The organism is Streptomyces sp. NPDC033229, assembly GCF_055576875.1.
On the sequence record NZ_JBVIQR010000006.1, the window covers coordinates 163,997 to 220,853 of the forward strand.

Here is a 56,857-nt window from a genome sequence, read left to right on the forward strand (position 1 = left end):
TTTAGGAAGAAAAGGGGGTTTTCCCAGGGAAACAGGGGGGGGGGCGCGCTTGGGGGAGGGGAAGGCCTGGTTGGCGGGGGGGGTGGCCCCCCCCCCCCCCACCCCCCCCCGACGGGAGATTCGTGCCTACTCGCCGGCCCGGTCGTTCAGCGACCTGAGGTCGTGGGCGTAGATGCCGACCGCGTGCGCGATGACGTCGATGTTGGTGTCGAAGACCTTGAGGTCCAGGTTCTCCAGGGTGTCACCGGCGTGGTGGTAGTTGGGGTCGTACGCGGTACCCGCCGTGCCGCCGTACTTCGCGGCCTGCTCGGCGGTCTTGATGCCCTCGGCGCCGGTGAAGGTGCCACCGGCCGGGATGCCGACCTCGATGAAGGGGCCGTAGTCCGAGCGGCCGGTGAAGTCGGTCCCCTCGTGCGGGCTGCCCTTGCGGTCGAGGAAGCCGTTGATCAGCCGCTCGATCTGCGCGGAGCCCTTGGGGCCGGGGCCCGACCCCGTGTGGTCGGAGTCGTCGCCGTCATAGACGAACTGGGCCGCGTTCGGGGAGGCGATCATGTCGAAGTTGAGGTACAGGGCGATCTGCTTGCGCTGCTTCTCGTCGAGCTGGGAGACGTAGTGATCGGAGCCGAGCAGCCCGCCCTCCTCGGCCGACCACCAGGCGAACCGCAGCTTGTTGGTGGGCTGCTTGCCGGACTTGCGGGTCTCCTCGGCGAGCCTCAGCGCGACCTCCAGCAGGCCGGCGGAGCCGGAGCCGTTGTCGTTGATGCCGGGGCCCTCGGGCACGGAGTCGAGGTGGCTGCCGAGCGCGACCACGCGGTCGGCGTTGCCGCCCTTGGTCTCGGCGATGACGTTGCGGGTCTTCTTCTTGAGGTGCTCCTGATCGAGCGTCAGCGAGAGCTTGACCTCACCCTTGGCTGCCGCGGCGGCCAGTGCCTCCCCGTCGGCCAGAGTGACGCCGGCGCTGGGGATCACGCCCTCGGACGGCTTGCCGAAACCGCCGCGGACGGGGGTGGTGCCGCTGTGGTTGTAGACGACGATGCCGATCGCGCCGGCCGCGGCGGCGGCCCGCTGCTTTTCGACGAAGGTGCAGGAACCGCGCTTGACCAGGGCGATCTTCCCGGTGAACGTCTCCGACCCGTAGTCATCCGCCGAGCAGCCCGGGGTGTCGTCCACCCGGGCCACGGCGATGGGCGCCTGGATGCCCTCCTTCGGCGTGGAGGGGGTGAACGTGAACGCCGCGACGTTCAGGGCGCGCGGGTCCGGGGAGACGACGGACAGCTTCTCGGTGTGCGTCTTGGCTTCCCAGATGTCGAAGTCCTGGTAGGAGACGCGGTATCCGGCCTTCTTCAGCAGTTTGTAGACATAGGCGGAGGACGCCTCGTGGCCCGCGGTGCCGGCGGCCCGGTTGCCGCCGTTGTCGTCGGCTATCTCCTGCAGTTTCTCGAGATGGCGGTAAGCGCTCTTGCCCGAGGACGCCTTGACGAGTTTCCTTGCGAGCTGTTCCGCCTTTCTCTGCTGCCGGTCGGGATGTGCGGGCGTCGCGCCGGCGGGAGCGGCCGCGAGCAGGACGGGGGTGGCGAGGGCGGTGGCGATGACGGCCGCCATCGCCCGGCGGCGGGGGTGTACGCGCACGGAGGTCCTTCCGGGCAGGGGCGGGCCCTTCGGTGGTGGCCGCCCTGATGCGGTGATCGTGGTCGTGGTCTTGATCGGAGCACGATCGGGGTTGAAAGGGACCGTAACGAGTTCGCGCAGGTCAGGGGAGGGGGTGAGGGGTGATTGACATAAAGTCGCCATACGCCGGTCATGCGTGCTCGGGAAGATGACGCGGACGGACCCGGCCCGGTGGCCCTGGGGGAGACCACCGGGCCGGGGAGCCGGCCGTCAGGCCGTCTCCGCCTGTTCGTAGAGGCTCTTGACCTCATCACCGAAGTACGGGCCGTACATCTTGTCGGGCAGGAAGGTGTAGCCGAAGCTGTTCACCGAAGCCTGCAGGCCGGTCCCCGTCGACTCGCTGAAGGAGTCGAACCACGGCCCGCCGCTGGAACCACCCGTCATGTCACAGGTCATGGCGTGGTCCGTGGTGAAGAGGAAGTCCTTGGTGGTGTTCCCGCTGCAGTGGATGAGCTGCTTGCCGTCGTACGGGGCCGCGGCGGGGAAGCCGAAGGCATACATGGGCCGGTTGTAACCGCCGTTGAACTTCACCCCTTGACCGCCGACGACTTCGCCGAGTTTCCGGCCGTTCAGCGGCGCGACGACGGCGGCGCCGACGTCGTAGTTGATGCTCTCGCTCGCCACCCACAGGTTCGTGGCCAGCGTCTTGGCCGCCGCCCACGTGCCGTGGGGGGCCTGGCCGTCGTGGTAGCCGGGGACGAACACCCAGTTGGTGTGCCAGCTGCCCTTGAGCTTGACGCAGTGTCCGGCGGTGAGGATCGTGCTCATGTTGTGGCTGGTGACCGCGTTCCCCGAGCAGGACGCGGTGCGCCCTTGGTGGGTGAAGAACACCCGGCCGGAGGTGGCGAGGACGGCACCGCCGCCGCTCCACGGCCCACCGCCCTGCGGGAAGCCGCTGACGGCTCCCGGGCGTTCCACCGGGGCGGTGGGGGCGACGGTCGAGGTCTTGCTGACTCGCTGCGGGACGTCGGGGGCGGCGCCGGGGGAGAGCGGATCGCGGGCGCCGTGGGGGGTTGCCGCGCGCATCCGGTCGGGTGTCCAGAAGTCGCGGGCCTGCCGCTGTGCGGTGGCTGTGGCCGCGAGGGTGCGGACGGTCGTGGGGGTGGCCTGTGCCTCGGCCGTCGCGGCCTGTGTGCCGGTGGTGAGCAGGGCGCCGACGGCCAGGAGGATGCCGGCTCCGAAGTGGTGGGGGCGTCTCACGCGTACTCCTTCCGCCATGGCCGCGCGGGCGTCGCGCGAGCCGGAGGGCCGGGCCGCGACGGATGCGGTCCCGGGCATGTGAGCGGTGCGGATTCGGCGCTGTTGCTGCGGAATTGGGCGTGTGGGTCAGAGTGACACGCTCCTGATGCGATGTCAGGGCCATGTCAGGCCAATGCTGTTCGTTCACCGCACGCGCCGCGCCGCCTGGTTCGCCGGACGCAGTGGCAAGAGACGGACCCATGTTCGCCCCGCCCGGGCGCGCTTGGAGCAACGGCTGGGGTGCCTCGTGATCTCCGCTACGATCCGCGTGCCCCTCCGCGTCGGCGGAGGTGAGCCGGCCGGATGGCCCAGATGGCGAAGGGACGCGCAACGATGCCGAAGAAGCGCAAGAAGAACCCCAACGCGCCCCGGAAGAAGGCCCCTGCGCGATCCGTTTCAGCGCAGCGCCCGGGCCCGGAGCCGGAGAGCTGGGACGAGGACGCGGGGGCGGTCGTGATCCGCCTGACGAAGAGCACCGACTCGCTCGACGGCCTCGCCGACCGGTATCCGACCCCCCTTGACGGGGTGAAGGCGGCGCGGGCCGGCGAACACGTGGAGTGGATCGGCAGCATCGAGGGATCGATGATGCGCCACCGCATCGTGCTCGCCGACGACGACACCGCTGCCGTCGAACAGGCAGTCTTCGTCGGCGGTTCCCTTGAGCGGATCCTGCTGTGCGCGTGGCATCAGGCAGGGGAGCCGGCACGGGACCTGCTGGAGACCGGAGTGCTCGCCGCACTGGATGACCTCCACGCGACGCTTCGGCCGGTCCTGGAGGCCGAGGTCCGTGACGTGTGCCCCGACTACAACGCCCCTGTTCTGCGGTCCTTCCGTGAGGAGCCCGAACCCAACGGACCGGGCATGCTGGTATTCGGATGGCGCGTCCTCCACCCCGTCAACCCGGAAACCACGTGGCAGGACACCATCGATGCCGTCGCGTGGAACAGCTCGCTGACCATGTCCGACTGGCCGGACCACTACGACCACGTCCCCGCGCTCCGGCCGCCCCGACTTGCCCAACTGCTCCGCGATCACGGTGTCCCAGCCGTGCTGTGCGTGGGCTGCGGCAACCCCATCACCGACCGCCACCCGCGGTGGACCGGTGTCTGGATCACCCCCGACAGCGAATCCGGCCCCCTGTGCGGGGAGCCCCACGCCGGGTCGGACGCTCCGGACCCTCTGCTCGGAACGCTCACGGACCAGGAGTTCGGCGAACCGCATCGTCCTGCTTGAGGCGCGTCCCGCAAAACAGGTGACAAGACCGATCAGGAGTCAAGAAGCACTGCGGCTTGCCGAGCCGCAACCAGCGTGATGGCCATAGATGTTGCGTACGGCTTGCGCATGTTCCCCGAGCTGTCATCGGAAGGCACCGGAGGCGCCGGAAAGCACAGGCAGTGAGGCTCTCTTCATGGCCCGCGTCTGGCTGGAAGGGGCGAGCGAACGGTTGGTCTTTCACCTGGTCGTAGATCTTGCGCAGCCACGGCTGTTGGACGGCGGGCAGCCGTGCCTGCCCCGATCGCAGCCTCCCACCGGGATCCGCTCGGCGGAGGGCTCCTCAGCGGTGGTGCCGTCTGTGCAACCGACCACGGCGGTACCCACCACCACGCACGCCAGCGCAGCCGTCACAACGGTCGATATCGTTCGCACAAACCCCCCAGCCAAGAGCGGTTCAGATTACCGGACCTGCTCTGACGGCGAAGCACTGGTGGGCGGCTCGCAGGGTTCTACTTCCTGATCTGCTGCGTATGGGGGTCGTAGCAGACGAGTCCCATCGCCGTGGCGACAGCTGCGGCGTGAGCCGAGGCCTCATCAGCCATGCTGTAGCGCATGGGGAGGTAGATCAGCGGCCCTCTGGCCTCAGCGATCAATGGCCCGGTCGACCACGGAGAGATGTCGTCCTCGTCCTCCGTGAGGTCAGGCCACCGCTCCAGCAAGGCAGTCGCGTACTGGGATATGCGGGCAGTCGGTGAATGCAACACGTCAGTGTCGACGTAGTGGCCGAACAGCTCGGTGAAGAGTCGGCCTGCGGCAGTGTCGTCCGCCGGGTGATCGCCCTCCCAGGCGGCAAGGTCATAGCTCATGCCCGCAGGCTGTCATGCGCCACTGACAGTCGGCCCTGCCGGAAGCCCGACCGGGGACACCGGTGGCGAGACGACAGAGCTCACTGCCATCTGGCTCACTACCTGGAGCCGCTCGTGGCGTCGGCGCTCGTCCGGTTCTGAGGGGCAATTACCTCGCGTAGACGTACGACGTTCTGCCGCCACCGGTCATCACCGCTCTCGTCCCAGAGTTCCGCCAGCTCGGACTCCGCTGCCAGGACCCGGTCGAGAGCTTCCGCTGCGAACGCGCGCAGGTCGGCGGAGGCCGCAATGGGTTCCTTGGGGCCGTAGGCGCAGCTGATCGGCTCACCTCCGTGGCAACGAGAGGCGACGATGGCGGCTGCGGCCACGGCCTCCGCTCCCTCGAAGCTGTCGAGGTATCCCTGGCTGTCGATCGTGGTGATCAGCGCCTGGCGGACCATGGCCTCACGGTCATTCTCGGCAGCCTCGTCGAGGGTGAGGGCGAAGTCTGCGGCCGTGTCGTTCTCGAAGGGGCCGATGTCCCAGGTGCCCATGGTGGTGATCCCTCTCGTGTCGTGTCACGAGATCGTCGCAGCGACCACTGACAACGAGGTGAGGCACCGCACCCTCCGCAGGAGCGGGGACGAGCCGTCTGGCAGGACGCAGCGCTTCACTCCCGGCCTCCGGTTGGCTCTTACCCGGCCAGTGATGTTTCGTGCGGGCTCCGTCGGGCCGGACGTGAGGGCGGGCGCGTCGGCGGGCTCGCTCCGGCAGCACCGTCAGGTCCTTGCTCTCCGCGTGGGCGGAGGCGAGTCGTCCAAGCCGCCACGGCGCTTGCGGAGCGCGGGCGTGCCATCGGCCTGGCCTGCGGCCGGGCCCCGCCTGGGAGCCGCCCCAAGTCGCCCGCCCACCTCGCGCCCGCCATCATGAGGCGGTAGCGGGCCCGTACGGCCCCGCCCACCCGACAGGCCCCGCCCACCCGGCGGGCTCGTACGAGGAAGGCTCCCTCGCCATGGCCGACGACGCCGCGCCTGCCCCGACCCGCGTTCTGGTGCTCAGTGCCTCGCTGCGGGCCGACTCGCTCAATACCCGGCTGGCGTCGCTCGTCGCCCGGCTGGTCAGGGGCGCGGGTGCCACCGTCGAACTCGTCCGTCTGGGGGAGTTCCCCATGCCGCTCTACGACGCCGACGCCGAGGTCGCCGAGGGGCTCCCGGAGGGCACCCGTGCGCTGCGGGACCGGCTGGCGGTGTGTGACGCCTTTGTGATCGCCTCCCCGGAGTACAACGCCCCGCTGCCCGGCGGTCTGAAGAACGCGATCGACTGGGTCTCCCGGGCCGGGCCGCAGCCGTTCAAGGACAAACACGCGCTGCTGGTCTCCGCGTCCCCCTCCCTGGTCGGCGGCAACCGCGGGCTGTGGGCGCTGCGGGTTCCGCTCGAACACCTCGGTACCCGCGTCTACCCCGACATGTTCAGCCTCGCCCGGGCGCACGAGGGTTTCACCGACCACGGCGACCTGGCCGACAGCGGACTCCAGGGGCGGCTGACGGAGGCAGTGACGTCATTCCTCCGGCTGGTCGAGGCGGACACCCGCTATGTGTGCCTGCAGCGCCGCTGGTACGAGTTCCTCGGCGATCGTACGGACGCCCCCGTCACCCAGCGCGCCCAGGACTGAGCCCCACCGCCGAAGGGGCCGACGTGTTGCCGCTCTCCACGATCACGGCCCCGATCGGCCGGCAGATATCCGAGGCCACGGGGGTGGCGAGCCTGGGCGTCTGTCTCCAGCCCACCGCCCCCGCCGGGGACTTCGCGCCGGTCGTCACGGGAGGACGGACGCTGGGCCGCCCGGGTAACCGTGTCGCCCGGTCCTGGTGCCCCGCCCGCTGACTGGCGCGCGCCGGCCTCGAGCCGTCCGCAAACGGGTGGCCGCACCACCACCCCCGGTGCCGGCTTCCTATGGACTTCCTCCGGTCCGGGCCCCCGCCCGCTCGTCGGCTTCGGCAGCATGGCCGCCGGTGACGGCGAGCGGCTGAGCGAACTCACCGTGGAGGCGCTGCGCTGCGCTGCGCCGGGCCGGGCACCGCGATCCGGCTATCCGACGCCCTCACCACATCGGTACTCGCCCCCTCGCACGCGCGGGCCGCCGCCTCCGCCGCCCGCCGGGCAGCCGCCGAAGACGGCGCGGGGCGGGTGGTCGCAGCCCTGGAACGGCTCACTCCGGTGCGTTACTGACGGTCCGGTTGGCGTAGATCTTGCGTCAAGCGCCTTTCAAGTCAGCAAGGTTGGCGGTCGGATGCGTTATGCGGCGCAGGTACGGGCGACTACAACGTGATCATCAAGTCGTTCCGCGCCGGTAGCGCCATGCCTGTGCCCCACAAGGGAGAGAACATGAAGCGGATCAGTGCGGCCGTCATCACGGCCGCTGCTGTCTTCGCCCTTGCCCAGCCGACCACCGCCCTCGCGGTGGGCTCCGCCTCCGCCTGGACGGCCCCGTCCTGCGCCCGCGTCACCGGTGACGGTGCCGTCACCTTCACCCGGGACGACGGCGCGCACCTGACGCCGACCAGCGCCCCTCTCAAGCCGACGAGTTACACCTTCGGCCTGGTCGCCCTGGACACACCCAACACGCTGCTCGCCACCCGCAACAGCGAGCTCCAGCGCTCCACCGACGCCGGCTGCACCTGGACCCGGATCGCGAACCTCGACGCCGGCCTCACCCACCTGACCGCCGCCTCCGGCGGCCGCGCCTTCGCGTGGGAGCGGAACGGCGGCTATCTCGCCCGCGTGGACGGCAGGAAGGTCACCCCGCTCACCGCGCCGACCACCGCCATCATGGGCCTGGGTACCGACCGGTCCCGCCCCGGCCATCTGCGCCTGGCCGGCAACGACGGCGTGCTGTACGACTCGACGGACGCCGGCGCGAGCTGGAAGCGCGTCGGGACGCCCGCGTTCGAGGCCGGGACCGGTGTCTACACCGTCGCCTTCGACCCCGCCGACCTCGACCACGCCGTCGCGGGCGGCACGGTGCGCGGCGGGGCGGTGACCACCGACGGCGGCGCCACCTGGACCGCGTCGACCGGCCTGACCGGCGCGGGCAGCCCCGCGAACCTCTTCGACGCCGTCGTCTCGCCCGCCTCCTCCTCGGTCGTCTACGCCCTGGGCCTCGACCTCGCCCAGGTCACCCCCGGCTCGCCCGCCGAGGGGCGCCATCTCTACCGTTCGTCCGACGGCGGCCGGACGTTCACCAAGGTGGTCGACGACTCGGCCGAAACCAAGCTGACCAACGGCACGCTGCTGGCCCCGAGCCCGGTCGACCCCGACGTGCTCTACTTCGAGTACGGCACCTCCTTCCAGGGCTACGGCACCGACCTCTTCCGGCTCGACGCCGCCACGGGCAAGGTCACCAAGACCCACAACGCCTACGACGGCATCTCCGCCATCGCCTTCAACCCCGCCCAGCCGAAGGTGATGTATCTGGGCCTGGAAGAAGTACGGATCGACTGACCCTGGCCGGCCGGTCCATCGTGAGGACGCGCGCCCCGCAGAGAACCCTCCGGCGGGGCGCGCGTCGCTCTTCGGCCCCGGCTACCGCTGAGCGTCGGGCTACCGCCGAGCGTCCGCCCGGCAGCGCGCCCGCACGGTCACCTCCTCGGGCACTCCTTCCAGGAGAGCCGGTAGACGGTGTTGATGGCACCGTCCGTGGAGTCCATCGCCAGGAAACTGGTGGTCTTCTTCGGGTCCGAGGTGCCGGCCGAGACGGTCAGCTCGGTGTTGATGTTGAAATTGCGGCGCTCCCCGCACGGTGCCCACACCTGCGCGGCGATGTCCGTGGTGTCGGTGGCCTGCCAGCTGTCGTGGAACGGGCCCTTGTGGGGATGGACGTTGGTCGTGGTCTGGGACTGCCCCTGGAAGTAGTACGACGCCTTCTGCTGGCCGGTCGCGCCCTCCTCGAGATGTCCGAAGCCGCGGTAGTCGGCTTGGGCGATGGCGTAGGTGAAGCCCTGGGGAACGTGCACGATCAGATTCAGCTGACAGTTCTTACGGAAGTCGGTCGGCTTGGCTCCGACGCCGACCTGGGCGAGATACTGGCTGTAGGTCACGGTGAACGCGGTGTTGTCGGGCGAGACGGCCACCGCGGCGGTGCCCGCCGGGCAGCCCGAGCCGTTGACGGTGGCGATCTCGATCACAATCTTGTCGGGCGGCGCGGGGAAACCGGCGGCCGATGCCGGCGTGGACAACGCCGGCGTGCATAACGCCGCTATCGCGCTGCACGTGACAAGCACTCTGGACATGGCGCTCCCAGGGGGTAGGCGTGGGCCGTGCTCCGGCGCGCGGGACCTGCCGGGCGGATTTCGGGCGGAGGGATGCGGAGGCGATTCTGATGCGCGGCAGTGCGGTGCGCGGGAGTCCGCAGACGAATGTGTCATCAATTCCACAGGGCGATACAGAAGTCAATACAAGCCGTTCGGGCGACAAAGGGAAATCAGCCGCTCTGCCACGGGCGGCCCACCGCCGAAAATCGGCGTAGACATCCGGCCGGGCCCGTCGTGCCGCTTTGTGGGAACCGCACAGCATGGCCCCCGGCCTGCTGGCCGGGGGCACCGTCGGCCGACGGGCGGCGATGGGCGAGGATGAGCGGGTGCCCGACGCCCTGAATCCCGCAGATCCCGCCTTCGCGCGCGACCCGTACCCGTACTACGCGCGGCTGCGCGCGGAGGGTCCGGCAGCGCGGGTGGCCCTGCCCAACGGCACCCATGCCTGGCTGGTCACCGGCTACCGGCAGGCCCGGGAGGTGCTCGCCGACCCGCGCTTCTCGAACGTGCCGCCGCGGGCGGCCGGCCGCCCCAAGCCCGACTCGCCGGCGCAGCGCGCCCGCGGCTGCCTCGCCCGGCACATGCTCAACACCGACGCCCCCGACCACACCCGGCTGCGCCGCCTGAGCACCGCCGCCTTCACCCCGCGCCGGGTCGACGCGCTCCGGCCGCGCATCGAGCGGCTGACCGCGGATCTGGTGGCCGAGACCCGTGAGCGGCTCGCCCGGGACGGGAGCGTCGACCTGGTGGACGCCTTCGCCTTCCCGCTGCCGGTCCTGGTGATCGGCGAGGTACTGGGGGTGCCGGAGGCCGATCGCGCGGATCTGCGGACCTGGACGTACCGGGTCGGATCACCCGCCGACGCGCTCGCGCCCGGTGCCGTCGACGAGGCGTGGAGCAGTCTGCACGCCTACTTCACCGAGCTGATCGCGCGGAAGCGGCACGCGCCCGGCGACGATCTCTTCAGCGCGCTGGTCCGTGACGCGGGGGAGGGCGGGCTCGATGACGGCGAGCTGCTGGCCATGGCCTTCCTGCTGCTGTTCGCGGGTTACGAGACGACCATGAACCTGCTCGCCTCCGCGTCGCTGCTGCTGCTCACGCACCCCGGGGAGCTCGCCGCCGCGCGGCGGGAGGGGCCCGATCGCTGGGCCGCCGTGACCGAGGAGGTGTTGCGGCACGCGAGCCCGCTGGAGGGGACGACGTGGCGGCGTACGACAGAGCGGGTGGATCTCGGCGGGGGAGCGGACATACCGGCCGACGCCTCCGTCCTCGTCGTCCTCGCGGCCGCCAATCGCGACCCGGAGTACTTCCCGGCGCCGGACGCGTTCCGGCCGGGCCGCTATCTGGCCGACGGCGGCCGGGCGGCGGCCCATGTGGCCTTCGGCCACGGTCCGCACTTCTGCCTCGGTTCGCGGCTGGCCCGGCTGGAGGCGGCGATCGCCCTGCCGCTGCTGTTCGAGGGGCTGCCCGCGCTGACCCTCGCCGCGGATCCGGCGGCGCTCGACTACCGCCCCGGCCTGCTGGTGCGCGGCCCGCGCGTCCTGCCGGTCCGCGAAACGGCCTGAGTCCGCGAAACGGCCCGAGTTCGCGAAACGGCCCGAGTCCGCGGAACCGTCTGGGCGGGGGCGCCGGTCAGGGGCGTCGGCCAAGGGCGCCGGCTACATCTCGATCGCGCCGACCTGGCGCATCACGCGCAGCAGATCGTAGGTCCACCAGCCTTCCTGGATCCTGCCGTCGCGGAAGCTGAAGATCGTCACTCCGGTCATGTCCGTGGTCCGGCCCGTGGCGGGCAGGCCCATGAAGTCGTCCTGGTGCGTACCGCGCCAGGTCCAGCGGGTGACGACCTGATCGCCCTCGGCCACCTGGCTGTCGATCGTGAAGTCGAAGTCGAACGCCTTGCGCCAGCCGGCCACGTCCGCCTTGATGACGTCGGATCCGACGGTGGTGTCCTCCTCCTTGGAGACGTCGTGGTCGCGGTAGTCGTCGGTGAACAGTTCGTCGACGAGGTCGAGATTGCCCCCGACGGCTATCTCCTCGTAGAAACGGCGGGCTGTCGCCTTGTTGAGCTGTTCGTCGCGCACTACGTCGAGGTCGGTGAACGTCGGCATTCCGTCGCAGAGCGCCACCATCTCTTCGAAGATGCGATTGGTCTCCGGCAGTTTCGAGTTCTCCATCGCCTGCTCGTAGGACGGAAACTCTATGATTTCCACATAGTGGTCACTGTCGGATCGGTCCCGGCCGACGACCGAGTGGGTGGCCGTGCGCTTTCCCTCGGTCAGTTCGAGCCAGTTGTCCATGAGCCGGTTCATGTCGTCGTATCTGCGGGTCTTGCAGTCGACTATCTGTACGAATGTCATGGGGCATCGCCTCCGGGTGATATCTCCATGTTAGGCCCCCTACGAGGGGGTAGCCGGGTCGGCGGGAGCGGCTCCGGTTGGCGGTCGTTTCCCGGCGGGCCAATACTGAGAGTGACGGGAAAACGGTGCGGTGGGGGCGCGGGAGGCACGATGCGACCCAGGATCGTCTATGTCCACGGCAACGGAAACAAGGTCCGCCCGGAACTGCTCAAGTCCCAGTGGGACACCGCGCTTTTCGGCGAGGACATGGCCGACGCCTCCCGCATGGCGTACTGGGCCTCCCTCCGGTACGAGGCGCCCTTGCCCGACTTCCAGCCGGACCCTCTGGACGGGGCGGCGGACGGGGAGCTGGAGGCGCCCGTCACCGCGCTCGTGGAGCCGACCGAGGAATTCGTGGCCAAGGTGCGCGCCCAGGCCCGGTCCGAGGCGGGCCCCGGGCTCGAGGGGATGCCCGACGCCGACGCGGCGGGGGAGGAGGCCCTCGACACATGGCTGCGCGGCATGACCTATTTCGCGGACACCCTCGCCGAGGGCAAGGGAGAGGACGCCGGAGCGGACATCGGGTCCTTCTCGCCGCTCGAAGCGCTGCCGCTGCCGCGCATCGTCCGCGACCCGGTGTTCCGACTGCTCGTCAAACACACCTTCAAGGACGTCCACGCCTACTTCTTCAGCGAGGCGGGACAGGCGATCCGCGAGGTGGTCAAGGAAGCGCTGGACGGTCTGGACGGCGCGCCCCTCGTGGTGGTCGGCCACAGCCTCGGCACCATCGTCGCCTACGAGGTGCTCAGCGAGGAGAAGACGGACGTCGATCTCTTCGTCACCGTCGGATCGCCGCTGGCGATCACCGAAGTGCGCGACCTGCTGGCCCGGCCCCCGGCGGTCCCGGTCGGCGTGGTGGCCTGGCGCAACGCCTCCGACCTGCGGGACGTGGTGGCACTCGACCATACCCTCGCGCAGGAGTACGCGCCGTCGGAGCGGGTCACCGACCTGCTGGTGACCAATGGCAGCGCCAACCACCACGGCATCAGCCAGTATCTGAGCGCTCCACCGGTCCGGGAGCCGGTCCGTCGGTTGTTCGAGTCCTCCGCGGGCGGGTAGGTGTGCCATGCCGCTGGCCGAAACGGAATGGGACCTTGTCACGACGTGGGTCCGGGAACACCTCCTGGACACCACCGACCCCTACGCGCAGCTCGCCCTCTACGACTTCCCCCCGGAATTCGTCGGCGCGCTACGGCTGACAGCGGTCAGCGGGGACAACGCCCGCGTCCTGGTGGCGGCGTCGCGCAAGGGCATCGAGCGGCAGGTGAAGCTGCTCGAGGTCGTCGCCGCCATCGACGAGCTGGCCGTGCTGCCGGAGGCCGTCAAGGCCGTCGAGTTCCGGGACCGGCTACGGGAGGACGCCTGCGCCCACGCCTCCCAGGACCACTTCCGCACCTGCGTGCTGAAGAACGGGACCGAGGCCTTCATCGACCGCCAACAGCTCCGCCAGACCCTGCGCGAGTTCGTCGAGGACCCCGAGAAGCGCGTCCTGCTCGTCGACGGCGATCAGGGCAGCGGGCGGTCGTACACCTACAACCTCATCCGCCACGTCGGCCAGCACTGCGGCTTCAGGCCCGCGCGCGTCACCCTGTCGCGCACGGCCACCGCGGACAAGGTGATACGCCGCCTCGCCGAATTCGTCGCGGACCCCCGCTCGGGGATCTCCCCCTTGAACCCGACGGAACTGAACGACCTCCTCCCCTCGATCGACGACGCCGCGCATTGGGTGATCAGCCGGGCGACCGCCGCCGACGACCACTTCTGGCTGGTCCTGGACGAATGCGACGAGCTCGACGCGAACTCCGACGTCTGGGACTGCATCGGGCAACTGGCCCTCGCCATCTACGAACACACCGCCGTGAGCGGGGACGAGTCACCCCGGATGGTGCTCCTGGGATACGGGCCGACGATGCGTCAACTGCCCTACGAACTCCGGGGCAACCTGTGCCGGGACACCGCACGCGCCGTCGAGCCCGCCGATCTGCGTGCCTTCTTCGACCAGTACTTCCACGACTTCCCCCCACCCCACCCCGAGGGCGCCCCGGCCGAGGAACCCGACATCAACGACCTCGTGGACGTGGCCGTCCAGGAGGTGCTGCGCGCGGCGGAAGCGGAAACCTGCGAGGGCGTCAGCTACATGCGGAAGGTCTGCACCGCGACGGAGGAGGCCATCCGTGTCTACCAGTCACTCTAGGACCCGCGAGGTGTTCGCCGCCCGGCTGCGGCAGGAGCTGCACGCCACGCGGACGCACCCGCGCGAGGTCGCGGACGCGCGCCGGGCCTACCGGGAAGCCGCCTGCTTGCTCACCCAGTTCGATCCCACCCGGCTCATACGGCCCGACGAGGAGGAGGCCACGGGCGGGGCCACCTTGGAACTCGTCGACGACTGCACCGCGCTGGGCATGAAGGACAGAACCCGCTGGGCCCTCAAACCCGAGGCGCGGCGCACCGCCCTGCGCGGGCTGGCGGGCCCCGAGGCCGCCCGGCTCGCCCTGGAACGCAACCTCGGACAGTGCCCCGAGGGGGCGGGGCCCGAACGCACCGCCCTGGCCTACCTCTCCGGCGAGGCCCCGCCCCTGGAGGGACAGCACGCCCAAGAACTGGCCGACACCCTCCAGGCCGTCCTGTGGCTGTCGGAGATCCCCGGCACCACGGGACTCCCGGACGTCGGGCAGGTGCAGCACGCGCTGGAGCGCGCCAGGATCCTCCAGCCACTCGAACGCCTCGTGCGGGACCCCTTCCAAGGACGCACCCGCGAACTGGACGAACTGCGGTCCTACGTCGGCGTGCCCACCGAAACCACCCGCGCCCAGCTCAAGGGGGCGGGCCGCAGCATCACCTCCTTCACCGGGCGCGTCCGGGAACCCCCGCTGGTGATCCACGGGCCCGGCGGCATCGGCAAAAGCACCCTGCTCGCCAAGTTCATCCTCGACACCCTCCACGACCCCGGACACCACTTCCCCTTCGGCTACGTCGACTTCGAGCGGCCCACCCTCTCGATCCACGAGCCGGTCACCCTGATCGCCGAACTCGCCCGGCAGCTCGGCGTCCAGTACCCCGGGTGCCGAGCGGAACTGGACGAGCTGGCGGGCGAGTGCCAGCGCAGGGCCGCCACCCAGCGGGAGGAACGGGAACGGATGGCCCAGCTGAACCGGCTCTCCACCACCCGGCCGACCCTGGGCCGCAGTGCCTCGCGGGAATTCCAGACCCTGGCCACGTCCGACGAGACCGACCTCATCCGACGGCTCGCCGACATCCTCGTCCGGGCGCTGGCGGTCCCGGCCGGGGAGAGCGGCCCACCGCTGCTCATCGCCCTCGACTCGTTCGAGGAGGCCCAGTACCGCGGCTCGCCGGTGATGGGCAGGGTCTGGGCCCTGTTCGTCACGCTCCAGAAGGCCTACCCGCGGCTGCGGGTCATCGTCTCCGGCCGCGCTCCCGTCGCGCACCCCGCCCGGACGGTCACCCCCCGCACCCTCGAACTCGTCGACCTCGACCCCCGGGCCGCCGTCGGACTCCTGGTCTCCTGCGGCGTCGAGGACCCGGACGTGGCACAGGCCCTGGCCGACCGGGTCGGCGGCCACCCCCTCAGCCTGAAACTGGCGGCCCGGGCGGCCGTACTGGCCGGGAACGAGACCGCACCGATGGGCGAACTGATCCGCAGCCTGCCCGCCCGGCGCCGGTACTTCTACCGCAAGGTCGACCAGATGCTCGTCCAGGGCATCCTCTACGACCGCATCCTCAACCACATCGCCGACGAGCGGATCCGCCGGCTCGCCCATCCCGGTCTGGTGCTCCGCGTCATCACCCCCGAGCTCATCAAGGACGTGCTCGCGGAGCCCTGCGGACTGCGGGTCGACACCCCCGAGGAGGCGCGCCACCTCTTCGAGGAACTCTCCCGCCTCGACCTGGTGGAGTCGGCCGGACCCGACGCCGTGCGGCACCGCGCCGATGTCCGCGCCATCATGCTGCGGCTGTCGGGCAACGACCGGACCGCGCTGACGCGCACCGTCGAGCGCCGGGCGGTCGACTACTACGCGGCCAGGGACGGACTGGAGGCCCGCGCCGAGGAGATCTACCACCGGCTGCGGCTGAACGAGAACCCCCGCTCGGTGGAGGAGCGCTGGCTGCCCGGCGTCGAACGGCTGCTGGCCGGCGCCCGTCAGGACATGGCGCCGAGAGCCGCCGGCTTCCTCGCCGCGCACCTCGGCGGGGACACCCCCGACCACGTCATGGCCGACGCCGACCAGGAGGACTGGGAGCGGATCGCCGCCCGCGAGGTCGATGACCTCCTCGCGCAGGGCTTCGCCGAGGAGGCCGCCGTCCGGCTCGCCGAACGCCGCCCCTGGACACCCTGCAGCCCCCTGCACCCGCTGCTCCTCGAAACCCTGAGCCGGACAGGGCGACGGGACGAGGCACGACGTGAGGCGTCGGAGGCGATCGACCGGGCGGAGGACGCCGGCTGCGCCGAGCAGCGGCTCGAACTGCTGCTGCTCTCCGCCCGCCTCGCGGAGGAGGACGGCGACCGGGAGAGCGCCGACCGCGACCTCCAGGTCGCGGAGGGCGTCGCGGCCGGTCTGGGACAGGACCTCGAAGCCATGGGCGCACTGCTGGCCCGGGCCCGGCTCACGGCCGGCACACCCGTGGACCCCGAGGTCGATACCCAGCTCGCCCGGCGGCTGCGGCAGTTGCCCGATGCGACGCTGATGGACCAGCCGGTGCTGGTGCGGGCCGTCGCGGCGGAGGTCTACGAACGGGACCCGCGCGCCCTCGACCACGCGCTGGAGGTCGTCGGGCTGCCCGGCACCGACGACGGCGTGCTGGACGACATCGGAGCGGCGATCAATCGCGCCGCGTCCCGGCAGCCCGAGCTGCGCGGCGCCCTGATGAAGATCCTGGACACCGCCGTCGGCACCCCCCGGCCGCGCAGCGAGCACTCCAGCATCATCGGGATCCTGCGTGAAGTCCGAGCCCGCGGCACCCTGAACGACGTCGCCCGACGGCTGCTGGTGCTGCGCGACGACAGCGGCGAAATCCTCGCCGGTGTGGCAACCGCCATGCGCAGGGGCACGGCGGGCCCGTCCGCCCGGGCCCCCGCCACCAGCGCACTCATGGCCCGACCGGGCACCCCGGCGGAAGGGAACGGCCCCCAGCGGCCTGATGAGAAATGAACGCGTACCTCGCGCCCGACGAAGTCGTCCAGCTGCGCGACGCGGCGATGGAGGCCGGACTCGCCGACCCCATGGTCAGGGAGCTGCTGTTCGACGGCATCATGGACAAGTACCGCGGCACGCTGCCGCTCGTCGCGGCCCCCGGCCGTCAGCTGCACTCGGACCTGAACCAGATGAACCGCGTGGAGCGGCTGATCGACGGATCCGTCCCCCTGGAGACGTGGCTGCGCAACGCCGTCGCCCAGACTGTCGAGGCGGGCCCGCTGGCCGTCATCCAGCGCGCCCTGGACGACGTGGCCCGCACCGCCTCCGGCGAGCCGGACGTCAGTGCCGCACTGCCGACCGGGGAGACCAAGGAAGAGATCATCCACCGGGACGACACGGTGCCCTACGAGTTCCTCCGCTCCGGCAACGCGGCGGGGGCGGCGGTCGCCCGCATCAAGGTTTCCCCCTATCAAGGAGGCGCACCGCTCCAGCCGAACGGCTTTCCGCACTCGGGAACGGGCTGGCTCATCGCCCCCACCCTGCTCGTCACCAACCACCACGTGATCAACGCCCGGTCCGGGACCGGCGCCCAGCGTGCCCTGGCCGAGCCCGCGGACCTGCGGCTACAGGTGCAGCACTCGCGGTCCCGCTTCGACTACGACGCGGACGAGGCGGAAACCGACGAAGCCACCGCCAGCGACCTCGTCGCCTGGGACGAGGAACTCGACTACGCCATCCTGCGGCTCACCGCCGAGCCGTCCCGCCCCGTGCTGCGCCTGGCCGCACAGCCGCTGACGGTGGCCAAGGGCGAGTACGTGGCGGTCAACATCATCCAGCACCCCGGAGGCCAACCCAAGCGCGTCGCCCTGCGCAACAACCTCGTCTACGAAGCAGACGAGCGCGACGTGCGCTACTTCACCGACACCCGCGGCGGCTCCTCCGGTTCGCCCGTCTTCACCGACGACTGGCAGGTCGTCGCCCTCCACCGGGGCACACGGCGCGTGGAAGACGTGAACTTCCAGGGCAGCAGCACGGCCTTCGTCAACGTCGGTACCCAGATCGACGTGATCATGCGCCACGTCAAGGAGCACTACGGGGAGGTCCACGCCGAGATCGAAGCAGCGCAGTCGGAGTCGGCGCGGGTCAGCGCGCCGCAGGAGGTGTGAGATGCGACCGAAGTCACCGGTGGCGACCGGCACCGAGCAGGTCTTCGGGGACCTGAGGGAAGTCGCCGACCGCGTCCGCGCGGGCCTGGAGGCGGAACGCCCCGAATCGACGGAGGAACTCCCCCCGGACGAGGCCCCCGCCGGGCAGATCGCCCAGTTCGCCCAGTCGGAGCGCGACCGGGTCCTCACGGCGGGCGCGGACGGGCTGGAGAAGCTCGCCGCCGGCCGCACGGACGAGATCAGCGACGACGAATCCTTCGGGATGGAGGCCATCGTCCTCCTCGAAGGCAGACCCGCCATCCTGGTCCAGAACCAGGACTTCGCCTCCCAGCAGGGCGACTGGGCGGTGCTCGACGGGCAGCGGGCCGCCATCCGCGACTCCATCGCCCGCGTCGGCCGGGTGGAGGTCTCGGGACACACCAGCCTGGACTGGCTGGGCACGGCCTTCCTCGTCAGCCCCGACGTGGTGATGACGAACCGTCATGTCGCCGTGGAGTTCTCCCGCACCGACGGCACCGGCTGGACCTTCCAGCAGGGCATGGGCGCCCGTGTCGACATCGCCGAGGAACTCGGGTCCCCGTCGACGGGCGGCGAACCGTTCGCCTTCGCCGTCACGGAGGTGCTGGGCATCCACCCGGACGTCGACATGGCACTCCTGCGCATCGACCCGTCCTCCGGCGGCCAGGCCCTGCCACTCCCCCTGGCGGTGGCGGCCGACGCGCCGCCCGACGTCCCCGGCCACCCCGTCTACGTGATCGGCTACCCGGCGTGGGACGGCCGCCGCAACGAACCGGAATCGATGCGCCGGATCTTCATGGACGTCTACAACGTCAAACGCCTCCAGCCGGGCACGACGACGGAGCTCCTCCCCGAGGAGTTCACCGTCAAGCACGACTGCTCCACCCTGGGCGGCAACAGCGGCTCCCCGGTCTTCGACCTCACCGACCACCGCGTCCTCGGCCTCCACTACGGCGGCCGCTACGGCATCGGCAACTACGCCGTCCCGCTGTGGCAGATGGTGGACGACCCGCTGCTGAACCGAGCGGGGGTCAACTTCGTGTGACTGCCGGGTCACCGGCTTTCCGGCCAGTCCCAGCCCAGTTGAGCGAACATCCCCAACCGGTCGCTCACCGCCCTGATCCCGGTGACCTTGCCGTGGGCCAGGGTGAGGAACCGGATCAGGCCGCCGTCGGCCCGGTGAACAAGGCGGTCGGCTCCGGCTCGACGACGGACCTCGCCCGGCTGGACCCCGCGGAGTTCCCGCTGATCGCCGAGGCGGCCCGATCCGGTGAGGGCGTGGACGACGCGGCGCCCTTCCGGTTCGCACTGGACTGGACGCCCTGCTCGACGGGTTCGCGGGCTACGGGGGATGGGGCGCGAGCGGAGGTACCGCGACGGAGCGGACGTAGCGGGTGCCGACCTCGGGGAAATGTGGCCAACTCGCGGGGCATGAGCCGCTGTTCGTCGAAGGTGGGCTAGGGTCGGTGCGGTGCGCAGTCGTCTGTACGTCACCGCGTTCGTGTCCCTCGCCGTCCTGACGGCCTGCGGTTCGCCGTCGGAGCCACCCGCCCCGCGCCCCTCCCGGGACTCGGCCGAGCGGGCGACGCGCGGCGACGGCGCCGAGCGGCTGTACCGGGGGACCGGGCGGGCCAGTGCCCAGAATCCCGCGTTCTCCCCGGACGGGAAAGCCCTGCTGTTCACCGTTTTCCACGCCGGGTACAACGAGGGCGCCGCCGCACTGCGTGTGCTGCCCCTCGACGGGCGCGAACGCCGCCGTCCCGAAACGTTGTGGGACGACGCCGACCGTGCCGCGGTGAACCTCACCGGTTCGAGCTGGCACGCGCGGGCCGGGGTGGCCTTCGCCTCCGACCGGTCGGGCCAGGACGAAGTGTGGGTGCTGCGGCCGGGCGGGCGACCCACCCGGGTGACCGAGCACGACGGCGACTCGGGCTATCTGGAGCCCAGTTTCTCGCCCCGTGGAGACTGGATCGTCTTCCAGGAAAGCGTCCAGCGGGAGGACGAGGACGGCCGGCCGGACCGGCCGGCCCGCCGTGAACTCGGATCGCTCCGAAAAGTCAGAAGGGACGGCAGCGAACCCACCCGGCTCCTGGACGGCCCCGCCACGAGGACGGACAACCGCCAGCCCAACTGGTCGCCACGAGGCGACCGGCTCGTCTTCCAGCGGCGCGGCCAGGACGACGACGAGTGGGCGCTGTACGTCATGAACGCGGATGGCGGCGGGCTGCGTCGGCTCGACGTCGGCGCCGGTGAGCACACCGACGCGAGCTGGTCGCCCGACGGCCGCCGGGTGGTCTTCTCCTCCACCGCGGGCGGCCTGGACCTGCCGCAGATCTTCGTGGTCTCCGTGGACGGCGGACGCCCGCTCCGGGTCACCCGGAGCGGGCGTACCTATGACGGGGCGCCCAGTTGGTCACCGGACGGCCGGTGGATCGTCTTCGAATCCCACCCGGGGCACGAGGAGCGCCCGACGTCGCTATGGCGAATCCGCGCCCCCAAGGCGTGAGGGCGCTTCCCGCTCAGCCCAAGGTGACTGCCAGCAACGAGTATTGAGTGACCGTCAGGTCGATCGTGGCCGTCGTCGCACCGGACATCCGCCACGTGACCGGACGGGGGGCGGGGGAGGCGCCGTCCGGTGAGCTCACCGTCGCGGCCCGTACACTTCTGCCCTCGGGGACCGTGAGGGAGACCGAGCAGGTGGCCGGCGTGGTCCGGAAGGCGGCGGGGACGTCACCGAACTGGGTGAAGTTCACCAACTGCACGATGATGTCGTCGCCGAGCCGGCCGACCTCGAGGTGGAACCGGCGGTCGCCCGCCAGCGTCACGTCGGCCGGGGCGGCCGCACGGACGGGGCCGAGCAGCGTGTCGGCGCTCGCCTGGTCGGTGGTGGAGAGGTACGCACGGCCGAGCAGGCTCTTGAAGTACCGGCATGTGCCCGCACCGAACCGGTTCTCCCTGCTCGTCGGCAACGGGTCGCCCTTGCGGAAGCCGAGCACGTCGGCGAGGGCGTACTCGCTCCGGGCCGTGCCCACGTGGTCGAGCGCGGTGGGCGCCGGACCGGTGATCACCAGGGTGCCCCCGCCCGACACGAAGTCGCGCAGCACGCCCGCCTCGGCGTCCGACACGGCCTGGAGGTTCGGCAGCATCAGCACGCGGTAGCCGGCCAGATCGGCGGCGGTGAGCCCCGGGCTGGTCACGATGTCGAACGGGATGTGCGCGAAGACGAGCGACTTGACCGTGCCACGGAACTCACCGAGCCATTCCTGCTGGAGACAGCTCTCCTCCGGGCTGCCGCCGCTCCACCAGTCACTGACCCCCGCGGGCGCCTTGGCGTTGGCGAACATGCCCGTACCCGGTGAGGGGCTGACGAAGTCGCGGGAGGAGGACGAGTGATAGACGCCGACCGTGGCGCCCGAGGTGGCGTTGTACAGCCGTTCCTGATGAGCCGCGACGAAGGCGTACATCCGCGTGCGCATGGCGAGATCGGTGCTGTCGCTCTTGAACGGACTCTTGATCTCGTACGGATTGCAGCCCGTGGCCAGCAGTTCGGCCATCACCAGTGACGCGTCGTCGGCCTTCCAGCCGTACGAGAACGCCCAGGCGGGCTTGGTGCCGCTGGCCGCCCGCGCGTATTTGTACATCGAGATCAGGCACGTCCAGTCCGTCGCGGTGGCGTGCCGCATCCCGTCGTAGAGGCCGAGGATGTCGACCTCCCAGACCTGGCTGACGCCCTCCGCCTGACGGAGGTACGCCCCGTCGAGGCCGATGGACGTGGCGTACTGATAGTCCATGCTCACGGTCTCGTGGAAGGTGACCAGATCCGGGTTGGCGGACCGCCCCGCGGCGGCGATGTCGAGCTGCCACTGGAGCAGATTGCGGTGCCGCCACTCCACGTACCGACGGAAGAGGGGGTCGGCGAAGTCCGCCTTGGCCGGCAGCCGCAGACCGGTGTCCGCCTTGAACGCGGCCGCCGCCCAGGAGGAGGCGTCGCACCAGCTGAGCACCCCGTCGAAGTAGATCGGCACATCGGGCCAGATCCCGTCCAGACCCGTCCCGGCAAGTGCCTTGACGCGGCCCAGATAGAACTCCCGCCAGGGGGAGTTCGGGCTCACCCAGCAGCTCTCGTCGCCGGGGTCGACCCAGACGACCACACTGCCGTAGAAGACATTGGGCTTGCCGTCGAGCGAGCGCTGCACCCAGGACTTGCCGTCGCCGTTCTTGTGGAACGACCGGCCCTTCTCGCCGCCGAGGCTGATGACTTCGAGCGAGGGGTAGTACATGACCACCCGGATCCCCGCGCTGTGCGCGAGCCCGACGAACTCCTTGATCTTCCCGAGGTGCTGGGTGAACTCGGCGTCGGTCAGCCAGTGCGACAGAATGGTGTCGAGCTCGATCACGCTGACGTTCTGCGCCTTGAGGGCGTTGATCACCGGCTTCATGTCACGCGTGGGATCGGCGTCCTCGTCGAAGGTGGCGTCGGCGATCCGGGCGAACCGGCTCCAGTCGGGGAAGCCGCCCCCCGCGGCGGCCGGAGCGGCCCAGGCCGGTTGGTGTTGCGGGCCCGGGAGAACGGGCAGGAGATTGGCCGCGAGCGCCGCGCTCCCCGTTCCCAGGCCGGCCCGTAACAGCTTTCTCCTGCTGATTCTTCGCATTCCGTCCACGGTGGTCCCTCATTCTCACGGTGGGTGTCGGTGCGGTGCCCGAGCAGTCTGCCTGATCGTTTCCGGCCGCGTGGCAGGTTGTCGCGGGGGCTGCGGATTCGGCTCGATCACGCCTGCCGCACCGCGTTCCGCCCGGCCCCTCGCCGCTCCCGGCGGCCCCTCGTCCCGATCTGCCGGTCCGGCACTGACATGGGACGATGGGAGAAGGAGGCCGCCGATCGGCCTGCTCCGGTCAGCGACGAAGCTCATCTGTGAAGGAGCCCGACAATGACCACTCACGCAGGTGGGACGAACACGGCCACCCGGGATTCCGGGCACGCTCTCGTCTCCGGCTGGACCGCGTTCGCCGCGATCCTGATGATATTCGGCGGGCTGATGGCGATATTCCAAGGGATATCCGCCATAGCCAAGGACAGCGTATTCGTCGTCACGCGTGACTACGCCTTCGAGTTCAGCCTGACGGGCTGGGGCTGGGTGCACCTGATCCTGGGCATCGTCGTGATGCTGGCCGGCTTCGCGCTGTTCAAGGGCGCGATGTGGGCACGCGTCCTCGGCGTCCTGCTCGTGGGCCTGAGCATGATCGCGAACTTCATGTGGCTGCCCTACTACCCGCTGTGGGCCCTGGTGTTGCTCGCGATCGATGTCTTCGTCATCTGGGCGTTGTGCGCCGGACCACGGCCCACCACCACCTAGCGCGCAGCCGAACCGCTCACGCGCGAGCCGCCCCTCCGGCCGGTGATGAACCGCCGGGGGCGGCCGGTTGGAGCCGTACCGACACCACATACGAGATGACGACGGCCACGATGACGAGCGGCATCACGGTGAGCCCCTCGGAGCCCAGCAACAGGGTGGCCAGCAGCACGGACGTCATCGGCAGCTTGAGCATCGCGACCGCCATCGCCCCGACGCCCATCGCGAACCCGGCCGTGAGCGTCAGTCCGGGCAGCCCGGACAGCAGGATGCCACCCGCCGCCCCGACGAACATCGCGGGGAAGATGGGGCCACCCCGGAAGGCGCTCAGCGATACGCAGTAGGCGAGTGCCTTGCAGACGGCGAGGGAGACCAGCGCGACCGTGGAGTAGGCGGCGCTGTGCGCCAACAACCCTTCCAGCGCGGTCTCTCCCGAGTACATCACCTCCGACGGCTCCCGCCCGGTGCCCGCCCCGTAGCCGATCGCGAGCCCCGCGACGGCCAGGCCGGCCACCACTGTGCCCACCACCCGCCGTCGCTCGACGCGCCCCTTGAGGAACAGGGCGAGCCGGCGAACTCCCGCTCCCGCGAAGGCTGCCACGATGCCGATGACCAACGCCCAGCCGAATTCCGCGAGGGTGGGCGCGGCTGCCGTGGGAATGTCGTGCAGGGCCAGCCCGTACGTACCGAGCCCGGTCCAGTCGCCGAGCCCCGTGAAGATGAGCGCGCCGGTCCCCGACGCCAGCAGACCGGGCGCCAGCACCGTTCCCAGCAGCGGCCCGGCGAGCCCCGAGACCTCCATCAGCAGGAAGGCACCGAGAAGCGGCGACCCCAGCAGCGCGCTGACGGCCGCGAAGCTGCCCGCCGCGCCCACCACGGCCACCGCCCGGGCGTCGGGATTCCGTGCGGCCAGGCGCAGGGCGCCCACCGCCAGCCCGCCGCCGATGGCGATGAGCGGCGCCTCGGGGCCGAGCACCGCGCCGAGCCCCAGGGATGCGAGGGCGGCGCAGACGATGCCGGGCAGCGCGGCCAAGGAGGGCGCGCCGCCCGCCGAGAAACCGTCCGCCGGTTCATGCCCGCCGTGCCCCGGAAGGTGACGCACCGTCATCCCCACCAGGGCGCCCGCCAGGGCCAGCATCGGCAGCGGCCACCACAGAGGCGTGTCGTGGAAGCCCAGCGCCACCGGCAGGTCGGTATAGACCAGCGGTTGCAGCTCGGTGACCAGCGCGAGAAAGCCGAACGCCACCGCGCAGACCGGCGCCCCGATGAGCGCGGCCAGGGCCAGCAGCCCCAGATAACGCCGGGTTCGCAAGGGGGCGTAGGGATCTTCCGGCATCTCCGCCGATGCCGCTCCGGGTGCGCCGACCGACATGCGTGCCGCCTCCTCGCCGGGGTGAACGCCGGTGTCCTCGGGGTCCGGGCGCCCGGCACGAGCCGGACGATCATCCGCCAGTAAACCACCCGAAGGCGGTATAAATGCCGCATGGCAGCTCAAGGCAGTCGGGTGGGCCCCCTCCGCGACACCGGCGCACCGGCATGACGGTCGTACCGTGGGGTGCCGCCGAGGGGAGGGAACGCCGCCGGGTGCTTCTCCGTCACCTCCTGCGCTCGGTGACGGCGGTGACCCTGCTGGTGGTGCTCTACTACCTGGCCCCGCTGGACCGCCCGCCGGACGCCGGGCTCGCACTGGCCCTGGCCGCGGGGCTGTCGCTGTTCCTCGCCGTCGTCGTCCGTCAGGTCAGGGCGATCACGCGCTCCCCGTACCCGCGACTACGGGCCCTGGAGGCGCTCGTCACCGCCGTGCCGCTGCTCCTGCTGCTCTTCGCCGCCGCCTACGTACTGATCGAGCACGGTCACCACGGGTCCTTCTCCGAGGCGTTGAGCCGCACCGACGCCCTGTACTTCACGGTGACGGTGTTCGCCACCGTGGGGTTCGGAGACATCGTGCCCCTGACGAAGAGCGCCCGCGTCGTGACCACCGTGCAGATGCTCTTCGACGTCGTGGCGCTCGGCCTGCTGGCGAAGGCCATTCTCGGAGCCGCCGAGGCCGGGGTGCGACGGAGGTCCGCACGGGATGCCGGAGAGCCGGGCCCCACGGGGGACGGGCCCGCGCAGCCCTGACCGGCGCCGATGCCGGCGAGGACGCGGACCCGGCGGAGGCCGGCAGGCACACGATTCGGGTGCCGCGCCCGCTCCACCCGGCGCTCAGGCGCACCAGGTGCCGCGGCAGGACGCGGCGACGAAGCCGGGTCCGAACGCGAGCAGCAGCCCCTCCTCGCCGTCGCCGGGCGGGTCGTCGTGGGTGCGGGCGAGAACGTCGAGGACCGCGACGCCGCCCAGGTTGCCGTTCTCCTCCAGGCTGCTCCAGGAGTGCCGGAGCGCCTTGGGCTCGACGTCGAGACCCCGGGCCACGTCATCCAGAATGCGGGGTCCGCCCGGGTGGACGGCCGCCCATCGCGGCGGTGCGGTCGCCGGCTGTCCGGCGCGCAGCCAGTCGTGGAGGGCGGGCATGACGTCACCGGCGGCGTTCGCGGCCTTGCGGGTGGAGTCGAAGTGCAGGCCCGCGTCGTCGAGGCGGCCCCAGTAGCGGTCGTGACTGCCGGGGAGCCAGTACTCCCAGGTGGCGTCGATGCGCAGCCCCGGGCCGCGAGGGGTGTCGGTCACCACGCAGGCGCCCGCACTGTCCCCGAACAGCGCTTTGTAGATCATGCTTTCCAGGGTGGTGTCCTCGTGGTGGTAGATCGTGCTGATCGTCTCGGCGGCGACGACCAGGACACGGCTGCCCGGCTCGGCCCGGACCTCGCGGGCCGCGCGGATGAGGGCCTGCGCACCCCCGACGCAGCCGAGGGTGGCCATCGGCATCCGGCGGACGTCGGGGCGCAGTCCGAGCGCGCCCGTCAGGTGGACGTCGAGACCGGGGACGGCCCACGAGGTGGTGTGACTGGTGACCACGCAGTCTACGTCGGCCGGTGTCAGCCCGGCGGTGGCCAGGGCCGCGCGGGCCGCCTCCTCGGCGAGGCGGGCGGAATCGGCGAAGGCCACCCGGTTGCGCTCCCCGATCGTGGCGGTGCCCGCGACGGTGGGGGAGCGCAGCGGCCGGGTGAAGCGCCGGGTGTGCACCCCGGTGGCCCGGACGACGCGCAGGATCGAGCCCAGCCGTGGGTTGCCGCCGTGGTGCTCGCTGATGTCGGCACAGATGTCATCGGTGGTGACGACATGGTCGGGCAGGGCTATCGAAGGCATCGAGACGTAGGAGGGCACGAGGGCTCCACGAGGTAGGCGGGCGCGGTGTGGCTCAAACCTATGTGTAAAGGTGTCGCAAATTCGCCTACGGGTGCCATTCGATGTGCTCTGCCCGTACTGAGTATCACCGGGGGGTCACCCGAGGCGTCAACGGGCGTGCAACATGGGCTGACGAGGCCTCTGCTCTCCGCGATGGAAGACGAGGACCATGAGACGGGCGCGGGGCGCGGCGAGGGGTTCGGCCGTGCACAGCGACACCCAGCCCGGGCCCATCCGCGCGTGGTCGAGAGGGCGCTCGTCCCCGTCGGGATGGATGTACGCGCCCCCACCGGCCTCGTAGAGCGGCCCGACCACCGGGTCGGCGAGGATGTCCGCCTCCAGCGCGGTCAGCGTCTCGTCGTGGGGCAGCGCGGCCACGGCGGCCCGCATCTGGGGGAGGACGAACGGCAGCCAGTACTCGGTCCACCCGGTGAGCACGTCGCGCGCCTCGGGCGCGAGCGTCATCCACCGCATGGTGTTGGCCGGGACCTCCCCGCTGGGGAACATGTCGGCGAACGCCTTGTTGAAGGCGAGCACGTTCCAGGACTGGTCGTTGAGGTACGCCATGTGGGACATGCTGTTGACGACCTCCTGCCACGCGCCGGGAACCTCGGTGCCGGACCGGGGGTGCAGCGGGTACGGCGGGTCGCGATGCAGGGTGTAGAGCCACAGCAGCGTCCACTCGTGCTCGTTGAACGCGAGCAGCCGGGCCACGTCCCGCAACAGATCCTCGGGCGGGTTGGGGTGATTTCCGGTCTCGAGCCGGTTGAAGGTCCCGGGGGCGCGGTGCAGCAGCTGGTCGATCTGTGACTGTGCCAGTCCCGGGGCCCTCCGCCCCTGCCGGGCCGGGCGGGCGAGGCCGTGCTCTTCCGGGGCTATGAGAGCCCGGCGCGCACGGAGCAGCTTCTGCAGTGCTTCCTTGTCCACGTACGAATCCCTAATATCACGAGCGGCACCGCCAGGGGAAGGCGATTTCATTGGACAGTTTTTCCACCGAAAATCTCGGGGAAGAAATGATCGCATCCCTCATGCATGATCGACCTGCGGGTCCGCGTCATGAGAGCGGCGCTGACCTGGGCGCCTCACCCTATGTGAGGCCCAATCAGGGAGGGTACAATTCACTCGTCGACCGATCGAAACGGGAAGCAGAGGGCGGCCGCCATTCGCCCACAGCTGCCGAGATCTGCGTTACGCACCCCGCTTTCGGGTCTGTTCCCCGTGCTAATCGACGCCGCCCCGGCGGGCATCCGCGGTGAAGTCTCGCAGAGACAGCCCGCGGCATTGCGACCGCCTCCGGCCGGCTCCATGGGCACGGAATCCCTCTGCGGTTCCCCACGCGGTCCATCCGCGAACCGGCCGGACGGATGGCATCGACGCCACCACCCGCCGGGAGAGTTCGTCCCAGGATGCGACGCTGATCCGCGGCGCCCGTGTGGCTGAACTTCGACGACAGCGAGGGCTGTCGGCACCCGGCCGACGGCCCCGCTCGCCCCGTTGTCGGCGACGCCGGCCCAAGGCGCTCACGGCTTCCAGTGCCGTTCCCCCCCCCCGGGCCCGGCTCGTGGCGCGCTCAGTGCGCCGTCGTTCGGCCGGGCGTCTCCTGGACGGAAGACGACCAGGACCCCGTCGGGCCCACGATCGCGGCGATTCTCATCCTGCTTGATGTCCCTGGTGCCGCGCAGACCGGTGATGAACAGCGGTGCGGCGGCGGCCTCCCGCGCGAGCGGGGCGGTACCGCCGAGGACGAGAAGCCCGGTCAGGGCTGCGAGGAAGAGGCGGCAGACAGACGCGCGGCAGCGGTTTCCGCGCGGGAGCCGGCCGCCGTGGCCGCCGATGTCGGAGCTCCCGGCGTGCAACCTGTCGAGCACGCTGTCCGGGAGGACGGCCTGACCAAGACCCACAGCGAGGAACGCCTCGCCCGGCAGGGCACCATCGACCACCACGCCCTGGAACGGGCGGGTCGCGGGGCGGGACAGCGGGCCGGGAGCGAGACGGTGGAGAGGACGGGCGGCGGCCCCGACCGTACGGGGCGGCCGGGCGCCGGCCGGGTCAGTGGCTCTTCCCCGTCCGAGCGGCGCCAAGCCCATCCCCGGCCCGCCCGCCCGGGACGCATACGAATACGTCGCCGAGGCGGCGGCACGCCGTGCGTCGACCGAGCCGCGCCGACGCCTGGGGCCTGTCCGGCGGATCGTCGCGGATCAGCGAGCGGCTCGGGGTACCCCCAGTGCCGGGCGTCGGGAGCCCACGAGATCCGCCGGACAGGCCCGGGTGCGACCGGTGCGTCAGACCTCCAGGTCCGCCTCTATCCGCCGCAGCTGGTGCCGTGCCATGGCCAGGTTCGCCCGCTTGCCGTCGAGCACCAGGTAGAGGAAGAGGCCGTTGCCGCCGCGGCCGGTCAGCAGCCTGATCAAGTGATACTGCGAGCCGAGGGTGATCAGGATGTCTTCGATGCTGTCCTGGATGTTGAGCATCTCCATGGCCCGCAGCTTCGCCCGTACCACGTCGGTGTTGGCCGCGGCCGCCACATTGAGGTCCAGTGCCTGCGACCCGCCCAGAGTGCCGAGCGCCATGCCGCTTCCGTAGTCGACCAGAGCGACGCCGAGGGCGCCCTCGATCGACGTCATCGCATCCTGCAGGGCCGCTTCGGTGTTCGCCATGAGAATCCCGCTTTCGTCATTGGTTGTCATCAAGGGCCGCCCCGTCCCCGCGGCCGTCCGCCGGCGGAACAGGGGGTGAAGAAGAGGTGCCGTGGTCACACCTGCCGTCGACGCTCCAGCGCGCTGTCGACGAGCTCCGATATTCGCGTCCCGGCCCTGCGGGCCTCCAGGTTCAGCCGGCCCACGTTGGCGTCGGCCGCCGCCAGGAGGGTCAGGACGCAGGACGAACCGGCCGCGTACGTCGCCACATAGCCGCGCTCGCCGCGCACCAGCAGTTCCCGGAATCCGCCGTGACCCACGGCGTCCGTCAGCCGCGCGCCCACCCCCAGGGCCGCCGCGGTCAGCGCGGCCACCCCGTCGGGCTCCATGTCGGTGACGAGATGCGCGATCACCAGCCCGTCGGTGCTCGCCACCAACGCACCGGTCAGATGCGGTACGCGGATCCGTAACGCCTGGAGCTCGGTGAGCACCTCGGGTAGGGCCGTCATCGACTGTCTCCTTCCTGTCCATTGCCTCAAGGCGCGTCTCATCATGGGAGCGGGGCATCCCGACGGGGGGACGGAACGGTCACAGGGCCTCCAACGCGTCACGGATCCTGATGAGCAGGGAGGTCTCCGGGGCGCCCGGCGCCTCGGGCAACGGCCGGTCGGCCTCCGGCATCCCCGGGTCCGGGGGACGGATCAGGCCCAGCGCCGCCAGCCGCCGGACGTCCAGGAGCGTGGCGAAGGCGGGGCGCCCGAGCGCCCGGGCGATCTGCACCGGGGTGCGTACCCCGTCGGCCGCGCGCAGCACCGCCCGGCGGCCGCACGCCGCCTGCGCGCCGCACCCGCGGCCCCGGTCGGCGTCGGGTACGGGCACGACGGGGGCCGCGTCCACCGCCGGGCCCGGCCATGCCTGCTCCAGGAGCCGGCGCCGTCTGCGCACCTCCCGTCGGAGGGCGGGGACCGGCACCGGCCGCACCGGGCCGAGCCAGTGCCGGGCCTCGCGGAGGAACCGCTCGGGCGGGCGCTGACCGTCCCCGAGGGGATGCAGGACGAAGTAGGCGGCGTCGAACAGCGCGCTCAGATGGCACAGTTCGAGTTCACCCTGGCTCAATCGGCCGTGTTCGACGAGGAAGTCGCCGGTCCGGTAGCCCGGGCCGCCTTGCGCCACGGCCTCCTCCCAGGCCTCCGCCGACAGCCGCCCCCGGGCGGTCAGCCGCCACCCCACATCCGGCGCGGCCGGGCTCTCCGCGTGCACCACCGCACCGTCGCAGAGATAGAGCGCACCCACCGGCCCGTGCAGGGCTCCGGTGGCGCCTTCGCAGGCCAGCCGGGCCAGCGGGTCCTCGGCGACCCGGCCCTCCACGGCCGGCGGCGCCGGAGTCGAGCCCGCGGCTTCCGCGGCTTCCGACGTCACGACAGGACCAGCCCGGCCGTCAGATCCCTCAGCCGGAAGCGGGCGACGGCCAAGTTGGACTCGGTGCGGTCGAGCCAGAGGTAGAGGAAGACGCTGCTGTCGAAGGCGGTCTCCACGAAGCGGATCAGATGGTATCCGCCGCGCGCGGTGACGATGAGGTCCTCCACGGGCCCGTCGGCCTGTTCTACGCGCCCGTCCGGCACTGCCCGTTCCGCTGGTTCGACCTGGGTGAACGCGCTGCTCTCGAAGGTGAGCCGGGCCAGTTCGGCGGCCTCCGCGGCCGCCGTCTCGTGGTCGTGGTTCGGGCCCTCGCCCGCCACTCCCAGGGTGAGTCCGGTCGTCCAGTCCACCAGACTCGCTCCCCGGACACCGGGGATCGCCAAGGCCTCGGATAAGCACGCGTCGATACCGGACACACAGACCTCTCCAGCCGCGCCGCGGCAGCGCACCGCCGCGACTCGTCAGACACAGACAACAGCTACCAACGGCATGTCGGCTGCGACGGAAGGTAATCGAAAACGGAACCGCGTGCGGTGGTTTTGGCAAATTCAACCGGCATAGGTCGAGCGGCGTGGTGGGCACCCCGGCACGGGCCCGTCGGCATCCGGTTGCTCACCGTCAGCGCCGCTGTTCGCGCTCCGGAGCGAAGGGTACGCCGCTCGCCAGCCCTCGGTAGCCGATGACCAGCGCCTCACCGAGGAAACCGACACCGATGGACAGCTGGATCGGCCGCGCGTTCTCGTGCATGCCGAGCCGTATCGCGAGGAAGCCGTAGCCGGCCATGGCCACGAAGGACCCGACGATGGCGAGAAAGGTCCGGCCGGTGTAGCGCTGCCACAGCACCCCGTCCTTGCCGAAGACCTGGACCGTCGCGCCGCGCAGGGCGCCGAGCGCGATACCGAGGACGCAGCCCACGACGACCCAGACGAGGTCGGTGCCGGTCAGGTCGTCGACCTTGATCAGGGCCCAGATGCCGAGGCCCGTGAGGACGAGGGCCGGTCCGAACAGGTCGCGGGCGTTGAGGGGTTCACCCCTCAACCGCTTGACCACCACAACGATCGCGACGACGGCAATGAGAGCCGCGAGCACCCAGACGTTCATGAACCCCACCCTTTATAGCCCGACCATGCTAAAAAAATAATTTAGCTCACCCGTGCTATAAAGGCAACATGCCGAAGATCGTCGACCCCGAGGCCCGTCGCCGGGCCGTGGCCGCCGCCGTTCTGCGCGTCATCAGCCGGGACGGTCTGGAAAAGGCGTCGCTGCGCAATGTCGCCGACGAGGCGGGGCTCGCCATCGGATCGGTCCGTCACTACGTCACCGATCAGACCGACCTGATGACGCTCGCCCTGCGGGAACTGGGCCGCCGCGTCGACCGGCGGATCTACGCCCACGCCGAGCAACTGCTCGACCCGGACGCCGGCATCGACCGCCGCACCCGCACCGAAGCCCTCCTCGCGGAGCTTCTCCCTCTCGACGGGACCCGCCACGAGGAGGCCGTGCTCTGGCTCGCCTTCACCACCGCGGCACGCACCCGGCCCGAACTGCGCGCCCGCGCCGACGCGTTGCATGAGGGCATGCACGCGTTGGTGCTACGCGTGCTGCGTGAATGGCAGCGGGTCGGCGGCCTGCCGGACGCCGTGGACGTCGGGACGGAGGCGCTGCGGCTGTCCGCACTGCTCGACGGCCTCGCGCTCCAGGTGGTGCTGCAGCCCGCCCACGTCACGCCGGACGACGCCCGAAGGGTGCTGCGACGCCACCTGGACGCGCTCAAGGCAGGGTCCTAGCCCGACTGCCGCCCGCGGCCGCGCATCTCGGTGCGGCCGCGGGCGTGCCCCGGCTTGGTGGTGGGCTGGTGGTGGGTCAGGCCGCCGTCGCCTGCTCCATCATGCGGCGCAGCAGCTTCTTGTCCGGCTTTCCGGCGTCGGTCAGCGGCAGTGCGTCGAGGAACTCGATGCGCGCCGGTTCGTACATCGTGCCCCGCTCGGTGCGCACCAGTTCGCGCAGGCCCCGCTCGTCGACCCCGCTGTCCCGCGTGGGCACGACGACGGCGTGGACCTGCTCCATGCGGTTGGCGTCCGGGACGCCGAAGACGGCGCTCTGCAGGACGTGGGGGTGGGAGTTCAGCAGGTCCTCGAGTTCCGTGGTGTACACATGGCCGCCGACCACCACGATCATGTCCTTGAGCCGGTCGACGATGGTCAGATAGCCCTCGTCGTCCAGGTGCCCGATGTCGCCGGTGTGCAGCCAGCCGTCCCGCAACACCTCGGCGGTCAGCTCCGGCTGCTTCCAGTACCCCTGCATGATGCCCGCCGAACGGACGCAGATCTCGCCGTGCTCACCGGGAGGCAGATCGCGGCCGGACTCGTCGCGGATGGCCACCTCGACGCCTTCCAGGGGCTTCCCGACGGACCGGAGGCGCTCGGGGTGCTCCGGGTCGTGGTCCTCCTCGGTGAGTACGCTGATGCCGCCGGCCTCGTTCTGCCCGTAGAACTGGTTGAGGACGGGGCCGAAGCGCCGGACCGCCTCGGCGATACGGGTCGGCGAGGACGGGCAGCCGCCGTACGAGACGCGGCGCAGGCTGGAGGTGTCGGTGCGGTCGGCGTCCGCGTGGTCCATCAGTTGGTACAGCAGCGGCGGCAGCAGGAACAGATGGGTGATGCGTTCGCGCTCGATCGCCGCGAGCACGGCCGCCGGCTCGAAGTCCTCCATCAGCACCACGGCTCCGCCGGTGCGCAGGGCGTGATCGGCCATCATGCCGGCGGCGTGGGCGAGTGTGGTGCACACCAGTTGCCGGATCGGCTGCCCCGCCTTGGCCATGATGTCTTCGGGTATGACGTCGTGGAACCACTGCACCTGGTCGAAGGAGGTGCAGATGGCCTTGGGGTGGCCGGTGGTGCCGCCCGTGTGACGGATGGTGCAGGTGTCCTGCGGCCGGGCGGGACTGGGGAGGGGGTCGGCCGACTCGTCCGCGGCGAGTTCCAGCAGGTCCGTGCCGATGGCGGCCGGGCCGAGCGTGAGGACGTTCTGCACCGGTGCCTGCCCGGTCACCTCACGGGCGCGGTCCGCGTACCGCGGGTCGACGATCAGGGTGTGGGTCTCGACGTCGCGGACGATGGTCGCCTGCACCTCGGCCGCGAGTTTGCTGTAGAGGTGGTTGACGCGGCAGCCGATCAGATTGGCGGCGTAGCGCACGGCGATCGTCTCGGGGAGGTTCCCGCTCAACAGGGTGACGGTCTGGCCGTGGCGCACTCCCTGGGTGCGCAACGCGCGTGCCATGCGGTACACGAGATCGTGGAGCTCGCGGCCGGTGACGCGTCGGTTTCGATGGATCAGGACGTGCCGGTCGGGTGTGGCCGCGAGGACGTCGAGCGTGTGCTCCACGTAGGTGCGGAAGTCGTTCGCGTTGAGGGGCATGCGCAATTCCTGGGTTCCCTGGGTTCCTGATGCGTGGTGGTCCGGTGCCCGGGGTGCGGCGGACGCCGCGTCGGCCGGTGGCGGCCCACGTACCGGCCCGGATCCGACGAGTTTGGTAGCCCAGGGCAACTAAAGTGATCTTATCTCTTCACCTTCAAAGGCTCCAGGCCGTGCAGGGCCGTGCCTGGGTTTCCTTGCCTGAAACGTCGATATCCAGTCAGTGGTCTCGATGGCGCGGGCATGCTGGCCGGCATCGTAGGGTGGCTTTTCCACACCGACGGGGGAAGCGACATGAGCAGCGGGACACGACAGGCGGCGGATATCACGGCGGAAGGACGCAACGGGCCCGCCCAGGTCGCCCTCTGGGCCGCCGTCATGGGTATTGGCCTGATCCTGGGCATCGTGGTGACGCCGATGTTCTGGCTGATGTGGGGCGGTTGGTACACGCTGTTCGTGTTCCTGTGTGCCTTCGTCGCCATCCCGGCCGGGCACCTCGGCCGCAGGCGAGGCAAGCGGCTGGGCGGCCGCGACCGTGGTGCGGCACTGTTCGCCATCGTCGCCGGATGGCTGTTGATGCTCTGCGTTCTGCTGCTGGTGGTCGCCTATGCCGGGTTGGTGGCGGGGCTCGCGGTGCTGGTGGACTCGGCCCGCTGAGCGGCGGGCCGACCCCGCGCGGCCCGGGCACCCTGGCACGCTTGCGGGACGACCCGGCCCGCCTTCACCGGGCCTCGGCCACCATCGGCAGCCGATCGGGGTGGAGGTTCGCCCGGGTGACCATGCGGACCCGCGCGCCGGGGAACGGGCGCAGCCGCCACCGCCCGCAGACGGTCGCCACCGCCATGGTCATCTCGGCCAGGGCGAAGGTGTCGCCGATGCACTTGTACGCACCCGCGCCGAAGGGGATGAAGGCCCCCTTCGGCAGGTCGCGCGCCCGCTCGGGCAGCCAGCGGTCGGGGTCGAACCGACGCGGGCTCGCGAACCAACGCGGGTCGTGGTGCAGCGCGTACGGGCTGTAGAGGAGCTCCGCCCCGCCGGGCACCGACACGGTACCGAGCCGGACGGCGGACGTCGCGCGGCGCGTGATCATCCATGGCGGGTAGCGACGCAGCGTCTCCAGCACGACCCGGCCGGTGAACGCGAGGGCCGGCAGATCCTCGAAGCGCGGCGGCCGGCCGCCGAGCACCGTGTCGACCTCGGCGTGTACGCGTTCCTCGATCTCGCGGTGGCGCCCGAGTTCATGGAAGAGCCAGGCGAGGCTCGCCCCGGTCGTCTCCACCGCGGCGACGGCCAGACTGGTCACATGGTCATGGACCTGCCGGTCGGTCAGACCGCGGCCGTCCGCGTCCCGTTGGGTCAGCAGCAGGGAGAGCATGTCCCCGTGGTCCTGTCCGGTGTGACGGTGCGCGGCGATCGCCTGCCCGACGAGCCGTTCCATGGTGTGGCGGGCGCGGTCGAAACGGCGGTTCGAGGCGACCGGCACCCGCGCCCACCACTCCGGCAGCAGGAGGTGCACCATCATGCCCCGGGAGAGAGCGGGCAGCGCCCGGTGGAACTCCGCGCTGGCGCGGGTTCCCAAGCCCGAGGGAAGCAGGGTGTTCGCGAGCACACCGAGCGAGAGGTCGTTCATCGCCCGGTCCACCGCGACGACCTGCCCCGGGCGCCATTGCGCGACGACGCTTTCGGCGACCCGGCCCATGACAGCGGTGTAGGCGGGGATCCGCTGATGGTGGAAAGCCGGTTGGAGGGCCCGTCGGGCCCGGTGGTGAACTTTTCCTGAAGAGACCACCAGGCCCTCCCCGAGGAAGAGGGACGCCTTTTCGAAGAGCCGGCCGCGAGTGAAATTGCGGGCCCCGCCGACAAGAACGTGCTGGACCAATTCCGGATGCGTGAGGGCGTAGAAAGGCAATGCCCCGAGCCGTAGCCGGACGACGTCTCCGTGTGCGGCCAGCGACGTGACGAAGTCGAGGGGGCGTCGCATCAGCGGAACCGTGTGACCGGCGACGGGCCAGGCGCCCGGGGCCCACGCGATCGTGCCGGTCGTGGCCTTGTCATGGCTCGGCGTATTCCGTGTGCGCCCGGCGGTCAGTGTTCGGCATCGAGGGTCCATGGTGTCTCCAACCTCGTATTCACTCGTCACACTGTTGGCCTCCCCATCCAAGTCGAGAGCGGGTGTGCAAGGCGGACGCCACCGGGGGTATCGGATGCACGCGGCGCGGCCCATCGGCATCCGGGCTCCCCGCTTCCCGGCTCCGCGCCCCCTAGTGGGGCCCGGGAGGCGGAATTCAAGCGACCGACGAAGAAACCATCCGATAAACGTGCTCGCTCTATTTAAGGCTCGTGGCATTTATGGGCGCGGACGTCTGTCGGGGCGCCGGCCCGCGAGGGCGCGGATCACAACGGCTCGGCGGTGTGCGGGACGTAGAGGTCCAACAGCCGGCTGCGTGCCGTGTGCAGCCGGTGACCGAGCACCTCGGCGACCGCGCGCATGACGGCGAAACCGAGCGCGGGATTCTGCTCGCACAGGGCCCGCGCGTCGGCGCCGTCGAACTCGTACGCCCGCACGGGGCTGAGCGCCTCCGCGCCGAACCCCCACTCGTACGGCGGGAACAGCCAGGACCAGCCGAGCAGATCCCCCGTGCCCAGCGTCTCCACGGTGACCACCCGCCGCCCGGGCAACTGGAGGTCCAGAGTGACCGCCCCGGAGCGGATGATCCAGAAACGGTCCGCCGTGCCGTGTTCCTCGAAGATCCGGGCGTCCTCCGGGAAGGAGATCTCGCGGGCGAGCTCCATCAGCCGATCCCGGTATTCCGCGGGCAGGGATCTGAGCAGTCTCTTCGTTGTCGTCATTACCGAGAGCCTCCTCGCAGCCCGCGGCGCCGCTCACACGTCGCCGCCCCGCCGGTGGCCCGCCGGGGCAGACATCCTCCGCCCCGTGCGCGCAGCCTGCTCCCTCCATTGACCCACGCCCGCCGACGGGCGGCATCCCGAGCGTGGACAGGGACACGCCCTGGGGAGGAGCCGCACGGTAGCAGCGTCCGGGAGGGGAGAGGCCGGCTTTGTCAGAGGCCGCGAATCCTCGTCTGCACGACTGAACCGGCGGCTAGCGTCCGTGGGCATTCCGGCGGGGCGGCTTCCGGCACGGACCGCTTCCGGTAACGGACCGCTTCCGGCAGGGGCGGCCTCCGGCCGGGCGACCGATGCGGGCGCCCGAAGAACCCGGAGAAACCGAGGAACCCGAAGAAACCGAGGAAGGTGTCCATGCGATCCGTACGTTCCCTGCGTTCCGCGCGCTCCCTGAGCAGTCTGCGGCCCGTCTCCCGGCGGACTCTCGGCACCGGGCTCGTCGTCGGCTCGCTGGCCGCGACGCTCCTGGCGCTGCTGATCCCCGTGTACCTCTTCGGCAGTGCCGAACCGGCGGCGGCGGGCGCGAGCACCGCGTGGAACGACGACGGCGGAGGCATCACGCACACCCAGTCCGGGCCGCTGACCCCGCTGGACCGGGACTTCGTCCGCCGGGTACGGCTCGCCGGGCTGTGGGAGAAGCCCGCGGGAAGACTCGCCCTGGAGCGCGGCACGAAGGACACGGTGAAGACGGCCGGTCATCACCTCGTCGACGGCCACACCGAGCTGGACCGGCTCTCCCTCGAAACGGGCCAGGTCCTGGGCGTGACCATGCCGGAACGGCCCACCGCCGAACAGCAAGGGTGGCTCGACCAGTTGGAAGGCGCCCGGGGCGCCACGTTCGACCGGCTCTTCGCGAACCTTGTGCGGGCCGCTCACGGCAAGGTGTTCGGGCTGGTGGCGCTCGTACGCGACCGCACCGCCAACACGACGGTGCGGGAACTGGCGTCCCGTGCCAACACCGTCGTCCTCGACCACATCACGGTCCTCGAGAACACCGGACTCGTCGACTTCCCCCACCCAGGTGACAACGAAAAGAAGTGACCCCACATGATGCGACAGGCCCATAAACGCTCGCAATTGAGGACCCGGGCGGTGGTCGCGGCCGCGGCGCTGCTGCTGGGCGGCGGCGGAACGGCGATCATCGCGGCCAACGCCTCCGCCGGCGGTGCCCACGACACCGCGAAACACGACACCGGGCAGACCCCGCACGGCGCCGCGGCGGGCTCCGCCACCGGTGAGGCGACGACCGTCTCCTGCCCCGACGTCGGCGAACGGCTGCGCGAGGTCCCCGCTCCGGCGCGGACCGACGTCTCCCGAGGCCTCTCCCAGCTCGACGCCCAAGTGGCGAGTGCCTACGAGCAGATGATGTCGAAGGGAACCACCCCGGACGCCGTGCTGGGGGAGCTGAAACGGAAACGCGACGAGACCATCGGCAGCATCACCGATTCCATCAAGGCGGCCGACAGCGCCGCCGTCCCCGCGCCCGAGGACCTGAGCGCACTGAGCGGGTGCCGGACCCGGCAGATCAGTACGACCGCGGCCGACGACTCCTCCCGCCCCTTGAGCTCCCGGCTCGGCGAACAGGGCAAACCCGGCGGCCCCTCCCGCGCCGACTTCGCCGACATCAGGACCGCGCCGACGCGACCCGGTGCGCCCGCGGCCCGCCGCGGCGGCTCGACGGGCACCTTCGCCTCCGTGTGCGGTCGCAACGAAAACGGTCACTTCAACCCCGACAACGTGATCGTCACCCCCGGGGTGCGCAACGGCGCCCACCATATGCACGACTATGTGGGCAACAAATCCACCGATGCCTTCTCCACCGACAACAGCCTCGCGGCCGCGGGAACGACCTGCACCAACGGGGACAAGTCCAGCCACTACTGGCCCGTGCTGCGGAAACTGGACGGAAAGGTGGCACCGGACGCCAATGCGCCGGGCGGCGGCCACGACGGGAACATGGGAACCGTGCTGCGCCCCGCGTCGGTGACCCTGCAGTTCCGGGGCAGCCCGGTGGCAAAGGTGACCGCGATGCCCCGATTCCTTCGCGTCATCACCGGCGACGCCAAAGCACTCACCAATGGCCTGGCCAACGCGAACGCCTCATGGAGCTGCGCGGGATTTGAGGACCGGCAGTTGAAGGATAAATATCCGATCTGCCCGAACGGTGCACAGGTCGTCCGCACCTTCGCCTTCCAGAACTGCTGGGACGGGCGTAATACCGACAGCGCCAATCACCGCACCCATGTCGCCTTCGCCCGCGCGGACGGCTCCTGCCCCCGTGGTTTCAAGGCCATTCCGCAACTGGTGCAGCGCATCACCTACGACGTACCGGCGGGCGTCCCCTTCGCCGTGGACAGCTTTCCCGAGCAACTGCACAAGCCGGTCACGGACCACGGCGACTTCATCAACGTCATGTCGGACGCGCTGATGGCGCGGGCGACGGCCTGCATCAACGGTGGCCGCACCTGCTGACGGCAAACTTCCCGCACCACCCGTAAAACCCCCGGCGCCGGGTGCTCCCCACCACACTGTCCACCGGGCGCCGGGAAGGCGGCGGCCCCGAACATCCGAGTTCGGGGCCGCCGCGCCACGCGCTGTCTCACAGACCGTTGATCCGGGCCCGGCCGGCCGGGCTCAGCGGCGCGGCGGCCGCCCCCAGGGCCCGCACCGGGCCGTGCGCGCGTGACCGCAGCTGCCGGGCCTGGGCCAGCAGCCGTCGGCTGCGCAACGCCAGCTCCAGCTCGAAACGGGTGCGCGGCTCACGCATCGCCGGCCCGAAGAGCTTCTCGATCTGGCGAAGGCGGTAGCGCACCGTCTGGGGGTGCACCTTGAGCGTACGGGCCGCCTCCGGCGCGCCCCCGCTCTCCAGCCAGGCCAGCAGCGTCACCTCGAGCCGCTCGCTCTGCCGGGGGGTGAGGTCCTCCAGCGGGCGCAGCCACCGCGCGGACAGGGCCCGGGCCAGGGACTCGTCCTGGAGCATGAGCAGCTCGGACAGGTGGTCGTCGACGAACGTGACGCGTTCGGCCGGGCCGCCCACCGCCGCCGCCAGGGCCAGCAGCCGTCGCGCCCAGCGCAGCGAGGAGGCGGCGTCCGTGACCGGGACGGAGTGGCCGACCGCGGCCACCCGGCCGCCCAGCGCCGACTCCAGGGCCGCCCGGGCCCGCGGCCCCGGGTCGGGGATCAGCAGACACAGGTCGGCCTCGACGGTGCCGGGCAGCCCCTGACCGAGGGCCGCCGCCAGTTGCGGGGTCAGCGCGGGCGTCGGCTGCGGAACCAGATGGGGCGCCATGGAGTGCGCGTCGTTCGGGCCGGCGAGCACGATGGCGCGCACCCGGCGGGGGAGCGGCCAGCCGGCCCGGCCCGCCAGTTCGGTCAGCACGTCGTGGGGGATGTGCCGGTCGTCGGCGAGCGCGGTGAACAAGGCCTGGCGGGCCCGGGTGCCGGGCATGGCGGTGACGACCTGTCCCGGTTTTCGCCGCGGTGTGGGTATGCGCTCCGGCCCCGCGGCGGGCCGCAGTCCCAAAGTCAGCAACAGCGCTCTCTCCACCGCCTCTTGTGTCGCTTCCCTGCCGATGCGCTGTGATACCGCCGAAAACGCGGGCGTACTGCGCTGCAGTTCTTCGGCCAACTGCGCGGCAACCGCGGGAAGTTCCTTTCTCAGGACCCGGGTCCACTCACCACGCGGCCGCGACCAGATGCGGTTCAGAATGTCGCACATCGTCTACCTCCGGACTTCCGTACCGGGCGGGAGGGCCGGGAATGTCGCCGGGGGCCTCTCGCCTGAGTGGGCATCATCAACAGCCGATCGCCGCCGTGGGGACAGCCGCGCGTGAATTTGTCACAGCACGATAAACCTTATGAAGATCCTGCGAAGTTGGACGATGCTTCTGCACATTCCACCGCCGGACCATGAGTGCCCGGACGGTCACACCACGTGAATTCGATGATCGCCTTGTCGGCGAATAGCGCCGATGCGAGGGATTTCCGGATTTCTCAGGAACACGGGCAGTCGCGAGGACCACCGCCGGCCGCCTGTGGGAGAACCAGATGCATATGTCGCGAACGCAAACGCTCTTGCCCCGCCCTCGACCCCGGGGCCGCTCGGGCGGTGGAGGCCGCCGCCGGGCCCCCCAGTCCCCACCACGTCCCCGACCCCGGCCGCGGGCCCGGCCGCAGACCCGGCCTTCCGCGCGCCCCGCCCTGCCCGCGGCGATCCTGCTGCTGCTCGCCGTCGCCGTCCAGGCCGGCGTGGCCGAACGGACACAGGAGTTCCTCGACTTCGGCGCGGGAGTACTCGCGCTCGTCTCGCTCACCTCCACCGTGCTGTGGGGGCTGGCCGCAACCGACCGACGGCTGCTGGGCTCGGCCCACCGACTCCTCGCCCAGGGCGTGCACCGCGGACTGGCCGTGGCCGGGCTCGGTTTTCTCGCCCTGCACATCTGGGTGAAGGTTGCCGAGGACCGTACCAGTCCGACGGCGGCGACCGTCCCTTTCACCGACAACACGCAACCCTTCCTCATCGGACTCGGCACACTGGCCGGGTATCTCTTCATCGCGGTGGCGGTCACCGGCGCCGCGCGCAGTGCCTTCACCGGCGGCGGTCGCTCCGGCCTGTGGCGGGCCCTGCACATGGCGGCCTATCCCGCGTGGGGCGCGGCCCTGGTGCACGGACTGCATGCCGGCCGGCCCGCCGCCGGCTGGGTCACCGCGGCGTACGCACTGTGCCTGAGCGGCGTCGCCCTGGCCCTGACACTGCGCCTGCGGGCCCGGCAGCGTGAGGCGCGGGGAGGACGACCATGACCGGGACCATGCCGTCACTCGCCACCGTCGGGCCGCCCCGGCTGCTGGCCGGACTGGACGAGACCGCGTGGATGGACCGGGCAGCGCACACCGCCGTGCACGGACCCGCACCCGAGATGGACGTGAAGGAGCTGACGGCGCTCGCGGAAGACATCGGCCTGCGCGGCCGCGGTGGCGCCGGGTTCCTCTTCGCCCGCAAGCTGCGGGCCGTCACCGACTCACTGCGCCGGACCGGCTCCGCCGCCGCCGTCGTCGTCAACGGCAGTGAAGGCGAGCCCGGTTGTCTCAAGGACACCGCACTGCTGTTGTTCGCCCCGCACCTGGTCCTCGACGGTGCCGTCCTCGCGGCCAAGGCACTCGGCGCGCACGAGGTCGCCATCGGCGTCACCCGCTCCGATGTCGAGGAGTCACTGCGCCGGGCGATCGCCGAGCGCGGCTCCGCGGGGCCGGGCATCGGGGTGACGCGGCTACCCGAACGCTTCGTCACCGGCGAGAGCTCGGCGCTCGTACGCGGCATCGACGGCGGTCCCGCGCTGCCCTCCGGCCGCAGGATCCGTACCAGCGAGAGCGGTCTGGGCGGGGTGCCCACCCTGCTCTCCAACACCGAGACCTTCGCCCAACTCGCCGTCGCCGCACGGCTCGGAGCCCTGGGCTACGGCGCGGTCGGTCTGCCGACCGAGCCCGGCACCGTCATGCTGACCGTCTCCGGAACACACGTGGTGGAGACCCCGACCGGCCTGCCCATTCCCTACGTCCTGGAGCTGTGCGGCACCGCACCCGGCCAGGGCGTACTGGTCGGCGGCTACCACGGCGGCTGGCTGCCGCCGGACGCGGCGCGGGCGGCCACCGTCTCCCGCGACTCGCTCGCCGCGGTCGACGGCGTCCTCGGGGCCGGAGCCCTGCTGCCACTGCCCGAGACCACCTGCCCGGTCGGCGAGACCGTACGGGTGGCCGGCTGGCTGGCGGAGCAGTCGGCCGGCCAGTGCGGCCCCTGCGCCCTGGGCCTGCCGGCCCTCGCGGACGCCCTCGCCGACGCGGCGGACGGCGGCGGGCAGCGCGCGCTGGACACCGTACGCACCCGCATCGCCGCCGTGGAGCGGCGCGGCGCCTGCAGTCACCCCGACGGCTCCACCCGCTTCGTGTCCTCCGCACTCACCGTCTTCGCGGAGGAGTTCGCCGCCCACGCCCTGGGACACGGTTGCGGACGCCCGACCCTCGGCGCGCTGCCGCTGCCTGCCGAGGAACGGACACGAACCACCGCGCCGGCAGCTCGTATCGGCGGTACGGCCCCGGCCCCGGCACCCGCGGAGCAGCTGCTGGTGGACTGGACGTTGTGCAGGGGGCACGGGCTGTGCGCGGACCTCCTGCCCGGGCTGCTGCGGCTGGGTTCGGACGGCTACCCGGAGCGGGCCGTCATCCCCGTGCCCGGGCGGATGCGACAACGGGCGCTGCGGGCGGTCCGGCGCTGCCCCGCCCTCGCACTGCGCGTCGAGGTCGCCGGCTGAGCGGCGCGCCTGCCTTCCGGCCTGAAGTTTCTGTCCCCACGTGACAAATTCCCGGACCCGCTGAGCGCACGGCGGACCGGCCCCGTACCCCCACGGCAACGGCGGATCCTCGCCGGGCCACGAGCAAAGGACAGTTCATGAACAAGCTGCGTCACGCCTCCCTCGCCGGGGCGGCGATCACGGTCATGATGCTGACGGCGGCATGCGGCGGCGGTGACAAGGCCGCCGAGGACGACTACGGCAAGGCCCCCGCCGGCAGCAGCTCGAAGATCGGCGACGGATACACCTCGGGCTCGGGCGGCTACGGCTCCGGTGGCGCCTCCGGCTCCGCCGCCGCGGACAAGAACGCCCCGGCCAAGCAGCTTGCCGTCCGCGAGGCGCCGGGGATCGGCCCCGTCGTCGCGGACGGCAAGGGCCTGACGCTCTACCGCTTCGACAAGGACACGGCCAAGCCGCCGGCCTCGCGCTGCGACGGTGACTGCGCCAAGGCGTGGCCGCCCGTACCGGCGGACGACGCGAGCGCCACGGCCGGTCTGGACGCCGAACTGGGCGAGGTCAAGCGCGCCGACGGCACCATGCAGCTCACCCTCGCCGGTTGGCCCGTCTATCGCTACGCCAAGGACGCCGCGCCCGGTGACACCAAGGGGCAGGGGGTCGGCGGCACCTGGAGCGCCTTCGCCCCGGACGGCAAGAAGGCGGGCGCGGCCGCCGGGGACGAAGGAAAGGAGGAGGGGAAAGAGAAGGAGGGAGGGAAGGAGAAGCAGCCCGCGGAGGAGGAACCGGCCGCCGAGGGCGTATCCGTCAAAGACAACCCGGCGCTCGGCAAGATCCTCGTCGACGGCCAGGGCCGCACCCTCTACCGGTTCAACAAGGACAGCGCCTGGCCCATGAAGTTCGCCTGCAACGACGCCTGCCTGGACACCTGGAAGCCCGCCAAGCCCGTCGAGAAGAGCGCGGTCCGTGGCGTACCGGAGAAGCTGATCACCACTGTCACGCGGCCCGACGGCACCAAGCAGTTGGCGGTCGACTGCTGGCCCGTCTACTGGTTCACCGGGGACAAGAAGGCCGGCGACACCACGGGCCAGGGCAAGCAGGGGCTGTGGTTCGCCGTCGACGACCAGGGCAAGAAGGTCACCACCCCGGCGAGTTGACGCTCGCCCCCCGGCCGGCCGCCCGCCCCTCCTCCCCGGGGCGGGCGGCCCGCGGCGCGCCGGTGGGCCCGCGGCTGACGCCTGCCGGGCGGGCGCCCGCGTTCACGCCGCTGCCGTACAGGCTCGCGTTCACACCACGGGACAGGTCTTCCAGGCGAAGTGGTAGAGGGTGTTGATGCTGCCGTCCGTCGAGTCCATCGCCATGAGGCTGGTCGTCCTGGCCGGATCCGACGTGCCCGCGTCCACCCGCAGCTCGGTGTTGATGTTGAAGTACCGGATGGCCCCGCAGGGTGCGTAGACCAAGGCATCGATGTCCGTGGTGTCGGACGTCTGCCAGTCGTCGTTGAACGGGCCGGCGAAGTGGTGGTTCATGAAGGCTGTCTGCGACATGCCCTGGAAGTAGTAATTGGCTCGCTGCAGACCCGTGGCCCCTTTCTCCAGGCGCGCGAAGCCGCGGTAGTCGGCCTTGGCGACCGCGTACGTGAATCCCTGCGGGACGTGGACGTTCAGGCCGAGCTGGCAGTTCTTGCGGAAGTCGGTCGGCTTGGATCCGACGCCCACTTGGGCGACGTAGTGGCTGTAGGAGACGGTGAAGGCCATGTTGTCCGGTGCGACCGTCACGTTCGCCGTCCCGAGCGGGCACCCCGACCCGTTGACGGACACCACATCGATCAGGACCTTGTCCGGCGGGGGCACCATGTCCGCGGCGACCGCCCTCGGTGCCGTCGGGGCGGCGAGCAGCACCAGGGCCGCGCCGCAGGTCATCACCGGTCTCCACATGGAAGTTCCCTCTCCAACAGCCTTGGTGTCCGTCCTTCCGGACACCCCTGACCTGCCTGCGGATCAACTGCGGTCCGGCCCGCGGCCCGATCAGGGGCACTCCTTCCAGGCGAAGTGGTAGAGGGTGTTGACGCTGCCGTCGGTCGAGTCCATCGCCATGAAGCTGTTGGTCGCCGTCGGATCGGAGGAGCCGGCGCTCACCCGCAGCTCGGTGTTGACGTTGAGGATCCGCTGGGTGCCGCACGGCGCGTAGACGAGGGACTCGACGCCCGTGACGTCCGATGTCTGCCAGTTGTCGTCGACCGGGCCGGTGAAGCGGTGGCTCACCGAAGTCGTGTGCGACATGCCCTGGAAGTAGTAGCTGGCCCTCTCCATGCCCGTGGCCCCGCTCTCCAGGTACGCGAAGCCGCGGTAGTCGGCCTTGGCGATCGCGTACGTGAACCCCTGCGGGACGCGGACGTTCAGACCGAGCTGGCAGTTCTTGCGGAAGTCCGTCGGCTTGGATCCGACGCCCACCTGGGCCAGGTAGTTGCTGTAGGTCACGGTGAAGGCCGTATTGTCCGCCGCGACCGCCACGGCGGCGGTCCCGGCGGGGCAGCCGGATCCGTTGACCGCCACCACATCGATCACGACCTTGTCCGGCGGGGGGCCGGTGTCCGCGGCCGCGGACGGCATGGCCGGAGCGACCACGAGCACCGCGGCCGCACCGCCGATCAATACCGGTCTGAACATGGAGACCTCCACGGTTCGGCGCGGACTCGTTCCGCGGTCCATGCCACCACCGGGACCGAGGCGTGTACAGGCCAGGTTGAGCCGACCCTGTGCGCCTCGCCGGGCCCCGGGTCCGGTCACCGCTCAACGGCCTCGGAAGACCGCGGGACGACGCCCGACGGACGAACGGCCCCCTCCGCGGCGTCGTCCGTGGCCGGCAGAACGCGCCCGAAAGGCCGGTCCTCGATCAGATGAGGCTGCGCCCGCGCCGCCTGAGCGTGCGCCGCGAGGCCTCCTTCACCTCGTCGTACACCTGCTCCAGCGCGGGCCGGATGCCCACGCCGATGGGGCAGCGCCGATGGGGCTCGCCCCGGGGCGGCCCGAAGAGCGGTTCGCTCTCCACCGCCCGGTGGATCTCCGCCCAGGGGGATCGAGGCGTCAAGCGGGTGGTTCGTCGCCCGCGCCCGGGACCGCGGTCCTGGGTCAGTCCCGGCAGACCTCGTCCAGTACCGCCGCGATGTGGTCGAGTGCCGGAAGCGGCGGGGTGTAGGGCACGCGCAGGTGGTGGGCGAGCGTCGCGTCGGCCGCGAAGCGTGGGCCGGCGGAGAGATCGATCCGGTGCGCGCGGGCGCGCTCGACGACCGCGTCGGACCGGGTGCCGGTAAGCCGCAGCCACAGGGCCAGTCCACCGGGTGGCACCGTGAAGTGCCAGCGGTCGTCCCCGGCGAGCAACCCGCTCAGATGGTCGCGCTGCCGCCGCAGCTCCGCCTGGCGTCGCCGCAGCACCGTGTCCGGGTCACCGAGCAGTTCGACGGCGATCATCTGCTGCATCGGCGCCGCGGACAGCGGCCCGCACAGCGCGTTGCCGCTCAGTTCACCGATGAGCCCCGCGGGGCCGCGGATCCAGCCGACGCGCAGCCCGCCCCACACCGCCTTGGCGGCCGAGCCGATCAGCACCGCGCGCCGGATCCTCGGCTCGGGACCCACCGCGTCGCGCAGGTCCAGGTCCCTCATGGTCTCGTCCACGACGAGCACGACCCCGTGCCGGGCTGCCAGTTCGGCGACCGCACGGCGGGTCCGCGTGGTCATGAGCGCGCCGGTCGGATTCTGGAAGTCGGGAACCAGATAGGCGAGCCCGCCGCGCGCAGCCCGCAGGGCATCGTCGAGCTGGTCCAGGTCCCAGCCCTCCGTGGTGACCCGGCAGCCGACCAGTCGCGCCCCGGCGCCGCGCAGCACGTGGAGCGCGTCGAAGAACGTGGGGATCTCGACGGCGGCGACCCGCGGGCGCAACTGTGCGCAGAGCAGGGCGAGTGCGGCCCGCGTCCCGGAGGTGACGAGGATCTGCTCGGGCCGGGTGGGCAGCCCCTCGCGGGTGTACCGCTCGGCGACCAGGGCACGCAGTTCGGGCAGGCCCGTCCCCGGCTCCCCGTCCTGCGCCAGCAGCGGGTCCATGCGCACCAAGGCCCGTTCCGTGGCCGCCAGGTAGGCCGACCGGGGTGCGGCCGGGACGGCCCGGCGCAGGTCGAGGGAGGGGCCCTCGCCCGACGCCGAGACGGGAGCGATCCGCTCGGCCGCCCGGGCCGGCAGCCGGACGGTGCTGGCGCTGCCGTGGCGGGTGCGTACCCATCCGCCGTCGCGCAGCCTGGTCAGAGCGGCGGTCACCGTGCCGCGACTGACACCGAGGGCAGCGGCCAGCCGACGCTCGGCGGGCAGCCCGCTGCCGGTCCGCAGCCTGCCGTCGAGCACCGCTTCCCGTACCGCCCCGGCCAGCGCCTCGGCCAGCGCGACGCCGGGCCTGCGCCACTCGCCCACGGCCCGGACCAGCTGATCCTCACTCACTCGCACTGGTCCAGTTTCCCCCAACTGGACCAGGCCGCCCGCGGCCCCCTCGGGCTAGCGTCGCCCCGAACCGAAGAACGGAGCCAGCAGTGCACCCTCGACTCGCGTCGGACCTCGCCCAGCTACCGGAACTCCTGGAGATCACCCGCCGACACGCCACGGCATTCCTCGACGGCCTGGAAGACGCTCCGGTCGTCCCGAGGACCCGGCCCCCGCACGCCGTGCCGCTGGCCGAGCACGGGGTCGGACTGCGGGCCGCATTGGGGGAGTTCACCGAGCGCTGGGAACCGGGACTGTCGGCCGCCGCCGGGCCGCGCTACCTCGGTTTCGTCACCGGCGGCGTGACCCCCGCGGCGCTGGCCGGGGACTGGCTGACGGCGGCCGTCGACCAGAACGCCACATCGTCGCTGGACGCCACGGCGCAACACCTCGAACGCGAGACGATCGGTTGGCTGCGTGACCTCTTCGGCCTGTCCGACCGTCACGAGGGAACGTTCGTCAGCGGTGCCACCATGTCCAACACCGTCGGGCTGGCCATTGCCCGCGAATGGCTCGGCGAGCGGCTCGGCGTCTCGCCCGCCGAGGACGGGGTGGGCGCTCTGGGAGCGGTGCGTGTGCTGTCGGGCAGCCCGCACTCGAGCGTGGCCAAGGGCCTGTCGATGCTCGGCCTGGGACGCGCCGCACTGCAAACGGTGCCGACCCTCCCCGGCCGTGAGGCGATCGACCCGGTGGCCCTGGAGCAGGCGCTGCGGGAGGCGGACGGGCCCCGCATCGTCGTGGCCAACGCGGGCACGGTCAACACCGTCGACTTCGACGACCTGCGAGCCATCGCGGCACTGCGGGAACGCTACGACTTCTGGCTCCACGTGGACGCCGCGTTCGGCGCCTTCGCCGGACTGTCCCCGGACCACGCGCACCTCGTCGACGGCCTGGACCTGGCCGACTCGCTCTGCGTGGACCTGCACAAGTGGCTGAACGTCCCCTACGACAGCGCGGTGCAGTTCACCCGCCGCCGGGACCTGCAGGTCCGCGTCTTCCAGAACGCGGCCGCCTATCTCGGCCCGCTGGGCGACACCCCCGACTTCGTCCATCTCACCCCGGAGAACTCCCGGCGCCTGCGCGCGCTCGCGGCCTGGTTCGCCCTGCGTGCCTACGGGCGCGACGGGCACCGCGAGATCGTGGAGCGCTGCGTGGCGTGCGCGCACACCGTCGGGCGGGCCGTCGAGGCCCTCGACGGGCTACGGCTCCTCGCGCCGGTCCGGCTGAACGTCGTCTGCTTCACCCTGGCGGAGGACCCCTCCGTCGAACGCCTCGCCACGCTCGCCGAGGCGCTGGCCCAAGAGGTCTTCCTGACCCCCACGGTCTACGCCGGACTGCCCGCGCTACGGGCCGCCTTCAGCAACTGGCGCACGACCGACAAGGACGCCCGGCTGATCGTCAAGGCGCTGGAAGAGGCGGTCAGTTCGTTGCGGTAGTGCGCGCGTGCCTGCGTGCCTGGGTGCCTTTGTTGCCTGCCGTCCGCCGGCCCGGGAACTCAGGGCGCGTCGCGGTGGATGGCCACCACCGCGGCGTCGTCGCCCAGATGACCCCGGACATGGGCCATCAGGTCCTCGCGCAACTGCCGCATGAATGCCTCGGGGCTGTCACTGTCCCAGGCCGCCGCCCGTTCGGTGAGCGGGAAGAAGGCACCGTCGGCGTCGCGGGCCTCGATGACCCCGTCGGTGTAGAGCAGCAGCAGATCCCCCGCCTCGAAGCCGAACGTCTCGACTGCGTAGTCGTCCGGTTCGGCGAGCCCGCCCACTGCGCCCAGACCGATGGGCAGATGGCTCACTCCCGGCCGGAGCGTGCTGACCCGGTTCCGGCGGATCAGCAGGGGTGGCGGGTGGCCGCAGGGGATCAGACGGACCACGGGTTCGTCGTCCGGGATGTCCAGCAGGATGGCGGTCGCGAAGGATTCGTCGTCGTCCGGTTCATTCGTGGTGCGCCATTGCGTGGTGTCCCAACGCACCGCGCCGTCCAGATGGACGGCGAGACGGGCCAGCGTCGCCTGCCGGTGGGCGGCGGCGCGGAACGCTCCGAGCAGCAGGGCGGCGTGGCTGATCGCGGCAAGGCCCTTGCCGCGGACGTCACCGATGAGCAGCCGGGTACTGCCGCTCGTCGTGCGCGCCGCCGCGTACAGGTCGCCGCCCATCTCGGCTTCGGCTTCGGCGGGCAGATAGAGGCAGGCAATGCGGAGGGGGCCGCTGCGGCGGGGGAGCGGCTGCAGAAGGACGTGCTGGGCGACCTCGGCCACGGACTTCACCCGGTACAGTTCCCGCTCCCGGCGGTCCCGCACCAGGCAGAAGACGACCAGCAGGGTCGAGACGACTATCAGCGCGGCGACCTGCGCCTGGATATTGGCGGTGTCGATCACGCCTCTCGCCTCGCCGATCACCAGCTGTGCCACGACGGTGAGCGCGCCGACCAATGCCGTCAGACGCGCGCCCGCGAACGCCACCGTGATCGCGGGGGCCGCCACCAGCAGCGGGCCGAGATGGATGTGCCGCGGGGCCAGGACATCGACCGCACAGACCGCGACGATCAGCACGAGCGGGATCACCACCAGCGCGGGCGCGTGGCCTGGCTGCCAGGTGTGGCGAACATGCGTCAACGGCCGAAAGGACACCTTTTCAGTCTGCCACCTGCCTTCGACCCCGCCCGGGTAGGCGCGACGCGGCTCCGGCCGCGGGTGGAACATTGAGGTTCCAGGGGGGAGCCTGGACTCATGCGGTGGCTTTTCCGCTCATCCCCTCGGCCAGGAACGGGTGCCTACAGCCGGGTCCTCTTCACACTCGGCCAGTGCGTACCGTTCGCGATCGCCCTGCTCGTGGTGGCCATCGAGTTCTCGCCCGCACACTTTCTGTACACGGGCCCGCTCCTGACCGCGACGCCGGCGCTGGCCGCGGTGACGATGGGGCCCCGCGGCACCGTCTCGGCGGTGGCTGTCGCGGTGGCCGTCAGTGTGGCCACCGCGACCCACAACGATGCGTGGGGCAGCCAACAGGTTTACACCAATTTTCTGGCCCTCTTCCTGGTGTCCGTCGCCGGTGTCACGACGAGCAGTGCCGTGCGGACGCGCAGGCAGAGCGAGCTCGACCAGGTCCGCCGGATCGCCGCGGCGGCGCAGGAGGTCATCCTGCGGCCGGTACCCGCCCGGCTGGGCCCAGTCCGAGCGGCCAGCATCTACCTCGCGGCCGAGGCGGGGGCGCGGATCGGCGGTGATCTGTACGAGGCCGTGCGGACCCGCTACGGGGTCCGGATGATCGTGGGGGACGTGCGGGGCAAGGGGCTGCCCGCTGTGCGCGCGGCGGCGGCCGTGCTGGGCGCGTTCCGGGAGTCCGTGCACTATGAGGACGACCTGGTGGAGGTGATGAACCACTGCGCGGCCGCACTGCGTCGGGAGTGTGCCGTACCGGGTGCGTTCGATCAGGAAGCCGTGGTGGAGGGCTTCGTCACCGCTGTCGTGGTCCAGGTGCCGGACGGGCCCGTGGTCGAGGTGGTCAACCGTGGTCATCCTCCTCCGCTGATGCTGTGCCGGGGCAAGGTTCAGGCGCTCACGCCCGCCTCCGTTCTGCCGCCTCTGGGCCTGGAGGACTTCATCGTCGGTCTCAACGGCCAGGCGGAGAGCTATCCGTTCCTCCCCGGTGACCGTCTGTTGTTGCACACCGACGGTGTCCTCGAAGCCCGCAATCGCCACAGCGACTTCTTCCCCCTGTCCGAGGCCATGGAAGCGGTGTACGCCCGCACCCCGCAGGAGTTTCTGGAACAGCTGCATCAAGCGTTGATCCGGCACACCGAGGGCGCACTCGCGGACGATGTGGCGATGCTCCTCATTGACCGGGACGAGATCGACCGGGATGAGATCGATCGGGGCCCGGTCGATCTGGGGTGAGGAAGAAGCCGGCGCATAACTCGGGCGCGGCTACCCGGCGCGGCTACTCATTGTGAGTGAGGCGAGAACACGGCGTCATCGTCGGCTTCGGCGGTTCGCGGGGGCCGGGTGGCGCACAGTCGACCGGAATGCCCGAGGTCGGCCGCAATTGCGATCCATAAGCCACCCTTTGGGTCACGGGGGCGGATTCCCCCGGAAGTTGATCAAGGGGTGATAGTGCCACCACGCTGCGCGAGCGCACACAAGTGGACTCATTCCTTCCGTGGTAACGATCTTATTAAGCAACGTCCGCCACGTGAAACGGGATTGGAATAGACCTTTAGTCCCGGGTTGTTCAAGTCACCTTTTTTCATGGGGGACTTGTCTGTTTCCCGGGTGAGGTGTGCGCCCTCTTGGGAATCATGCTCAACATTTCACCCCGTCAAACAATCCTGTCTGTCGGCCTGTTCGTTCTGGCACACTTCCGGCCACCCACAACTCCCCCAAGGAAATGAGGTGTGGCCTTGCCCGGTCGCAGAAGACAGGTGCAGCAACGACGACGAAAACGCGGCATGCTCATTGCCGCGGTCGCCGTCACAGCCGGAGCGCTCGTCGGCACGGCAGCACTCGGTGGCGTCTTCGACAACGAGCCGTCCCGGCCGCAAGCCACCGTCGCCCAGACGGTGGCCGACGGTCCGGCTCCGGCCCCCGCCCACGACACGACACCGGAACCGGTGTCCCGAATACCCGACGACGACCGCACACGCGGCCTGGTCTACAAGGGCTTGCGTCCCGCCTCCAAGGGCGACCGCTGTGTCGGCGTCCTGCGGACCGCCGACGGTCGTTGCACACACGGCCCCGACAAGCCGCCCAAGGGCGTGGACATCACCAAGGACACGCCGCCCGCCGCGAAGACACAGGACGCGGCCGAGACACCCGGCCGCCCCGACACCGGCAAGGCATCACAGGGGCAGCCGTCCGCCGGCACCACCGCCTCCATCGACGCCCGCCAGGCGGGCACCGCCGCCACCAAGTCGCCTCCCGCCGCCCCCACGCGGCCTACGGCGAGCGCGAAGGCGGCACCGGCCGGTCAGTCGGTGCAGTGCGACGGGGACGGCAGCACCGGCAACCGCGTACAGGTCGTGTACGTCCACGGACCCGGCGACGACCGGTACGCCGAGTACCTGGCCTCGTTCCGCAAGTGGGCCGCCGACGCCGACACCATCTACTTCGCCAGCGCGCAGGAGACCGGCGGCGTACGGCACATCCGGTTCGTGACCGGTGCCGACTGCGCCCCCTCCGTACTCAACGTCGAGGTGCCGAGCCCGGCACTGGCCGAGTTCGGCGCGATGAACTCCGCGCTCGCGGCGAAGGGATTCGACCGGCGTGACCGCAAATACATGATCTTCGCGGACGCCAAGGTCTACTGCGGCATCGGCACCTTCAGCGGCGACGAGCGGCCCGGCGCCGCCAACCTCAGCAACTTCGGCCCCTCCTACGGCCGTACGGACACCGGATGCTGGGGCGGTTCGACCGCCGCGCACGAGCTCGGCCACAACCTCGGAGCGGTGAACAACAGCGCCCCGAACACCAGCCGCGCCGCACACTGCACCGACGAGTGGGACGTCATGTGCTACTCGGACGCGCCGTACTACCCCACCATGCGCGACGTCTGCCCCGAGCGGGGCCACGACGAGCGCCTGGACTGCAAGCACGACGACTACTACCACACCAGTCCACAGCCGGGCAGTTACCTGGCAACTCACTGGAATGTCGCGAACAACCAGTTCCTGATGACCGGCGGCGGCACCCGGCCGGACCCCGACCCGAGCCCCACGCCGACACCGAAGCCGACGCCCACCGGCAGCGGCGGACCGTCGACGGGCCCCGTCCCGGTCGTCGGACAGCTGACGTCCGACTCGGCCGTGGTCAGCTGGCCGGCGTCCCCCGCCGCCGCCTGGTACGGGCTGCTGCTGAACGGCAGCCACGCGGGATGGGTACAGACGAACTCGGCGCGCATCCACCACCTGCGGCCCGACACCGACTACACGATCGCCGTCGCGGTCCGCGACCAGGCCGGACGCGACGCCCGGCCCGGCCGTACGGTGTCGTTCCACACCCCGCCCGTCGGCAGCACCACCACCAAGCCCGGCACGCGGTACACGCTGACCAACGGGCACACCGGACTGGCGGCCGAGATCTGGGGCGGCAAGACCGCGGACGGCACCGTCCTGGTCGCATCCCAGGCCAACGGCTTCACACCGCAGCAGTGGTACCTCGACGACGCCGGCGATGGTGTGCGGCTGCGCTCGGTCGCGACCGGCAAGTGCCTGCAGCTCGGCGGAGACGCGAACCCCGGCCAGTGGGTCGCCCAACAACCCTGCTCCGGCAGCGCCGCCCAGCAGTGGCAACTGACCAAGTCGGCTGACGGTCTGCGCCTCACGGCCCGCGGCAGTTCTCTCGTCCTGGGCATCGGCAAACGCCCGTACTACGGGGCCTGGCTGCTCGAACTCCAGAAGCCGGACAGCTCCGGCTACCAGGCATGGACCCTGCGGAAGTCCGCCTGAACCACCCCCGGTGGCAGGGGCTCGTGCGGGCCCCTGCCACCCTCCCCACTCACACCGGAGCCATCCCCTCATGCCCGATCGCCGCTTCACGGCAGCGGCCGCCACTCTCACGGGTCTGTTGGTCCTGGGTCCTGCCGCAACGGCACACGCCCACGGCGACACCATCCATCTGACCGTCACCGGTGTGTCCGCCGGCCACCCCACCACCAAGGCCACCTGGGAGGACGACGGCCACCCCGTGAACGAGAAGGTCGCCGGCACCCTCACCGCGACCTCGGCCGACGGCACCACACTCGGCCCCTGGCGGTTCGTCCCCGTCCCCGGACAGCTCGGAACCTTCACCACCGCCGAGGCCCTGCCCGCCGGGGACTGGACCATCACGGCACAGACGGCCTTCCCGGCGCTCGGCCGCACCGAAACGCGGTCCGAGGTGACCGCGGCATCCCTGGCGGGCCCCACCGGCACACCGGCCGGACCGCCCGCCCCGTCGCGAGCGCCCTCCGCCGCACCCGCGGTCGCCAAGGCGCCCGCAACCGCAACCTCGTCCGACGGCGGACGGCCCGGCGCCGTGGCCTTCGGCGTCACCGCCCTGGCCCTCTCCGCCGTCGGCATACCAGCCGCGTTCTGGCTGCGGCGCCGCCGCTCCCACCACAACGCCTGACCGGCACCGGACCCACACCGGGCCCCGTACCCGACCGACATCTGAACGACAGAGGAACCCCCCATGCTCGGATCCCGTAGGCCTGCCCGTATACCGGGCCGCAGAAAGACCCTTCTCTCCACGATGGCCGCCGTCCTGTCCGGCGGACTCCTGCTGGGCGTCGCCCCCGAGGCCCAGGCAGCGGCCACCGGCACCGTCACCGGTGGGCAGGGCAACTTCCAAACCGTCAACCAGCGCTCCCAGCCGTCCCTGTCCTTCAACGTCACCGGCACCTCACGCGTCGGCGACCGCGTCTCGATGTCCTGCCGCACCACCGGCGACGTCGTCGAGAACAACTCCCGCTGGATCTGGTCCGGCGCCTTCTACATCGCCGACGCCTTCATCCGGGAGGACACCGGCGGGCTGCCGGTCTGCGCCACCAGCCGCCCCGCCGCGCAGAAGCAGCTGAACATCGGCATGCAGAAGCAGGTACGAGACCAGTGGTGCTGGGACGCCTCCGGCCTGACCATCGCCAACTACTGGGGCTACACCAACTACAACCAGTACGACTTCTGCCGCCTGGCAGCCCAGGGCAACAGCGGACTGGACTGCAACAACCAGCCTGCCACCCTGGGCGACATGGCCAACGGCCTGCGCAACATGGGCTTCCGCAACAGCGGCACCGACCTGTACCGCAACGCCTCCTTCGGCGAGACCCAGAGCGAGATCGCAGGCGGGCGCCCGTTCGCCGTCCGCATCGGCTGGACCTCCGGCGGCGGCCACATGAACGTCATCTACGGCTACGACAGCACCAGCAACATGGTCGCGGTCGGCGATCCCTGGCCCAGCACGCAGACGTACACCTGGTGGAACTACTCCTCCTACTCCGGAAACAACTCCTTCCGGTGGACCCACTCGCGCATCGGCATTCACAGCTAATCGGCATCCACGGCCAGAGGAGAAACCCCACCATGCACCGTACGACCGGACGCGCCGCCACCCTGCTCGCGGCCGCCGCCGCTGCCGCCCTCTGCGGAATCGTCCCCGCTCAGGCCGCCGACGGCCCCACCATGGCCGGCCCGCCCGCCGCGACCGACTACGCCGCCGCCCAGAAGGTGCTGGGCTCCGGCAAGGTCCACGACACCGTCTCGCGTTTCCTGACAGCCGCCGAGCAGCGGACCCCGGCCGCCGGCGCGGACGGCGGCACGGCCGGCGCCCCGCGCGGCCTGGCCCCCGCTGCCGCGCCCGGCTTCGACCTCAAGAAGCCGGTACCCCTCTACGAGCTCGCGCCCGAGTTCGTCACCGGCAAGGCCAAGCCCACCAAGGGGTCGGCCCTGCGGCTGTCCTACCTGGCCTCCCGCGTTTCGGCTGCCAACGGCCACCAGGCCGCCGTCCTGCTCGCACCGGGCAAGCCGGGAGACCCGGGGAAGGGCGGCAAGGACTGGCAACTGGCCGGCATCCGTGACGGCGACACGGACATCAGCGCCGCCGAACGCGGCACCGACCAGGCGCGTACCTTCATGGAGCCGCAGATCCACGGCTGGTACCGGCTGACCGGCAGCGGCTCCGTCGAGCCGCTCAACAAGGAGGCCCGCACAGCCCTCCAGGGCAAGCCGCGCGTCACCCTCGCCGCGTACCAGCGACTCGTCGCCAAGCGCTACGGCGACAAACAACCCGGCTCGTCCTACGACCGCAAGGGCCTCGCCGGCGGCTACGCCCTCGCCGGCGACCAGCCCACCACCGAGCCCTCCCGCGCGTCCGCCCCGTGGCTCCCCGCAGCCTCCGGCGCGGCCGTGCTGGCGGCATCGGGCGCGGGGGTCCTCCACCTGCGCCGCCGACGCCGCTCGGCCTGACGCAGTCCCGCCCGGCGGTCCGGTTCCCTCAGCGGGGACCGGACCGCCGGGCGGCGTTGTGGTCGGCGCGACCATGGAGCCA

At 71.1% G+C, this 56,857-nt stretch carries 51 protein-coding genes; 26 read left to right on the forward strand and 25 right to left on the reverse strand.

Annotation, left to right across the window (positions count from 1 at the left end; genetic code table 11):
- Positions 1-126: 126 nt before the first annotated feature.
- Both ACZ53N_RS08195 and ACZ53N_RS08200 read right to left on the reverse strand, forming a co-directional pair.
- A complete protein-coding gene (locus ACZ53N_RS08195; RefSeq protein WP_469140112.1) occupies positions 127-1,629 on the reverse strand; it encodes a M28 family metallopeptidase in 1,503 nt (500 codons plus the stop codon).
- A 249-nt stretch (positions 1,630-1,878) separates the two neighbouring features.
- Entirely contained in the window at positions 1,879-2,886 is a 1,008-nt protein-coding gene (locus ACZ53N_RS08200) for a trypsin-like serine peptidase (RefSeq protein ID WP_469140179.1), read from the reverse strand.
- Positions 2,887-3,240: 354 nt separating this feature from the next.
- Between ACZ53N_RS08200 and ACZ53N_RS08205 the strand changes: the two genes are divergently transcribed.
- Complete coding sequence (locus ACZ53N_RS08205) at positions 3,241-4,140, forward strand: hypothetical protein (protein ID WP_469140113.1); 900 nt, start codon at positions 3,241-3,243, stop codon at positions 4,138-4,140.
- 491 nt (positions 4,141-4,631) lie between these two features.
- On the opposite strand, the gene ACZ53N_RS08210 is transcribed toward ACZ53N_RS08205, so the two are convergent.
- Positions 4,632-4,988: a hypothetical protein gene (locus ACZ53N_RS08210; protein ID WP_469140114.1), complete on the reverse strand. Its 357-nt coding sequence runs from the start codon at positions 4,986-4,988 to the stop codon at positions 4,632-4,634.
- A gap of 98 nt (positions 4,989-5,086) precedes the next feature.
- Complete coding sequence (locus ACZ53N_RS08215) at positions 5,087-5,521, reverse strand: DUF4259 domain-containing protein (protein ID WP_469140115.1); 435 nt, start codon at positions 5,519-5,521, stop codon at positions 5,087-5,089.
- A gap of 458 nt (positions 5,522-5,979) precedes the next feature.
- Here ACZ53N_RS08215 and ACZ53N_RS08220 point away from each other — a divergent pair, with 458 nt between their 5' ends.
- The 3 genes from ACZ53N_RS08220 to ACZ53N_RS08230 all read left to right on the forward strand — a co-directional run bounded on the left by ACZ53N_RS08220 (position 5,980) and on the right by ACZ53N_RS08230 (position 8,468).
- Entirely contained in the window at positions 5,980-6,639 is a 660-nt protein-coding gene (locus ACZ53N_RS08220; RefSeq protein ID WP_469140116.1) for an NADPH-dependent FMN reductase, read from the forward strand.
- A gap of 23 nt (positions 6,640-6,662) precedes the next feature.
- Positions 6,663-6,851, forward strand: a complete 189-nt coding sequence (locus ACZ53N_RS08225) for a hypothetical protein (RefSeq protein ID WP_469140117.1) — start codon at positions 6,663-6,665, stop codon at positions 6,849-6,851.
- 501 nt (positions 6,852-7,352) lie between these two features.
- Positions 7,353-8,468 carry a WD40/YVTN/BNR-like repeat-containing protein gene (locus ACZ53N_RS08230; protein WP_469140118.1) on the forward strand — a complete coding sequence of 372 codons (1,116 nt, stop codon included), beginning with the start codon at positions 7,353-7,355 and terminating at the stop codon, positions 8,466-8,468.
- 137 nt (positions 8,469-8,605) lie between these two features.
- Here the strand turns inward: ACZ53N_RS08230 and ACZ53N_RS08235 are convergent, their stop codons facing one another.
- Entirely contained in the window at positions 8,606-9,256 is a 651-nt protein-coding gene (locus tag ACZ53N_RS08235) for a DUF4360 domain-containing protein (protein ID WP_366683041.1), read from the reverse strand.
- A 281-nt stretch (positions 9,257-9,537) separates the two neighbouring features.
- Between ACZ53N_RS08235 and ACZ53N_RS08240 the strand changes: the two genes are divergently transcribed.
- Positions 9,538-10,842, forward strand: coding sequence for a cytochrome P450 family protein (locus ACZ53N_RS08240; RefSeq protein WP_469140119.1), 1,305 nt, complete (start codon positions 9,538-9,540; stop codon positions 10,840-10,842).
- 93 nt (positions 10,843-10,935) lie between these two features.
- Here ACZ53N_RS08240 and ACZ53N_RS08245 read toward each other — a convergent pair whose 3' ends face one another.
- Positions 10,936-11,634, reverse strand: a complete 699-nt coding sequence (locus ACZ53N_RS08245) for an ester cyclase (protein ID WP_469140120.1) — start codon at positions 11,632-11,634, stop codon at positions 10,936-10,938.
- Between the two features lie 150 nt (positions 11,635-11,784).
- On the opposite strand from ACZ53N_RS08245, the gene ACZ53N_RS08250 reads away from it, so the two are divergent.
- The 6 genes from ACZ53N_RS08250 to ACZ53N_RS08275 all read left to right on the forward strand — a co-directional run bounded on the left by ACZ53N_RS08250 (position 11,785) and on the right by ACZ53N_RS08275 (position 20,516).
- Positions 11,785-12,732: a hypothetical protein gene (locus ACZ53N_RS08250; RefSeq protein WP_469140121.1), complete on the forward strand. Its 948-nt coding sequence runs from the start codon at positions 11,785-11,787 to the stop codon at positions 12,730-12,732.
- Positions 12,733-12,739: 7 nt separating this feature from the next.
- On the forward strand, positions 12,740-13,867 hold the full coding sequence (locus ACZ53N_RS08255; protein ID WP_469140122.1) for a hypothetical protein: 1,128 nt from the start codon (positions 12,740-12,742) through the stop codon (positions 13,865-13,867).
- Positions 13,848-16,841: an AAA family ATPase gene (locus tag ACZ53N_RS08260; protein ID WP_469140123.1), complete on the forward strand. Its 2,994-nt coding sequence runs from the start codon at positions 13,848-13,850 to the stop codon at positions 16,839-16,841. Before ACZ53N_RS08255 ends, ACZ53N_RS08260 begins: the two co-directional genes overlap by 20 nt.
- Entirely contained in the window at positions 16,838-17,992 is a 1,155-nt protein-coding gene (locus ACZ53N_RS08265; RefSeq protein ID WP_469140124.1) for a trypsin-like peptidase domain-containing protein, read from the forward strand. The genes ACZ53N_RS08260 and ACZ53N_RS08265 overlap by 4 nt, the downstream gene beginning before the upstream one ends.
- 1 nt (position 17,993) lies before the next feature.
- Complete coding sequence (locus ACZ53N_RS08270) at positions 17,994-19,055, forward strand: trypsin-like serine peptidase (RefSeq protein ID WP_469140125.1); 1,062 nt, start codon at positions 17,994-17,996, stop codon at positions 19,053-19,055.
- A gap of 426 nt (positions 19,056-19,481) precedes the next feature.
- A complete protein-coding gene (locus ACZ53N_RS08275; RefSeq protein WP_469140126.1) occupies positions 19,482-20,516 on the forward strand; it encodes a TolB family protein in 1,035 nt (344 codons plus the stop codon).
- Between the two features lie 13 nt (positions 20,517-20,529).
- Here the strand turns inward: ACZ53N_RS08275 and ACZ53N_RS08280 are convergent, their stop codons facing one another.
- A complete protein-coding gene (locus ACZ53N_RS08280; RefSeq protein ID WP_469140127.1) occupies positions 20,530-22,662 on the reverse strand; it encodes a beta-galactosidase trimerization domain-containing protein in 2,133 nt (710 codons plus the stop codon).
- A gap of 276 nt (positions 22,663-22,938) precedes the next feature.
- On the opposite strand from ACZ53N_RS08280, the gene ACZ53N_RS08285 reads away from it, so the two are divergent.
- Complete coding sequence (locus tag ACZ53N_RS08285) at positions 22,939-23,364, forward strand: DUF7144 family membrane protein (protein ID WP_469140128.1); 426 nt, start codon at positions 22,939-22,941, stop codon at positions 23,362-23,364.
- Between the two features lie 16 nt (positions 23,365-23,380).
- On the opposite strand, the gene ACZ53N_RS08290 is transcribed toward ACZ53N_RS08285, so the two are convergent.
- Positions 23,381-24,733: a chloride channel protein gene (locus ACZ53N_RS08290; RefSeq protein WP_469140129.1), complete on the reverse strand. Its 1,353-nt coding sequence runs from the start codon at positions 24,731-24,733 to the stop codon at positions 23,381-23,383.
- A gap of 164 nt (positions 24,734-24,897) precedes the next feature.
- On the opposite strand from ACZ53N_RS08290, the gene ACZ53N_RS08295 reads away from it, so the two are divergent.
- The gene (locus ACZ53N_RS08295; protein ID WP_469140130.1) at positions 24,898-25,482 is read left to right on the forward strand and encodes a potassium channel family protein; all 585 of its coding nucleotides are present in this window, start codon (positions 24,898-24,900) and stop codon (positions 25,480-25,482) included.
- A gap of 84 nt (positions 25,483-25,566) precedes the next feature.
- On the opposite strand, the gene ACZ53N_RS08300 is transcribed toward ACZ53N_RS08295, so the two are convergent.
- The 8 genes from ACZ53N_RS08300 to ACZ53N_RS08335 form a co-directional block, all read right to left on the reverse strand.
- Positions 25,567-26,622, reverse strand: coding sequence for a PhlD (locus ACZ53N_RS08300; protein ID WP_469140131.1), 1,056 nt, complete (start codon positions 26,620-26,622; stop codon positions 25,567-25,569).
- Positions 26,623-26,751: 129 nt separating this feature from the next.
- Positions 26,752-27,570, reverse strand: coding sequence for an MmyB family transcriptional regulator (locus ACZ53N_RS08305; RefSeq protein ID WP_469140132.1), 819 nt, complete (start codon positions 27,568-27,570; stop codon positions 26,752-26,754).
- Between the two features lie 593 nt (positions 27,571-28,163).
- Positions 28,164-28,586 carry a hypothetical protein gene (locus ACZ53N_RS08310; RefSeq protein ID WP_469140133.1) on the reverse strand — a complete coding sequence of 141 codons (423 nt, stop codon included), beginning with the start codon at positions 28,584-28,586 and terminating at the stop codon, positions 28,164-28,166.
- A gap of 339 nt (positions 28,587-28,925) precedes the next feature.
- A complete protein-coding gene (locus ACZ53N_RS08315; protein WP_365206591.1) occupies positions 28,926-29,300 on the reverse strand; it encodes a hypothetical protein in 375 nt (124 codons plus the stop codon).
- Between the two features lie 95 nt (positions 29,301-29,395).
- The gene (locus tag ACZ53N_RS08320) at positions 29,396-29,830 is read right to left on the reverse strand and encodes a roadblock/LC7 domain-containing protein (RefSeq protein WP_469140180.1); all 435 of its coding nucleotides are present in this window, start codon (positions 29,828-29,830) and stop codon (positions 29,396-29,398) included.
- Between the two features lie 37 nt (positions 29,831-29,867).
- Entirely contained in the window at positions 29,868-30,698 is an 831-nt protein-coding gene (locus tag ACZ53N_RS08325) for a transcriptional regulator (RefSeq protein ID WP_469140134.1), read from the reverse strand.
- Positions 30,695-31,114, reverse strand: a complete 420-nt coding sequence (locus tag ACZ53N_RS08330; RefSeq protein WP_469140135.1) for a hypothetical protein — start codon at positions 31,112-31,114, stop codon at positions 30,695-30,697. Before ACZ53N_RS08330 ends, ACZ53N_RS08325 begins: the two co-directional genes overlap by 4 nt.
- A gap of 202 nt (positions 31,115-31,316) precedes the next feature.
- A complete protein-coding gene (locus ACZ53N_RS08335) occupies positions 31,317-31,799 on the reverse strand; it encodes a DUF1453 domain-containing protein (RefSeq protein WP_469140136.1) in 483 nt (160 codons plus the stop codon).
- A 68-nt stretch (positions 31,800-31,867) separates the two neighbouring features.
- Here ACZ53N_RS08335 and ACZ53N_RS08340 point away from each other — a divergent pair, with 68 nt between their 5' ends.
- Positions 31,868-32,485, forward strand: coding sequence for a TetR/AcrR family transcriptional regulator (locus ACZ53N_RS08340; RefSeq protein ID WP_469140137.1), 618 nt, complete (start codon positions 31,868-31,870; stop codon positions 32,483-32,485).
- Positions 32,486-32,561: 76 nt separating this feature from the next.
- Here ACZ53N_RS08340 and ACZ53N_RS08345 read toward each other — a convergent pair whose 3' ends face one another.
- On the reverse strand, positions 32,562-34,115 hold the full coding sequence (locus ACZ53N_RS08345) for an AMP-binding protein (RefSeq protein WP_469140138.1): 1,554 nt from the start codon (positions 34,113-34,115) through the stop codon (positions 32,562-32,564).
- Positions 34,116-34,355: 240 nt separating this feature from the next.
- Between ACZ53N_RS08345 and ACZ53N_RS08350 the strand changes: the two genes are divergently transcribed.
- Entirely contained in the window at positions 34,356-34,769 is a 414-nt protein-coding gene (locus ACZ53N_RS08350; RefSeq protein WP_469140139.1) for a DUF4190 domain-containing protein, read from the forward strand.
- A gap of 64 nt (positions 34,770-34,833) precedes the next feature.
- On the opposite strand, the gene ACZ53N_RS08355 is transcribed toward ACZ53N_RS08350, so the two are convergent.
- On the reverse strand, positions 34,834-36,459 hold the full coding sequence (locus ACZ53N_RS08355) for a cytochrome P450 (protein ID WP_469140140.1): 1,626 nt from the start codon (positions 36,457-36,459) through the stop codon (positions 34,834-34,836).
- 47 nt (positions 36,460-36,506) lie between these two features.
- Positions 36,507-36,962: a Crp/Fnr family transcriptional regulator gene (locus ACZ53N_RS08360; RefSeq protein ID WP_469140141.1), complete on the reverse strand. Its 456-nt coding sequence runs from the start codon at positions 36,960-36,962 to the stop codon at positions 36,507-36,509.
- 411 nt (positions 36,963-37,373) lie between these two features.
- Between ACZ53N_RS08360 and ACZ53N_RS08365 the strand changes: the two genes are divergently transcribed.
- Positions 37,374-38,060, forward strand: a complete 687-nt coding sequence (locus ACZ53N_RS08365; protein WP_469140142.1) for a DUF4142 domain-containing protein — start codon at positions 37,374-37,376, stop codon at positions 38,058-38,060.
- Positions 38,061-38,066: 6 nt separating this feature from the next.
- Positions 38,067-39,491 (forward strand): DUF1996 domain-containing protein, encoded by a 1,425-nt coding sequence (locus ACZ53N_RS08370; protein WP_469140143.1) that lies wholly within the window; start codon positions 38,067-38,069, stop codon positions 39,489-39,491.
- 127 nt (positions 39,492-39,618) lie between these two features.
- Here ACZ53N_RS08370 and ACZ53N_RS08375 read toward each other — a convergent pair whose 3' ends face one another.
- Positions 39,619-40,467 (reverse strand): PucR family transcriptional regulator, encoded by an 849-nt coding sequence (locus tag ACZ53N_RS08375; protein ID WP_469140144.1) that lies wholly within the window; start codon positions 40,465-40,467, stop codon positions 39,619-39,621.
- A gap of 626 nt (positions 40,468-41,093) precedes the next feature.
- On the opposite strand from ACZ53N_RS08375, the gene ACZ53N_RS08380 reads away from it, so the two are divergent.
- From ACZ53N_RS08380 to ACZ53N_RS08390, 3 genes are all read left to right on the forward strand, one after another.
- Positions 41,094-41,819, forward strand: coding sequence for a hypothetical protein (locus ACZ53N_RS08380; protein WP_469140145.1), 726 nt, complete (start codon positions 41,094-41,096; stop codon positions 41,817-41,819).
- Positions 41,816-43,324: an NADH-ubiquinone oxidoreductase-F iron-sulfur binding region domain-containing protein gene (locus ACZ53N_RS08385; RefSeq protein WP_469140146.1), complete on the forward strand. Its 1,509-nt coding sequence runs from the start codon at positions 41,816-41,818 to the stop codon at positions 43,322-43,324. Before ACZ53N_RS08380 ends, ACZ53N_RS08385 begins: the two co-directional genes overlap by 4 nt.
- 137 nt (positions 43,325-43,461) lie before the next feature.
- Positions 43,462-44,475, forward strand: a complete 1,014-nt coding sequence (locus ACZ53N_RS08390) for an SCO0930 family lipoprotein (protein ID WP_469140147.1) — start codon at positions 43,462-43,464, stop codon at positions 44,473-44,475.
- A 129-nt stretch (positions 44,476-44,604) separates the two neighbouring features.
- Here ACZ53N_RS08390 and ACZ53N_RS08395 read toward each other — a convergent pair whose 3' ends face one another.
- The 4 genes from ACZ53N_RS08395 to ACZ53N_RS08410 all read right to left on the reverse strand — a co-directional run bounded on the left by ACZ53N_RS08395 (position 44,605) and on the right by ACZ53N_RS08410 (position 47,805).
- Positions 44,605-45,255: a DUF4360 domain-containing protein gene (locus tag ACZ53N_RS08395; RefSeq protein WP_469140148.1), complete on the reverse strand. Its 651-nt coding sequence runs from the start codon at positions 45,253-45,255 to the stop codon at positions 44,605-44,607.
- A 90-nt stretch (positions 45,256-45,345) separates the two neighbouring features.
- Positions 45,346-45,987 (reverse strand): DUF4360 domain-containing protein, encoded by a 642-nt coding sequence (locus ACZ53N_RS08400; RefSeq protein WP_469140149.1) that lies wholly within the window; start codon positions 45,985-45,987, stop codon positions 45,346-45,348.
- A gap of 226 nt (positions 45,988-46,213) precedes the next feature.
- Positions 46,214-46,408: a hypothetical protein gene (locus ACZ53N_RS08405; RefSeq protein WP_469140150.1), complete on the reverse strand. Its 195-nt coding sequence runs from the start codon at positions 46,406-46,408 to the stop codon at positions 46,214-46,216.
- A 41-nt stretch (positions 46,409-46,449) separates the two neighbouring features.
- The gene (locus tag ACZ53N_RS08410; protein ID WP_469140151.1) at positions 46,450-47,805 is read right to left on the reverse strand and encodes an aminotransferase-like domain-containing protein; all 1,356 of its coding nucleotides are present in this window, start codon (positions 47,803-47,805) and stop codon (positions 46,450-46,452) included.
- 89 nt (positions 47,806-47,894) lie between these two features.
- Between ACZ53N_RS08410 and ACZ53N_RS08415 the strand changes: the two genes are divergently transcribed.
- Positions 47,895-49,280, forward strand: a complete 1,386-nt coding sequence (locus tag ACZ53N_RS08415; protein ID WP_469140152.1) for a pyridoxal phosphate-dependent decarboxylase family protein — start codon at positions 47,895-47,897, stop codon at positions 49,278-49,280.
- 59 nt (positions 49,281-49,339) lie between these two features.
- Here ACZ53N_RS08415 and ACZ53N_RS08420 read toward each other — a convergent pair whose 3' ends face one another.
- Complete coding sequence (locus ACZ53N_RS08420) at positions 49,340-50,455, reverse strand: PP2C family protein-serine/threonine phosphatase (protein WP_469140153.1); 1,116 nt, start codon at positions 50,453-50,455, stop codon at positions 49,340-49,342.
- A gap of 114 nt (positions 50,456-50,569) precedes the next feature.
- Here ACZ53N_RS08420 and ACZ53N_RS08425 point away from each other — a divergent pair, with 114 nt between their 5' ends.
- The 5 genes from ACZ53N_RS08425 (at position 50,570) to ACZ53N_RS08445 (ending at position 56,775) form a co-directional block, all read left to right on the forward strand.
- Positions 50,570-51,736 (forward strand): PP2C family protein-serine/threonine phosphatase, encoded by a 1,167-nt coding sequence (locus tag ACZ53N_RS08425; RefSeq protein ID WP_469140154.1) that lies wholly within the window; start codon positions 50,570-50,572, stop codon positions 51,734-51,736.
- Between the two features lie 551 nt (positions 51,737-52,287).
- Positions 52,288-54,282, forward strand: a complete 1,995-nt coding sequence (locus tag ACZ53N_RS08430; RefSeq protein ID WP_469140155.1) for an RICIN domain-containing protein — start codon at positions 52,288-52,290, stop codon at positions 54,280-54,282.
- 70 nt (positions 54,283-54,352) lie between these two features.
- Positions 54,353-54,943 carry a hypothetical protein gene (locus ACZ53N_RS08435; RefSeq protein ID WP_469140156.1) on the forward strand — a complete coding sequence of 197 codons (591 nt, stop codon included), beginning with the start codon at positions 54,353-54,355 and terminating at the stop codon, positions 54,941-54,943.
- 63 nt (positions 54,944-55,006) lie between these two features.
- A complete protein-coding gene (locus ACZ53N_RS08440) occupies positions 55,007-55,861 on the forward strand; it encodes a papain-like cysteine protease family protein (protein ID WP_469140157.1) in 855 nt (284 codons plus the stop codon).
- Positions 55,862-55,893: 32 nt separating this feature from the next.
- Entirely contained in the window at positions 55,894-56,775 is an 882-nt protein-coding gene (locus ACZ53N_RS08445) for a hypothetical protein (RefSeq protein WP_469140158.1), read from the forward strand.
- Positions 56,776-56,857: the final 82 nt, after the last annotated feature.

Bases quoted from the DNA above. Each gene is read 5' to 3' on its own strand.
- ACZ53N_RS08200 (WP_469140179.1), bottom strand. From the start codon at position 2,886: ATGGCGGAAGGAGTACGCGTGAGACGCCCCCACCACTTCGGAGCCGGC.
- ACZ53N_RS08205 (WP_469140113.1), top strand. From the start codon at position 3,241: ATGCCGAAGAAGCGCAAGAAGAACCCCAACGCGCCCCGGAAGAAGGCC.
- ACZ53N_RS08210 (WP_469140114.1), bottom strand. From the start codon at position 4,988: ATGAGCTATGACCTTGCCGCCTGGGAGGGCGATCACCCGGCGGACGAC.
- ACZ53N_RS08215 (WP_469140115.1), bottom strand. From the start codon at position 5,521: ATGGGCACCTGGGACATCGGCCCCTTCGAGAACGACACGGCCGCAGAC.
- ACZ53N_RS08220 (WP_469140116.1), top strand. From the start codon at position 5,980: ATGGCCGACGACGCCGCGCCTGCCCCGACCCGCGTTCTGGTGCTCAGT.
- ACZ53N_RS08230 (WP_469140118.1), top strand. From the start codon at position 7,353: ATGAAGCGGATCAGTGCGGCCGTCATCACGGCCGCTGCTGTCTTCGCC.
- ACZ53N_RS08235 (WP_366683041.1), bottom strand. From the start codon at position 9,256: ATGTCCAGAGTGCTTGTCACGTGCAGCGCGATAGCGGCGTTATGCACG.
- ACZ53N_RS08240 (WP_469140119.1), top strand. From the start codon at position 9,538: ATGGCCCCCGGCCTGCTGGCCGGGGGCACCGTCGGCCGACGGGCGGCG.
- ACZ53N_RS08245 (WP_469140120.1), bottom strand. From the start codon at position 11,634: ATGACATTCGTACAGATAGTCGACTGCAAGACCCGCAGATACGACGAC.
- ACZ53N_RS08250 (WP_469140121.1), top strand. From the start codon at position 11,785: ATGCGACCCAGGATCGTCTATGTCCACGGCAACGGAAACAAGGTCCGC.
- ACZ53N_RS08255 (WP_469140122.1), top strand. From the start codon at position 12,740: ATGCCGCTGGCCGAAACGGAATGGGACCTTGTCACGACGTGGGTCCGG.
- ACZ53N_RS08265 (WP_469140124.1), top strand. From the start codon at position 16,838: ATGAACGCGTACCTCGCGCCCGACGAAGTCGTCCAGCTGCGCGACGCG.
- ACZ53N_RS08270 (WP_469140125.1), top strand. From the start codon at position 17,994: ATGCGACCGAAGTCACCGGTGGCGACCGGCACCGAGCAGGTCTTCGGG.
- ACZ53N_RS08280 (WP_469140127.1), bottom strand. From the start codon at position 22,662: ATGCGAAGAATCAGCAGGAGAAAGCTGTTACGGGCCGGCCTGGGAACG.
- ACZ53N_RS08285 (WP_469140128.1), top strand. From the start codon at position 22,939: ATGACCACTCACGCAGGTGGGACGAACACGGCCACCCGGGATTCCGGG.
- ACZ53N_RS08290 (WP_469140129.1), bottom strand. From the start codon at position 24,733: ATGTCGGTCGGCGCACCCGGAGCGGCATCGGCGGAGATGCCGGAAGAT.
- ACZ53N_RS08295 (WP_469140130.1), top strand. From the start codon at position 24,898: ATGACGGTCGTACCGTGGGGTGCCGCCGAGGGGAGGGAACGCCGCCGG.
- ACZ53N_RS08315 (WP_365206591.1), bottom strand. From the start codon at position 29,300: ATGGCGAACACCGAAGCGGCCCTGCAGGATGCGATGACGTCGATCGAG.
- ACZ53N_RS08320 (WP_469140180.1), bottom strand. From the start codon at position 29,830: ATGAGACGCGCCTTGAGGCAATGGACAGGAAGGAGACAGTCGATGACG.
- ACZ53N_RS08335 (WP_469140136.1), bottom strand. From the start codon at position 31,799: ATGAACGTCTGGGTGCTCGCGGCTCTCATTGCCGTCGTCGCGATCGTT.
- ACZ53N_RS08340 (WP_469140137.1), top strand. From the start codon at position 31,868: ATGCCGAAGATCGTCGACCCCGAGGCCCGTCGCCGGGCCGTGGCCGCC.
- ACZ53N_RS08345 (WP_469140138.1), bottom strand. From the start codon at position 34,115: ATGCCCCTCAACGCGAACGACTTCCGCACCTACGTGGAGCACACGCTC.
- ACZ53N_RS08350 (WP_469140139.1), top strand. From the start codon at position 34,356: ATGCTGGCCGGCATCGTAGGGTGGCTTTTCCACACCGACGGGGGAAGC.
- ACZ53N_RS08355 (WP_469140140.1), bottom strand. From the start codon at position 36,459: ATGCCACGAGCCTTAAATAGAGCGAGCACGTTTATCGGATGGTTTCTT.
- ACZ53N_RS08360 (WP_469140141.1), bottom strand. From the start codon at position 36,962: ATGACGACAACGAAGAGACTGCTCAGATCCCTGCCCGCGGAATACCGG.
- ACZ53N_RS08365 (WP_469140142.1), top strand. From the start codon at position 37,374: ATGCGATCCGTACGTTCCCTGCGTTCCGCGCGCTCCCTGAGCAGTCTG.
- ACZ53N_RS08370 (WP_469140143.1), top strand. From the start codon at position 38,067: ATGATGCGACAGGCCCATAAACGCTCGCAATTGAGGACCCGGGCGGTG.
- ACZ53N_RS08375 (WP_469140144.1), bottom strand. From the start codon at position 40,467: ATGCCCGGCACCCGGGCCCGCCAGGCCTTGTTCACCGCGCTCGCCGAC.
- ACZ53N_RS08385 (WP_469140146.1), top strand. From the start codon at position 41,816: ATGACCGGGACCATGCCGTCACTCGCCACCGTCGGGCCGCCCCGGCTG.
- ACZ53N_RS08390 (WP_469140147.1), top strand. From the start codon at position 43,462: ATGAACAAGCTGCGTCACGCCTCCCTCGCCGGGGCGGCGATCACGGTC.
- ACZ53N_RS08395 (WP_469140148.1), bottom strand. From the start codon at position 45,255: ATGTGGAGACCGGTGATGACCTGCGGCGCGGCCCTGGTGCTGCTCGCC.
- ACZ53N_RS08400 (WP_469140149.1), bottom strand. From the start codon at position 45,987: ATGTTCAGACCGGTATTGATCGGCGGTGCGGCCGCGGTGCTCGTGGTC.
- ACZ53N_RS08425 (WP_469140154.1), top strand. From the start codon at position 50,570: ATGCGGTGGCTTTTCCGCTCATCCCCTCGGCCAGGAACGGGTGCCTAC.
- ACZ53N_RS08430 (WP_469140155.1), top strand. From the start codon at position 52,288: ATGCTCATTGCCGCGGTCGCCGTCACAGCCGGAGCGCTCGTCGGCACG.
- ACZ53N_RS08435 (WP_469140156.1), top strand. From the start codon at position 54,353: ATGCCCGATCGCCGCTTCACGGCAGCGGCCGCCACTCTCACGGGTCTG.
- ACZ53N_RS08440 (WP_469140157.1), top strand. From the start codon at position 55,007: ATGCTCGGATCCCGTAGGCCTGCCCGTATACCGGGCCGCAGAAAGACC.
- ACZ53N_RS08445 (WP_469140158.1), top strand. From the start codon at position 55,894: ATGCACCGTACGACCGGACGCGCCGCCACCCTGCTCGCGGCCGCCGCC.